Consider the following 43954-nt stretch of genomic DNA (forward strand, 5'->3'; position numbering starts at 1 on the left):
GGGTGGGTCAGTGGAGGGAGGCCTACTGTGCTTCGCCAGGTGATGTGTCGGGTGTGGAGGGATGTGGCGATTTCGGGGTGGGTGGTGAGGTGGTTGTGTTGTTCGGACGGGTCGTTCGTGAGGTTGGACAGGAACCAGCCGGCGCCCATGGGGGCATGTTCGTAGTCGCGGAGGTGCACGACCTGTGGAGTGTCGCCGACCCACGAGAGCTTCCAGTCGCCTGACCTGACGGCCCACTGGAACTCGCAGTCCCAGTGCAGCGCCTCGTGGCCGGTCTCGTCCTCGCCGGACAGCACCGGTAGGAGATCGATCCCGTCCACTCCGTCGACCGCCCCGCCCGCCGCCCGGACCAGGGTCGGAACGAGGTCGAGTGAGCTGACCAACGCGGCGGTACGGCGCCCGGCCGGCAACCGGCCCGGCCAGCGCCAGATCATCGGCACGCGGATGCCACCGTCCCACAGCGTGTACTTCGTCCCCCGCAGCGGCGTGTTGTCGCCGAAGTTGCAGGTGGAACCGCCGTTGTCGGTGAGGTAGACGACGATCGTGTTGTCGCCGACGAGTCGCAGCAACCGGCCGATCTCGGCGTCCATCAGCTCGAGCTGTGCGAGGTAGTACTCCCGGCCGTGCGGCAGGTTCGGCACGATCACGTCGTCGTACCACTCGGTGAAGGAGCCGTTGACGGCCGGCGTCCAGTCGCGGAAGGCCGGCAGGTCGCGGGCGGCCAACTCGGATGCGGGCAGCTGCCAGCAGAAGTTGTGCACCGCGTTGAACGCCAGCATGCAGAAGTACGGGCGTTCGTCCTCCGACGTGATGAACTCCCCCGCCCGGCGACCCAGCTCGGCGGTGAGGAAGCCTTCGTGCTCGACCGGCTCGTCCCCGCTCAGCAGCGGCTGGACTGCCATCCGCTGCGCCGGCTCCGGACCGTACGACGAGACCGCGGCCTGGGAGTGGTGCAGATAGTTGAGCCGTCCGTAGGACTGACCGGCCAGCCCGTACAGCGTCTCCTCGAACCCATGATGCGGCGGGCAGGCCCGGTCGCCGACCGACTCGGCTCCGTAGTGCACCTTCCCGAAGTACCCCGTCCGGTAGCCCTGGTCGCGCAGCTGCTCCGCCAGCGTCGGTACGTCGTCCGGCGGGAAGGCGGCCGTGTCGAACCACTGTCCGCCCCACCGCTGCTGGTACTGGCCGGAGATGATCGCCGCGCGCGACGGACTGCAGATCGGCGCGGTCACGTACGCATCCGTGCAGGTCACGCCCTCGGCCGCGAGCCGGTCGAGGGCTGGAGTCCGCACGTCGGCGTGAATCCCGAGGGCGCTGCGGTCGGCGTAGCCGTGGTCGTCGGACACGATCAGCAGGATGTTCGGCGTGCTCACTGTGGATTCCTCTCGTCAGCGAGCCGCGGTCGAGTGGCGGGTCGCCTGGTCCGACTTGGCCCGTTGGTCGGTCGCGTCCGGGTCGAGGACGGCTCTGAGCGCCGCGTCCAACCGGCCGACCAGCTCAGGGTCGTCCGACAGATCGTGCATCTCGAGCGGATCCGACTCCACGTTGAAGACCTGCGGTCGGTGGGCAGAGCCGTAGTAGCAGTATTTCCACGGCCCGGACTTGAGCATGTACCCGGCATTCGGCATGCCCTGCGCGTGGTACTCCGACAGCACCGGCCTGTCGACGGGATCGAGCAAGGTGTGGCCGGGCAACGCCAAATCCGCAGGCAGCCCGGCGATGTCCCGCAGAGTCGGGAGTACGTCGACCAGACTGACGTGGAACGTGCTCCGTGCCGGTGACAGTGCTGGATGGCGAAGGACGAGTGGGATATGGACGGCCGCTTCGTAGAAACACTGCTTCTGCCAGATGCCGTGGTGGCCGGCCAGTTCGCCGTGGTCGCTGGTGTAGATGACGACCGTGTCGTCCGGGATCGCCGACAGCAGCCGGCCGATCTGGTGGTCGAGGTGACTGATGAGCGCCCAGTAGCAGACCGTTGCCTCCCGCGCCTGCGCCTCGGTGATCGGCTCGTCGTTGCGGAATCCGTGCCGCAGCAGCGAGATCACCGGGTGCTGCGCCGACGTCGGCTCGTTCCAGGTCGGCGGCAGGTCGACGTCCGCCGGATCGTAGAGCGCGCGGAACTCCGGCGGTGCCACGAGCGGGAAGTGCGGATGCATGTACCCGACGTACAGCAGGAACGGCTCCGGCCCCGGATCACGCAGGAAGTCCAGCGCGGCGTCGGTCGCGTGGACGTCGTGCCGGGTGTGCACATGGTCGCCGGCGCCGTGCTCGGTCACATGGGAGTTCGTCGGTCGCTGCCAGTCCGGCGTACGGCGGGGTGGGCGGCCGCTGTAGTCGATCCAGAAGTCCAGATCGTCGGTGAGCCGCCGGTCGAAGCCGAGCAGCCGGTCCGGTCCGTTGAAGTGGGTTCGTCCGGCGATCACCGTCTGGTAGTCGGTCAGGTGATGCCCCCACGACCGGAAGTCCGGGCCGGGGATCACGCCGTTGTCCCAGGCGCCGATCCGGTGGACGTACTGCCCGGTCATCAGCGACAGCCGCGACGGCACGCACATCGGGCTGTTGGTGTACGCGCGGTCGAAGGAGACGCCCTGCGCGGCCAGGCGGTCGAGGTTCGGCGTTCGTACCTGCGGGTGACCGGCCCATCCCGCAGCGGAGCCGGTGTGCTCGTCGGACAGGATGACCAGGATGTTCGGACGGTTCACGGCTCTACCCTAGGCAAGCGATTGCCCGCTCGCGCGGTTGCGAAGTGTCTGCGGGGTGTGACGGCAAAACGTCGCTACCGTGGTGGTGTGTCCAAATTTCTTGGGTTCTTGCTCGGGGTAGCGGTCGCGCTGGCCGGGCCGGCGGTGTTCGGAGTCCTCGCGGCGCCCGGCGGGATCGAGCTGAACACGAAGGGGATGGCGCTTGCCTACGGCATCGGCGCGCTGATCTTCTGGACGGTGGTGTCGTACTTCTCCGGCGCCGGTGCGCTCGGTGCGTTCGCCGCGTTCGGCACGCTGGTGTACTGCTGGCTGTGGATTCCGAACCGGACCACCAACTTTCTGAACGACGTCCCGGGCGTGACCACGGGGATGATCGAAGGGTCGGAGCAGTACACGCTGAACGGCGTCGTACCGATTCTGACGGTGATCTCGCTGGTGTACGCGATCCAGTTGATCGTGCACAGTGTGCAACGCCGGCGGCGCGAGCGTGCGGAGGCGGAGCGGCTGCAGCGCGAGCAGGAGGTCGCGCAGGCGCAGCAGGAGGCGGACGCGGCGGCGGTGTACCCGGTTGCCGGGAGCACCTATCCGGCCGGGGGCGGCGGGTACGGCGGTACGCACGGGAGCAGCACGCGGTACGACGATCTGTTCGACGAGGACCCGGAGCCGGTGCGGCCGCGGAATCAGGCGGAGGACCAGACGGCGCAGTACCCGGTCTCGGCGCCGGAGCACACGGCGCAGTTCCCCAGCTCAGATGCCCGGAGCAACGAGTCGGGTGACGACACGGTGCTGGTGCCGACCGATCGCGACGAGACGACTCAGGTGCCGGTCGAGAACCAGCCCGCGGCGGAGGAGCCGACCGAAGCCCAGCAGCCCGACCGCACGCGGCCGGTCGCCGCAGCACCACAGCAGCCGGTTGCCGCAGCGGACGACCAGCCGACCGTCGCAGCGCCGGCTCCGGCACCGAAGGCGGGTGACGAGCAGACCGCCGTCGCGCCCGTCGCAACGGAGAAGCCGGGAGCGGACGCTCCACAGGAGCAGCCGGGAAGCCCGCAGCCGGAGGCGCAGGCACCGCAGGAGCAGCCGGTGGCCGCCCCCGCCCCGACCCCCAAGGCCGAGCCGAAGGCTGAAGCTGAGGAGCCCAACCAGCCCGGGGCCAAATCTGAGGCGGGGCCGGTGGGTAATGAGCAAATGGGGCAGCAGTACCGGGAGCGGATGGAGGACCCGGAGGACACCGGGGAGCTCTACATCAGCGCGTTCGAGCCCCCGCCGCAGGTGAGCATTCGCCCGGCCGGCGCCTGACGAAGCAGGACAGCCCCGCCGCGGTCAGGCCACGTGCATACGCTGGACCTGGTCGCGGCGGGCGTGTTCGGCGAAGGCTTCGTCGTACGCCGCTGTCGCCATCTTCAGCACGTCCGGCGCCATCTGCGCCCGTGGTGACTCCGTGCTCCACGCCAGCAGCAGCCGGCGGTGGATCGGGTCGCCCACCAGCGTCCGCGTGGTGACGTCGCTGGAGAGCATCCGGTACGACGTCGGGGAGATCAGCGCGACGCCCTGACCGCTGGTCACGAACCCCATCAGCACCGAGGTGTCCACCGAGTGGTGTTCCACCTTCGGCTGGAACCCGGCCTGCTCGCACGCGGCCCGGAACAACACGTGGAACCCGCTGTCGTCCGGCGGCTCCCCGATCCATTCCTCGTCCGACAGCGCGGCCAGGTCGATCTCGCCGCGGTGCCGCGTCGCCACGGCCAGCGGGTGGTCGGCGGCCATCACGACGTACGCCGACTCGGAGTCGACGACCGTACAGGCCTCGACGCCGCTCGGCAGCCGCAGCTCGAACCCGGGGAACTCGCGCAGCAGCGCGAAGTCGAGCCGACCGCTCTCCAGTTGCTGCAGCAGCACGCTGGACGACCACTCGACCTCGATGCTGACCTGCTCGATCTCACCGTGGTCCCGGAGCCGCGAAGCGATCCCGGACATCGGCGCAGTCGGGAACCCGCCGAGCCGTACGGCGCTGGACTCGACCGCCGTCATCGCCGACACGGTCGCGGAGAGGTGGTCGACGTCGACCAGGATCGCCCGGGCACGGTCGACGGCGTACCGGCCCAGTGCGGTTGGCGTGACGCCGGTGCGGGAGCGCTCGAACAGCTCACCGCCGAACGCGGCCTCGATCCGTTTGAGCTGCGCGGTCAGGCTCGGCTGGCTGACCTTGAGCCAGCGGGCGGCCCGTCCGACGGACCCCGCTTCAGCCACCAGGACCACCACCCGCAGGTGGCGCAGCTCGACGTTCATGCGTTGAGACCGTAGTCGAGGTCAGCGCACAGGACACAGTTTCCGAGTGTTGCGGTTTCGTCACAGCCAGGCCGGACTGTGTAACGCCGGGCCTGGCTGTGACGATAGGTCAGGACGGCTTGATCGCCAGTGCCTCTCGGTAGCCGAGGCGGCGACCGGTCTGGAGCAGGGTGCGCTCGTAGAGCCGGGCGCCGAGCCGGACGATCAGCACGGTGGCGATCAGCAGGAGAACGATCGCGACCAGGGGCTGCCAGACCGGCACCCGCTCGGTCAGCATCCGGCCGGGCATCGCCATCGAGGACGCGATCGGCACGAACGAGGCGATCGTCTTGGCCGACGACCCGGCGAACACGGAGAAGAAGAACGGGATCATCAGGATCATCTGCCCCGGCAGCGTGGTCGACCCGAGGTCCTCCTGCCGGGTGGCCAGCGATCCGGCCACCGCCCACAGGCCGGCCAGCGCCACGAACCCGAGCACGAAGAACACCACGAACCAGCCGGCCACCGGCGCGACCACCTTCAGGATGTCGAGCTGGTCGGTGGCGACCAGGCCGACCACCGACGCCCCGGCGATCACCACGATCTGCGACAGCGCGAGCGCGGTGTTGCCGAGCACCTTCCCCCAGAGCAGGGCCCGGATCGGTACGGCGGCGGCCAGGATCTCGACGACCCGGCTCTCCTTCTCCTGGACGACGCTCTGCGCGATCATCATGCCGAAGCCGAGCGCGGTCATGTAGAACACCAGCGCGAGACCGATGTTCACGAACGTCGCCACCACGTCGGGCAGCGGAGCGGGCTTCAGCAGCTCGAGCTCGACCTTCGTGCCGGCCCGCAGTTCGGTCGGCGTGAGACCGGCGGCGCCCGCGTTCCGCTCCATCCCGACGTTCACGACGGCTTCGCGCAGCCGGCTCTCCAGGCCGGACGAGACGCGGTCCTTGCCGAGGACGACGTACCCGTCGGTGCCCGGCAGCAGCGCCCCTTCCACGTCGCCGTCGGTGACCAGCTGCTCGGCGGCCGGCCGGTCCGCCGCGCGGGTGACCTCGTAGCCGTCGCCACCCTCGATGGCGGAGGCCTGCTGGACGACCTTCACGCCGGCGTCGTCGACGACGGCGATCCTGTCGGGCCCGCCGCTGCCGGCCAGCAGCGCCGGCACGATGACCGCCGCCATGACGATCACCAGCATGACCAGGGTCGAGCCGATGAAGGTCTTGTCCCGCAGCTTGGTGACGATCTCGCGCTCGGCGATCAGCATCCACGGGCGGTCGAGGGCACGGTCGTTCATCGGGTCGCCTCCCGGAAGACGTCGCTCAGTGCCACCCGCTCGGGCCCGAACTCGAGCACCGGCCCGCGGGTGACCGCCTGCTGGAGGACCTGCTGTGCCACCCCGTCGTGCTCGACGTCGAACAGCGCGGTGGCGCCGGCGACGTCGCGGACACGGATGCCCCGGACGTCGCGCAGCCAGCCGGCGTCGCCGTCGACGACCAGCTTGTAGGTCAGCGACGGCCCTGCGGCCAGCTCGGCGACCGGGCCGGCGGCAACGACCTTGCCGCGGGCCAGGACGATCAGGTCGTCGCACAGCCGCTCGACCAGGTCGAGCTGGTGGCTGGAGAACAGTACCGGGACCTCCGGTGTCACTTCCTCGCGGAGCAGGTCGACCATCGCGTCGACCGCAAGCGGGTCGAGACCACTGAACGGCTCGTCCAGGACCAGCGCGATCGGCTTGTGCACCAACGCCGCGGCGATCTGCACGCGCTGCTGGTTGCCGAGCGACAGTGTCTCCAGTACGTCGGTCGCCCGCTCGGCGAGCCCGAGCCGCTCCAGCAGCTTGTCGGTGCGCTCGGCAGCCCGGTCCGGGTCCAGTCCGTGCAGCCGGCCGAAGAACACCAGCTGGTCGCGGATCTTCATCTTCGGGTACAGCCCGCGCTCCTCCGGCATGTACCCGAAGTCACGCCGGGTAGTTTGCGTCAGCGGACCGCCGTTCCAGCGCACCTCGCCCGCACTCGCGGCGAGGACGCCGAGAATGATCCGCATCGCGGTCGTCTTCCCGGCACCGTTGGCCCCGACGAATCCCGTCATCCGTCCCGGTACGACGTCGAACGTCACGTCCTCCAGCGCCAGCTGCTCCCCGAACCGCCGGGTCAGCCCAGCCACGCTCAGCATCCGTCACCGTTCCATTCACCTCGGCTCGGCCAGGGCCCCGCCTGACCGCTTCCGCTCGGAAGTGACTCCAAGTTAGTGAACGGGTGCCGCCACGCACGTCGGCCCCCAGGGTGATCACGCAGGTCATCCGTACGGCGGACCTGATGTCACCTTGGGGGCCGGCTGGCTTCGGGGGCGACGGCTCAGCGGTCGGCGTCGTCCTCCAACGCCTCGACGGCGCCGAGAAGGCTGCGCAGGCCGGTCTCCTCCCGCTCGACGTCGGCCGGGTCGACCAGCCACTCGGTGACGGGCAGGACGGCGGTCTCCTCCGGGTGGCTGGCCGCGACCATGCTCAGGTCGGCCTCCACCTCGGTCTCCAGCTCGTGCAGGAAGTCACCGCTCATCCACGTCCTCGCTTCGCTCCGGGCGCGGATGACCGGTCCGCGCGACTGTGCTTGATGGTGAACTCGCTTCGCTCGTTCACGCCTTGACCCACTCGCCGTAGTGAATCCGGCCGAGGGTGGCCGCACCGATCGGGACGAGCGAGTCCTCGACCAGCTCGGAGCCGAAGTACGTCGCCTTCGGGTCGGTGATCACCTCGCGCGGGTCGCCGAGCTCGGCCAGCGCCTTGCGGAAGAACTCGTCCATCCGGTAGCGGTCCGGGCCGGCGATGTCCCTGCGGCCGTTCAGCGGCTCGCCGACCGCGGTCTCGGCGACCTGGTCGGCGACGTCGTCACCGGCCATCGGCTGCCAGGCCACCGGTGCGATGTGCACGCCGTCCACCTGCGCCGAGGAGTCGGCGATCCCCTTGACGAACTCGAAGAACTGGGTCGCGTGCACCAACGAGTACGGGATCCCGGACTCCTTGATCAGCTTCTCCTGGGCCAGCTTGGCGGCGAAGTAGCCGTTGTCCGGCAGCCGCTCGGTGCCGACGATCGACACCGCGACATGGTGGCCGACGCCGGTTTCCTTCTCGGCGGCGAGCAGGTTCGCGGAGGAGGTGGTGAAGAAGTCCATCACCGCCTGCGGCTCGAACGACGGCGAGTTGGACACGTCGACCACCACCGAGGCGCCCGTCATCGCCTCGGTCAGGCCTTCGCCGGTGAGGGAGTTGACCCCCGTGTTCGGGGACGCCGCGACAGCCTCGTGTCCGTGCGCCTCGAACCGCCGTACCAGCTTCGAACCGATCAGCCCCGTGCCGCCGATCACCACGATCTTCACAGCCACACTCCTGTCCCCGGACACCCCGCTGGTGTCCCGTCGACAGCTAAGACAGCGCAGCGCCCGGACTTGTGACCGTCACAAACGGCCGGGCTGCGCTGTCTTGCGTGCAGACGGAGAGGACCCACGAAGTTGCCCACTGCACCCAACCGCTTCCGGATCCGGATGGCGGCCCGGCCGATCGACGAGCCGCACCGGTCCGCCAGCCCGCTGGAACTGCTGTTCGACCTCACGTTCGTGGTCGCGGTCGCGGCGGTCACCGCCGAGTTCGCGCACAGCATCGCCGACGGGCACGCCGCGGTGGTCGATTTCCTGATGGTGTTCTTCTGCATCTGGTGGGCCTGGATGAACTTCACCTGGTTCGCCTCGTCGTACGACACCGACGACGCCCTCTACCGGCTGCTGACGATGCTGCAGATGGCCGGGGTGCTGGTGCTGGCGGCCGGAGTCCCCGCCGCCACCGCCGAGTCGGACTACAGCGCGGTGCCGTTCGGGTACCTGATCATGCGGATCGCTCTGGCCGCTCTGTGGCTGCGGGCCGGCTACGAGGACCCGGAGCGGCGTCGTACGGCGTTCCGCTACGCCGGCGGGATCCTGACGCTCAACCTGGCCTGGATCCTGGCCTTGCTGCTGACCCACATGGCCTTGTGGCTGTTCGTCGTACTGGTCGTGCTGGAGCTTGCGGTACCGATGTGGGCCGAGCGGCCGCGGGCCACCAACTGGCACCCGCACCACATCGCCGAGCGCTACGGACTGTTCGTGATCATCCTGCTCGGCGAGAGCGTGCTCGCCGCCAGCCGGGGTGTGCAGAAGGCGCTCGCCGCCGGTGACATCAGCAGCTCGTTCGTGCTCGTCGCCGGAGCCGGACTGGTTCTGCTGTTCGCGCTGTGGTGGCTGTACTTCCTGCACCCCGCCGGACAAGGGCTGAGCGAGCGACGGGCAGCCTCCTACCGCTGGGGGTACGGGCACTTCTTCGTGTTCGCAGCGCTGGCCGCTGTCGGCGCCGGGCTCGAGGTCGCCGTCGAAGAGGCCGCACACGAATCGTCCTCGACGACGGTCGGGTACGCCGTCGCCATCCCGGTCGCGGTGTACCTGCTCACGCTCTGGCTGGTGCACGCGCCGGTCATCACGCCGCCGGTCGCCACTCCTGCGCTGATCCTGGGCTGTGTGACACTCGTCCTGCTGCTACCGCTGGTGCTCCCGGCCGTGGCCGTGGCGGTCGCCGTCGCGGGTGTCGCCGTACTGCTCGCGGCGCTGGTGACGGTCCGCGCGAATCAGCTGGCCGGGTCGTCGCCCGGGGTCACCAGGCCGCACTCGTAGGCGAAGACGACAGCCTGGACGCGGTCACGCAGACCGAGTTTGAGCAGGATCCGGGAGACGTGAGTCTTGACCGTGGCCTCGCCGACGTACAGCTGACTGGCGATCTCGGTGTTGGTGAGACCGCGGGCGATCAGGCCGAGGACCTCACGCTCGCGATCGGTCAGTTCCTCGAGCAGGTCGGGGCGGTAGACGCGTTCGCCGCCACCGGTGAACCGCTTGATGACCCGGCGGGTCACCTCCGGCGCGAGCAGGGCGTGGCCGGAGTGGACCACCTGGATGGCGTCGACCAGGTCTTCCGGCGCGGTGTTCTTCAGCAGGAACCCGCTGGCCCCGGCCCCGAGCGACTCGAACAGGTAGTCGTCGCGGTCGAACGTGGTCAGGATGACCACCTTGCCGGCGTCCTCGGCGACGATCCGCTGGGTGGCGGTGATCCCGTCCATCCCGGGCATCTGCACGTCCATCAGGACGACGTCCGGCCGGAGCGCGACGGCGAGCTCGATCGCCTTCTCGCCGTCCGACGCCTCACCGACCACCTCGATGTCCGGCTCGACCGACAGGATCATCCGGAACCCGGCCCGGACCAGGTCCTGGTCGTCCACCAGCAGCACGCGCATGGGCGCCGTCTCACTCATCGATACCTCCGGTCAGCGGGCGGTTCTGCGGGTCGAGCGGGATCCGCACCCGGACGCGGAAGCCGCCGACCGGACGCGGGCCGATCTCGGTCTCACCGCCGAGCAGCCCGACCCTCTCACGGATCCCGACGTGGCCGAGCCGGCTGCCGACCGGCGCGTGCTTCGGCCGGCCGTCGTCGATCACCTCCAGTTCGACCGAGTCGCCGAGGTAGCGCAGGGTGATGTGCGCGCTCCGGGCGGTCGAGTGCCGGCGGACGTTGGTCAGCGCCTCCTGGGCGATCCGGTAGACCGAGACCGACACCGTCTCCGGCAGCTGGACCGGCCGGCCGATCTGGTGGAAGCCGATCGACAGGCCCTGGCCGTTCACCTCCGCGACCAGCGCGGGCAGGCGGTCGGCGCCGGCCTGCGGTTCCTTGGCGACCGGGCCGGCGACGTCGAGGTCGGGGTCGGCCGCGCGGAGCATGCCGAGCAGCTGGCGCATCTCGTTGACCGCGGTGCGGCTGGAGTTCTCGATCACGCTGAGCGCGTTCTTGGCCGCGTCCGGGTCCCGCTCCATCACCCGGCGCGCACCACCGGCCTGGACGCCGATGCTGCTGATGTGGTGCGCGACCACGTCGTGCAGCTCGCGGGAGATCCGCAGCCGCTCGTCGATCACCGCACGCCGGGCGTTGGCCTGCTGCTGCGCCGCGAGCTCGGCCGCCTGCTGCTCCAGCTCGTGGCGCTGACGGGCGGTGCCCCACGCCGTACGGCCCCAGAAGTACGCGCCGAAGAAGTACAGGACGTTGAGCGCGAGGGCGAGCACGACACCGGACAGGTACGGCGACAGCAGGCCGTCGTTCACACCTTGGAAATCGTCGTTGCGCAGCGCACGGACGAAGCCGACCACGAGCCAGCCGAACATCCCGATGAACACGACCCCCACGGCGGCCTTCATCAGCCGCCGGTCCCGCGCCCACGCCACGGCCGCGTAGATCGCCATGAACTGCGTCGCCTGGGTGACCAGGTTCTGGGCGAACGCGAACGTCGCCCGCTCGCCGCTGACGACGAACAGCACGGACACGACGAGCAGGACCGGGATCGGCCAGCGGCGACGGAAGCACAGCGGCAGCGCGACGGCCGCGCTCAGCACGTACGGCTCCACTCCCCCGATCCCGAGATCGACCTCGGTCGACGCCACCCCGCGGGCCAGTTCGGTGCCGATCACCCCCGCGGCCGCCATCCCGAGCCCGAGCAGCACGTCGTACCGCTGCTGCGCGGGCGTCGGGCCCGGCCGGACCCAGCCGCGGACCGTCGTCCCGGTCGCGGGCGGCGTCCCCGGCTCGGACACCACCTCTCCCCCGGTACGGCGCTCGGCCGGCGACTCAGCCGTGGTCGACATGGTCCATCAGCATACGGCCTGATCGGTGCTGTCAGCCGGACGCGTACCCTGGAGGGCGTGACGATCGCCCCAGAAGGACGGAAACTGCTCAGGCTCGAGGTGCGCAACGCGGAGACCCCGATCGAGCGCAAACCCGAGTGGATCAAGACCCGGGCGAAGATGGGCCCGGAGTACCAGGCGTTGCAGAAGCTGGTGAAGTCCGAACAGCTGCACACGGTCTGCCAGGAGGCCGGCTGCCCGAACATCTTCGAGTGCTGGGAGGACCGGGAGGCCACCTTCCTCATCGGCGGCGACCAGTGCACCCGGCGCTGCGACTTCTGCCAGATCGACACCGGCAAGCCGGAGGCGCTGGACCGCGACGAGCCGCGCCGCGTGGCCGAGTCGGTCCGGACCATGGGCCTGCGCTACGCCACCGTGACCGGTGTGGCCCGCGACGACCTCGAAGACGGCGGGGCCTGGCTGTACGCCGAGACCATCCGCCAGATCCACGAGCTCAACCCCGGCACCGGCGTCGAGATGCTCGCGCCCGACTTCAACGCGGTCCCCGGGCAGCTGGCCGAGGTGTTCTCGTCCCGGCCGGAGGTGTTCGCGCACAACGTCGAGACGGTGCCGCGGATCTTCCGCCGGATCCGGCCCGGGTTCCGGTACGAGCGGTCCCTGGACGTGATCACCCAGGCCCGCGACTACGGCCTGGTCACCAAGTCGAACCTGATCCTCGGCATGGGCGAGACCCGCGACGAGGTCAGCCAGGCGCTCCACGACCTGCACGGCGCCGGCTGCGAGATCATCACGATCACGCAGTACCTGCGGCCCTCGGTCCGGCACCACCCGGTCGAGCGGTGGGTGCGGCCCGAGGAGTTCGTCGAGCTGCAGAGCGAGGCGGAGGCCGTCGGTTTCGCCGGCGTGATGTCAGGACCGCTCGTGCGTTCGTCGTACCGGGCCGGTCGGCTGTACCGTCAGGCTGTGGAGTCGCGGATGACCGCCGCCGCCCAGCAGACCCCGCAGGCATGAGAGAACACGGACAAAGGTAGAGATGGCCAAGAACGACGCGCCCGCCGAGAAGACCGGCCGGCTCAAGCAGATCCGGTCGGCGTACCGGCTGACCAAGAAGTCCGACCCACGGATCGGGCTGGTGCTCGCCGGGATCTTCCTCGGCGTCGTCGCCGTGTTCGTGGCGCTCGCGCTGCTGGTCGGGCCGCTGCTGGTCTGGCTTCCGCTCGGCGTGGCGCTCGCGTTCCTCGCCACCACCATCATCTTCGGCCGGCGGGTGGAGAAAGCGGCCTACAGCCAGATCGAGGGTCAGGCCGGTGCGGCCGCGTCCGCGCTGCAGACGCTGCGCCGCGGCTGGAACGTGACGCCCGCGGTCGCGGTCACCAAGAACGCCGACATCGTGCACCGGGTGGTCGGCCGGCCGGGCATCGTCCTGGTCGGTGAGGGCCAGCCGAGCCGGGTGAAGAACCTGCTGCAGGCCGAGGGCAAGAAGCACACCCGGGTGGCCGGCGGCGCGCCGGTGATCCAGATCGTCGCCGGCCAGGGCGAGGACGAGGTCGACATCCGCAAGCTGACCAAGCACGTGACGAAGCTGCCGGCCGCGCTGCAGCCGTCCGAGGTCACCGACCTGCTGCAGCGGCTGAAGGCCCTCGACGCGGTCCGCCCGCAGGTGCCGATGCCGAAGGGCCCGGTGCCCACAAGCCTCAAGGGCGCACGCCAGGCGATGAAGGGTCGCTGAGCCGGTCGATCCGGCCAGACCCCGTTCGTCATCCAGGATGGGACCATCCATGGCGAACGAGGAGGCGACGCATGGCCGTCGACGACGTCTTTCCGATCGTGACGAGTGCTGACCTGGGCCGGATGCTGCCCTTCTACCGGGACGTGCTCGGTGGCGAGGTGCACTACCAGTTCCCGCCCGAGGGCCCACCGGCGTACGTCGGGCTGCGGTTCGGTACGGCGTCCTTCGGGCTCGGGCACGATCCGGACCACCAGCGGCCCGCGGGCGGTACGCCGCCGATCGCGCTCTGGCTGTACGTCGACGACTGCGACGCCGGCGTGGAGCGGATCCGCGCGGCCGGCGGCCGGATCGTCGAGGAGCCGGCCGACCAGCCGTGGGGCGAGCGGATCGCCCGGGCCGAGGACCCGGACGGCAACCAGTTGATCCTCGGCCAGCGGGCTGCCCACGGCGGCTGACCGCTCTCTGCGTGAGACGGCGGTAACTCGCCGACCGCTCGGTAGTTGATCTGTCGTGACGTGGCACGAGAGTGCCTTCGTGTCGCGCTGCGGGGTCGGGGTTGGGCCTTAAGGTGCGACCAGGACGATCGAGACACGAGGTAGACACGCATGACGGATCTCATGCCGGCGGTGCATCAGCCGGTGACCGAGACGTGGCCCAGCCTGGCCCGGCCACGGTCGAACCCGGTACGCCGGGCCGGCGCCGCGGCCGCGATCCGCATGATCGCCAAGGACCTCCCGGCGACGATCCACCTGGACAGCAACAGGTCCTACGGGCTCGGCGGGCCGGGCATGCGGGTGCACCGGACGTCCGCCTTCCTGGACCGGCTCGGGCACGACGCCGGCTCGGGGTTCGGTGAGGCCTACCTGGCCGGTGACTGGGATCCCGAGCCGGGCACCGACCTGGCCGACCTGCTGGTCCCGTTCGCCGAGCGGTTCAGCAACGACGAGACCCGGCACCTGCTGCCGAAGTGGGCCCAGTCGCTGCGCTGGCTGGTGACCCGGTCCCAGCCGGGCGACCAGGAGAACGACCGGGCCGGCGCCCGGGAGAACGTCAGCCGGCACTACGACCTGAGCAACGCGATGTTCTCCGAGTTCCTCGACCCGACCCTGACCTACTCGGCGGCGTACTTCGGCCCCGCGGCCGCGGCCGATCTCGCGACCGCGTCGTACGACGAACTGACGCAGGCCCAGCTGAACAAGCTGGACTCGATCCTGGACGCGGCCGGTGTGGTCTCCGGGTCCCGGGTGCTCGACATCGGCTGCGGCTGGGCCAGCCTGGCGATCCACGCGGCCCGGCGGGGCGCCTGGGTGACGGCGATCACGATCGCCTCGCAGCAGGCGCTGCTGGCGCAGCGCAAGACCGCCGAGGCCGGGGTGAGCGACCGGGTCCAGATCGCGCTGCGCGACTACCGCGACCAGATCGGCGAGTTCGACGCCGTCCTCAGCGTGGAGATGATCGAGGCGGTCGGCGAGAGGTACTGGCCGGTCTACTTCGACGCCATCGAACGGCGGCTCGCGCCCGGCGGGGTCGCCGTCGTCCAGGCGATCGTGATGCCGCACGAGCGGATGCTGGCCACCCGGAACACCTTCACCTGGGTGCAGAAGTACATCTTCCCCGGCGGGCTGATCCCGTCGATCGAGGTGATCGAGGACGTCACCGCCCGGCACACCGGCCTGCGCGCCGAGGTCGTCCGGCACCTCGGCGCCGACTACGCCCGCACGCTGCGGATCTGGCGGAAGCGGTTCATCGAGCGGTGGCCGGCGATCGAGGCGCTCGGCTTCGACGGCACATTCCGGCGGATGTGGGAGTTCTACCTCGCGTACTCCGAGGCCGGGTTCCGGACGGGCTACCTGGACGACGTCCAGCTGCGACTGACCCGGCGCTAGTGACTCAGGACACTACCGGCGGACGACGACCGTGCCCGCGGCGCGGTCGTGCAGACCGCGGTAGTCGCGGTCGAAGACGACGGCCGGGATGACCAGGCAGATCAGGAAGGTCCGGATGGCTCCGGCCAGCAGGCCCGGCTGGGTCGTGTACCCGACGCCGCCACGCACCGGGATGACGCGCAGGCCGCAGACCCGGTGGCCGATCGTCGAGCCGGCCAGACCGGCGAGGATCGCGCTCATCGCGAAGAACGTGACCAGTTGCGCGGTGTTGTAGTCGTTGCCGCCCGCCCACATCGGCTTCGACGTGATCGCGGACGCGACCAGTCCGGCGACCAGCCAGTCGACGAACAGCGCGAGCACCCGGCGGACCCAGCCCGCGACCGACCCCGGCCCCTCCTCGGGCAGGCCGAGCCGGTTGCCCGGAAACCGGAATTCTTCGATGGGTCCTGTGCCCGGCCGCGGGGATGATGCCATGATGGCTAGCCTACGGACACGCCCCGGACCCGGTCACAGTGGACCGGGAGATCTCAGGGCGTCACCGCCGTACACCAGTGGGTCAGCGCGGACACGCTGGGCGTAACATCCGCGAAACATCGGGGTCACGACGGAGTAATCGTCTGGCCCTACGTTCAGACGTAATCTCTGAGCCACCCCGAGGAGTACGAATGTTTTCCAGCGCTGAGGAGCTGCTCGCCTACGTCAAGGACGAGGGCATCGAGATCATCGATGTCCGGTTCTGCGACCTGCCGGGCATCATGCAGCACTTCACCGTCCCGGTGTCGTCGTTCGGACCGGAGGTCTTCGAAGAGGGCCTCGCGTTCGACGGGTCGTCGGTCCGCGGTTTCCAGCAGATCCACGAGTCCGACATGATGCTGCTGCCCGACCCGACCAGCGCCTTCATCGACGAGTTCCGCGGCACCAAGACGCTGGCGATCAACTTCTTCGTGCACGACCCGCTGACCGGCGAGGCGTACTCGCGTGACCCGCGCAACATCGCCCGGAAGGCGCAGGAGTACCTGAAGTCGACCGGGATCGCGGACACGGCGTTCTTCGCCCCGGAGGCCGAGTTCTACGTCTTCGACGACGTCCGGTTCGAGACCAAGGCCAACACCGGCTACTACTCGATCGACTCCGTCGCCGGCGCCTGGAACACCGGCCGGGTCGAGGACGGCGGCAACCGCGGTTACAAGGTCCGCTACAAGGGTGGCTACTTCCCGGTCGCGCCGACCGACCACTTCGGCGACCTGCGCGACAACATCACGCTGGCGCTGGAGCGCTCCGGGCTGGTCGTCGAGCGGGCCCACCACGAGGTCGGCACCGCCGGTCAGGCGGAGATCAACTTCCGCTTCGACGAGCTGCTGAAGTCGGCCGACAACGTGATGAAATTCAAGTACATCGTCAAGAACACCGCCTGGGCGGCCGGCAAGACCGCGACGTTCATGCCGAAGCCGATCTTCGGTGACAACGGCTCGGGTATGCACTGCCACCAGTCGCTGTGGACCGGCGGCGCCCCGCTCTTCTACGACGAGTCCGGGTACGGCGGCCTGTCCGACGTGGCCCGCTGGTACATCGGCGGTCTGCTCAAGCACGCCCCGTCGCTGCTGGCCTTCACCAACCCGACGGTGAACTCGTACCACCGGCTCGTGCCGGGCTTCGAGGCGCCGGTCAACCTGGTGTACTCGCAGCGCAACCGGTCCGCCTGCATCCGGATCCCGATCACCGGTTCGAACCCGAAGGCGAAGCGGATCGAGTTCCGCTGCCCCGACCCGTCCGCCAACCCGTACCTGGCCTTCGCGGCCCAGCTGCTGGCCGGCCTGGACGGCATCCGCAACAAGATCGAGCCGGTCGACCCGGTCGACAAGGACCTGTACGAGCTGCCGCCGGAGGAGCACGCCGGCATCCCGCAGGTCCCGACCTCGCTGCCGGCCGTGATCAACTCCCTCGAGGCCGACCACGACTTCCTCCTCGAGGGCGACGTGTTCACCTCCGACCTGATCGAGACCTGGATCGACCTCAAGCGCGAAACCGAGATCGCCCCGATCCAGCTCCGCCCCCACCCCCACGAGTTCGAGCTCTACTACGACGTGTAGTCAGCAGTAGGCCGCTGACCTGCGGAAACGTCGTCATGACCCCTCCGCGTTCCGTGGCTGTTCCGTGAGACTCCCGACCCGTGCCGCCAGCACAGCACCAACGGCGGCGCGGGTCGACTCGTCTGCATCCGGCCACAGGTGCCCGTACGTGTCCAGCGTCGTCTTAGCGCTCGCGTGCCGTACCCGCGCCTGCACGACCTTCACGTCAGCGCCGCTGGCAATCAGCAGCGAGGCGAGGTAGTGCCGCAGGTCGTGGAACCGGAAGCCCTCCGGCAGCCCCGGCACCAGGCAGCCCCGGCAGTCCTTCGCGTGGTCCCGAGGAAGCGGCTTGACGTGCCTCTTGCGTACCGATCGCATCGCCCGATCGATCGACCAGGGCGACGCCTGCCCACCAGCGCCGTCCGTCACCAGCCACGGACTCCCCCACCTGGCGACTGCGGCCGATAGCTCGAGCGTCAGTTCGGATGGGATCGGAATCGGCGTCTTGGATGCCTCGGTCTTCAGGGGTTGCGCCGGCCACTGCACGGCGGGCGTGAACACGCCACGCATGAAATCCGTGTCCTCGACGCGCGCGCCGCATGCCTCAGCGGTCCGCAGACCGACGAACGCACCCAGCAGCACCGCGGGCTTCAGGTGCTCGTCGAACGCGTCGTAGATGGCCCATACCTGTTCCGTCGTCGCGCAGTAGGGGCGCTGCTTGCCTGCGCCCGGTGATGTGCGGCGGCTACAGGGGTTCTTCGCGAGGATCCCGTCGTGCACTGCGTCACTCATGATCTGCGAGAGCCTGCCGTGCAGCGCGTAGACGTACGACGCCTCGTAACCATCAGCCTTCAACTGGGCACACCAGCTACGCACCGCGGAGGGCCGAACCCCACTCAGCGGCAGCGGACCGAAGGTCTTCCGGATCAACTGAACGTGCGTCTTCGCCTGCCGCACCGTCGAGTCGCGGCGCGTGGCGTACCCGGCGAGCCAGGTGTCGCACCACTGGTCGACCGTGATCTTCGCGTCCATCGGGCTGACGTACGTCCCGCGGCTGACATCGGTCTCCTGCGTCGGCCAGTACCTGTCGGCGTCCGCCTTCTTGGCGAAGGCCTTCGTCCGCTCCCGCCCGCCGACCTCATGCCAGACAGCGAGCCAACGCTTGCCCTTGCCGTACCGCGCGGTTGGGATCTTGACCTTCTCGCCTTCGGCGTCGGTCGTCGTGGTGTGCCACAGATCCTTCGTGAACCCCATGACTAACCCGTCTCGCCGGGACGCGTCGGCGCCAGATGGCCGGCCTTCCGTGCCAGGTACACCCACCGCTGCACGGTGCGCGGTGCAAACCCGGTCTGTTCCGCCAGGGCCACGTTGGGCCGTTCGCCGCGCGCCACGGCGGAGGTGTACGCCGCGGCGACGTCTTGCAGGAACTGCGGTGTCAGCCCATCCGATGGCGGCTTGAGTTTCACAGCCTTGTCCCGGAACCACTTTGCCGTGTCGGCGCCAACGCCGTACGCCCGGTCGACCTCACCGGCCACGTCCAGGTCCGGATGCTTGGCGGTTTCGGCCGCCATGACGGCCTGGATCTCGGGCCGCACCATGGTGGCCGACCGCATGCGCAGCAGGGGGAGTTCCCGCAGTTGCTTCGGCGTGATCTCGTGTCCGCGGCCATTGAGGTAGATCTCGACCAACTTGCCGTCGACAACTCTCACGTTGACCTCACCGGGGAACTCCGCGGTGTCGAAGCGGACCCATCCGTGAGTCCCGATCATCGATCTCATGAGAGTAGGTTTACACCGCAGTTGACGTAGGTGTCAACACCTACACCGTTGGTTCGCGGTGCTAACGTCAGAGCAGGTTGAGCAAACCTACTCTGACAGGAAGGTGAAACCCCCATGGACGACCGATACGTCACCACAGCCGAGGTCGCGGAACTGTGCCGCACCTCGCCGGAGACCGTCCGCTACTGGCGGCACATCGGAAAGGGGCCGCACAGCTTCAAACTCGGTCGGAAGGTGCTGTACCTCGAGGCCGACGTGAAAGCGTGGCTCGCGGACGCTCGCGCGGCGCAGGCCGGCGGTTCGGCGGCATGAACAAGGGCCGCCTCAGCGAGGCGACCCCTGCGAGCAGCGGCGAAGAAGCTCGACACCAACGTACACAACCGCGCCGACAGTCCGCGTACGTCGTAGATGCTGAGAACTTCCGGCGCCGTGTCTTACAAGATGCCCTCGCCGAAGGACTCGCGGCGACGTTCGACCGCCGCGCGGCGCTGTTCGAGTGGGCACGCCCTCGGCCGACCGACTTCCGCGGCAGCGCTACACCAGCCGAGGTCGCGGAGCGTGACGCGCGCCTGCGTGCGGATGCCGATCGTTGCCGCCGGCACGCGGACCTGTTGCTGCAGACCCACGCGGATGCGTACGCCGACGAGGTCCGCCAGGTGCTCCGGGAGGTGGCGTGATGACCAACCACCGTCCCGGCTGCGAACTGGCCGGCTTGACGTACTTCGAGACCGCGGGGATGACCTGCAGGTGCGAGCGTTCCCATGTTCCCGAGGTGTTCCCAGGGAACGGGGAACAGATAACACTTCGCCGCGCTCGGATCACGTGGGCCGTCGACATCGAACCGCGGCGCGTCGTGTGGGCATGGAAGGACGGCGACCACGGACGGATCCCCGCAGGATCGCTTTCCATCGCCGCCGGCAGGGAAGGAACGGGCAAGAGTTCGTTCGGGCTCTGGGAGGCCGCTCACGTCACCCGCGGCACTCTGCCTGGCTCGCTGTATGGGCAGCCCGCGCGCGTCTTGTACGTGGCCGTGGAGGACTCCTGGCAGTACACGGTCGTACCGCGCCTGGTGGCGGCCGGCGCAGATCTGGAGATGGTCGGCCGGTTCGACGTGGTGAACCACGAGGACGACGAGATCAGCTTGTCATTGCCACACGACAACGACCTGCTCGAGCAGACGATCACGGACTACGGCGTGAAGCTGGTGCTGATCGACCCGATCATGTCGGTGCTCGGCGACTCGATCAACGCGTCCCGCTCCCGTGAGGTACGCCGCGCACTCGACCCCTTAGCGAAGATCGCCGACCGCACCGGCTGTCTGATCCAGGGGATCGCACACTTCAACAAAGCGAGCGGGGGCGATCCCTCCTCGCGGATCCAGGAGTCGTCCGCGTTCAAGGACGTGCCGAGGTCGGTGTTCGTGTTCGCCAAGGATGACGACGGCCGGGTGATGACGCAATCCAAGAACAGCCTCGGGCGTGATGACCTGCCTTCCCTGGCGTACACGATCGAGGAGACCTTGATCTCGACCAAGGAAGGCACGACGACCACCGGCCGGTTCGTCTTCACCGGAGAGTCCGACAGGTCTGTGTCCGATCTGCTGCGTGATGCGGGGGGCGACGACCAGACCGAGCGGGACGAGGCGGTCGAGTGGCTCGTCGACTACATCTCCAGCAATGGGGGGACAGCCAACGCAGGCGAGGCGATCAAGGCGGCTGCAGGTGTCGGGATCGCCAAGACCACCCTGACGCGGGCACGAGCCAAAGCCAAGGTCCGCAGCGAGAAGAGCGGGATGCACGGCGGATGGGTATGGATATTAGCCGAATCCATGTCACACGGAGTTACCGAACCTCCCCGAAGAATCCACGAAGAACCCGAAGAATCCATCTTCCCGAACGTGGATTCTTCGGTCCCTTCGGTGGATTCTTCGGCACCGGACTGTACGGAGTGTGACCATCTGCGAGAGCGGTACGGCGACCACATGCGCTGTTGGCAACACCAGGAAGCGTCATGACCGGGGGCCGGGTATCAGGACGCAAGCCTTCAAACGGGGGCACGCCACCGTCTCTCCGAACTTCTGCGCGTGGTACCACCGCGCGCCCATTTCATCCCTGCCCGTTTTTTGGAGGCACCGAATGCCCAAGCGTCCCTGTCTGATCTGCGGCGTACTGAGCAACGACAGTCGCTGTCCCGCACACCAGCGCCGGCGTTCCACGATGGAGCGCTCGCGCCGTGCCCAGGCTGTGGCTGCACACCGAGCACAGCACGGCAACTGGTGTCCTGGCTGGCAGCGTGACGCTCACGCTGCCGACGACCTGACCGCTGATCACGTCACACCGGTCGCCGCAGGTGGCTCGGAGTCCGGTCCGCTGCAGTGTCTCTGCAGAAGTTGCAATTCCCGCAAGCGCGACTCGATCGAGCGGGGATAGGGGCGGGGACTATGCGTTACGTCCGATCACAGAACGTTAGCTGCCACCGTCACCCCCAAATCGCGATCTGCAACTGCGGATGGACCCAAATGAGAGGAACTGCTGATGCCTGGGCCTAGACCGAACCCGAACAAGCCGGGCAGCCGCTACAGAACGGCTCGTGGACCGATCGTGTTGCCGGCGGAGGGTTGCGACCTGCCGGCGCCGAAGCTCCCGCCGGGTCGTCGCTGGGCGCAGGCCGAGCGGAGGCTGTGGAAGGAGCTGTGGGCGTCGCCGCAGGCCGTCCAGTGGGATGACTCGGCGGCTTCGGTCGTGGCGTCGTACATCGTGCTCACGCTGGCTGTGCTGGGCGGTACAGCGGCTGCGTGGCAGGCGGCGGAGGCACGTCACCTGGCGGACCGGCTCGGGCTGACGCCGACAGGTATGGCGTCGCTGGGGTGGCGGATCGCCGAACGGGGAGAGGTCGCGGACGTTGTGCCGCTGAGGGTGTCGTGAGCGAGCGGCGCAGGCTACGTGCCGGTCAGTCCCCGGTGGATGAGTCGGGCATGGTGCCGATCCGGCTGCGGCGGTTCGTTGAGCGGGAGTGGATCGAGGACGGCCCGGGCGACTGGGTCTCCCGCTCGGTCGCGGCGATTCGCCTGTGGGACACCGAGCGGCAGCGGTGGGCCGAGGCGAACGGGTACGACCCGAGGGCGCCGTACGGTACGGCGGCCGGCCGTGACTGGTGGGCGTTCCTGAAGCGCTGCGCTGACGAGGAACGGGATGCGCGGTGATGTTCCTGCAGCTGGACGACCGGACGCGGAGTCATCTGGCGCTCGCGCTGGCGGAACACCTGAAGTGGTGCCGTAGGCAAGCAATCGCCGCACCGCCGGAGTTGGCGGCACTGCTCGACACGCTCACCGACTCGGACCGACAGCAGCCGCCAAAAGTGCCGGCCGAGCCGGTGATCGGTGACGGTTGGCTCATCAGTTACGAGACGGCGGCACGGCTGCTGTCGGTGTCCCGCAGGACGGTGGAGCGCATGGTTTCCGATGGCAAGCTGCAGCCGGTACCGGTCGGCCGGCGTCGCCTGATCCTCGTCGATGAGTTGAGGAGGCTTGCCGATGCTGCAGCGTAAGAACATCGCCGCGGAACTGCTGCTGAAAGACGCCTCGCAGGGCCTGGCCTCCGCGGTGTTCGCGACCACGGATCAGGTCGACCATGACGGCGACATCTACGGTCCGGCTGCGCTGCGGCCGGGTGTGGCGGTTGTGTCGGCGTGGAACCACGACGCAAGCCTGACCGGTGGCGCGCTTCCGGTCGGCAAGGCGACCGTGCGGACAGCGGGCACCGAGTTCATCGCGGACGTCGAATACTTCATGGACCTGCCACGGGGCCGAGAGGCGTTCGAGGTGATCCGCAAGCTGGGTCAGGTCGAGTGGTCGTGGCTCCTGGACATCCACTCCGCCGAGCCGGCAACCGTGGACGGTCGACCGGTCCGCAAGATCCTCGACGTGACGGCGCGCGAGGTGTCGCCGGTCGTTCAGGCCGCCGGTGTCGGCACCCGCACGCTCGAGCTGCGGTCCGCGTCGGACGACGCCGCCAGGGAGTTCCTTCGATTCCAGCAGCACCGCTACCTGCGCGGCGTGCGATCCGGGGAGTGGTCCTGATGGCGTCTGACGAGTCGATGGTCGCGGTGCAGGTTGAGCGGCTGCTGGACCGCACGGAGGAGGAGTGGCTGACCGAGCAGCTTCTCACCGCCAAGGCGGCATGGCTACAGGCGCGGGAGCTGCTCCTGCAGCCCGCGGCCACCCCCGCCGAGCAGGAACAACTCAATGAGCAACTGGCCGAACTGGCCGACAGGGTGACCCGCCTACGCGAGATGGGACAGCGATGAAGACCGAAGCACAGAACAAGATGCACGCCGCCGAGGGATGCGACTGCAGCCGCTGCCGGGCCAACCGCGCCGGCTTCCCGCCAGGGCACATCTTCACCAACGAGGAGTACGCGGCGATCTCCCCGCCGCCGGTGTCGTCGGCCTCGCCGGACCCTGCAGCCGACGATCCGGCCGTGAAGCGCGCCACGCAGGCCGCAGCGGCGGCTCAGCGCGAGTATGAGCGTCTCCACGACCAGTGGATCGCCAAGGTCGCCGAGGCGCGTACGGCGACGCTCGTCGCGATGTCGCAGCCGGTGCACATCACCCACGACGGCCAGCCGCTGTACCCCAGCGACACGTCCAAGATCGGGCGCGGACGTGAGCTCGAGGAGGCCGCCAACGACCTACGCGGGCAACGCGACCAGGCGCACCGGGCCTGGCGGCAGGCCGAGGTCGCGTTGGACGACGCCGCGCGCCGAGCTCGTTACCGCGCCGAGCGGGGGTAGTCGATGGCCACGCAGAAGGTCGACTTCGACGTTTTGGCCCACGACAAAGCCTCGGACAAACTCGATCGGATCTCGCGCGCGTTCCGGAAGCTCAAGAACGACTCGGACAACGTCGACGGTGACGGTCTGACCGATCTGTCGAAGAAGCTGCGGAAGGTCGCGGACGACTTCGAGAAGGAAGGCGACCGGTCCGGGAAGGGCTTCGGTCGTGGCCTGAAGAAGTGGGTCACGGGCGGCGGCAAGGGGCTTGGGGGGGACTTCGGGACGGTCTTCGGGTCAGGCTTCCTGGGCGCGGTCAAGACACCGATCCTCGGTCCTGCTTTGGTGGCCACGATCGGCGGAGCGGTCGCCGTCGCGGCGCCGGCCGTGGGTGCCATCGCAGGCGCTGGAGTCGTCGCCGGGTTCGGTGCCGGTATCGCCGGTCTCGGGCTTGTGTTCGCTGCGAAGTCCAAGGCCGTGCAGGACAAGTGGGCGGCGACGATGGCCCAACTCGGTGCGGACATGCGGCTTCTCGCCAAGCCGTTCGAGGGCACCCTGATCAAGATGGCGGGGACGTTCGAGCGCACGGTTGACCGGTTCAACCCCGCGCTCGCGAAGGCGTTCCAGAAGTCTGCGGGGCCGATCGAGAAGTTCGCCGATGACGCGGGCCGCGCGCTGGAGAAGCTGATCCCCGCAATCGGTCCCGTGACGGACGCGCTCAACGGCGTACTCGACGCGACCGGACCGGCGCTGCAGGATGCTGTCGGCGACCTGGCCGAGGGACTGACCGATTTGGCGCGGTCCGTCGAGCGGAATCCGGACGCCCTGGCCGACATGGTGAGCGGGGCCGGTGAACTCAGTCAGCAGCTGCTGGATCTCATCACCACTTTGAACGATGCGAACACCGCGATCGAGGACCTGACCGGCGGAACGTCCGGAGTCGAGATCGCGTTCGAGGGCCTGCAGCTGATCGTGGGCACCCTCACTGGGCCGCTGGCTCTGGTGGCGGAGGGGATCTCCAAGGTCAGCGGCCTGGTGAACGCGCTCAGGCACCCCACCGACGCCTCCGGCCAGAGCATGGCCGAGGCCGCGAACCATACAGTGAAGCTGGCGCAGAGCCTGAAGGCGACCGAGACCGCGGCCAAGGGGATCGTGAGCCCGCTGCAGGGTGTCGCCGACGCCGCTTCCCGGCAGCGAAGCCAGTTCTCCGCTGCCATCGATGCGATGGGCCAGTGGACGAGCAAGGCGATCGCCGGCAGCGGTGCGGCGATCTCCTACCAAGAGGCGCTCGACAACGCGACCGCCTCCATCAAGGCGAACGGCCGGAACACCGACATCGGCACCGAGAAGGGCCGGGCCAATCAGCGCGCCCTGCTCCAGGTCGCCGAAGCCGCCAACCGGCAGACGGCAGCGATGGATGCGGCCGGCGCGAGCAACGTCGCCACCGCGAGGACGGCCGAGGGGTCGCGGTCGAACTTCATCCGACTCGCTCGGCAGATGGGGTTCAGCGCGACCGAGGCCAAGCGCATGGCCGACAAGATGATCCAGATCCCGAACGTGTCGCGTACGGCGAAGCTGAATGCGAACAAGAAGGATCTCGAGACCAAGCTCGCGCAGGCCCAGAGGGAGTTGAAGAACCCGAACTTGACGAAGGAGCGACGGGCCGAACTCACCGCCAACATCAGGAAACTGCAGTCCGGTGTCGCCGCGGCGAAGCGGGCGCTCAACAGCGTGCCGCGTTCCAGGACCGTGACCCTCATCACCGAACGGGTCGCCCGGAACGTGTCCGGTGCATCCGGTGGCCGAGTCCCTGACGAGCCTCGCGCACTCGGCGGCCCGGTGAAGCGGAACTCCGTCTACCTCGTCGGCGAGGAGGGGCCAGAGACCTTCGTCCCCAACACTGACGGCTTCATCGTCCCCAACAGCCGCACCACGGGCGCCGCCACACCGCTCGGCGGTGGGGGAACGCAGAAGGTCCAAGTTGAGCTTACGATCCGCGGTGACGGATCCCGGCTCGGCGATGCACTCGCGGAGACGCTCCGCAAGTATGTCCGCATCAACGGCGGCAACGTCCAGGCGGTGCTGGGGCGATGACGAACGAACTCGACCTACGCCGCGCCTGGGTCGGTATGCAGGCCGCGATCCTCGATGCCGACGAGGCGCGCGCGGCGTTGATCCTCCACCGCGACGACGATCCCGATTTCCCCGCCAAGGTCGCGCTGTACAGCGTGCGGATGCTCGTTGAGTTGGCGACGAGGGGGGACGTCCGGGATGAGTTCCGCGAAGTCACGACCGAGGAGATGCTCCGGCTCGCGCAGGCGGATCGCCTGATCTGACAGCACGAACCCTTCCGTGGCTGCCGTGATCAACGTCAGTCAGCCGACCGCGCATCGGCTCAAGGAGCAGCTTATTCAGGAGAATAAGCTGGAGCTTCCGGAGCGGACTCGCGGCCGTGCAGCGCATCATCGACAAGGCGGCAGCCTTCACAGATGTGAAGCCTCCCGGTGGGGCTGCTTCAACTTACCGACGTCGGTAAGTTCACGGCGTTCCTTGCGCCCAGAAGACCTGGCTCGGATTGGAAACCACCTTCCAATCCTCTAGCGCCGGGACAGCACGAACCCCGCAGACCTTCCATCTGCGGGGTTCGTGCTTGTTGCTCAGTTGTCGGGTAGCTCGGTGATGTGCCACTCGCCGTCGCGGTAGTCGACCGTGCAAGCATCCTCGGTCGGGCAGTGCGGCGACGCGTCGTTCGCAACCCAGCCGGCCACGAAGCCCGCACCGGCCACGACCAGCAACACGACCGCGCGCCCGATCATGGCTGTCCCTCGCGGATGATCCGGCTGATCGCCTCGACACATACCTCGAGCGCGTGCTTGACGTCCTCGAGATCCATGTCCTGCGGGTTCAGTGCGTCATCACGACCCTGGTCGTACGCCCAGCGTTCCGCCTCGCTGGCGGTCTCGTAGTTGTACTCCGGCAGCCCGCGGTCGTTGCTCATCGCGCACCGCCCGACAGGCGCTCAGTGGCGCAGTCGTCGATGAACTCCGCCATCGTGGCCAACTGCGCCGGGGTCAGCTGCTGATGGCGTACGGCCTCAACGAGAGGCCGGTAGATGTCGCCACTGAGGACCCGCCCGAGGTGCTCTCCGTACGCCCGACCCGAGTCATAGGCGTCGATCACCACCTCAGCGTGGGACGGCCGGCGGAACTTCGCCAGCAGGCGGTCGATCCAGGACTCTCGCACCTCGAGCGAGGGTACGGCTGGGTTGGTGCATAGCATTGTGGTCACGGTTGAACTCCAGTCAGTTCGATCGAGGCCCTGGCCGGCGCTTCTATCGCCGTGCTGGGGCCGCTCAGTTTCAGGGGCTGAGGTAGACCGATCTGGAGGAGGTCCGCGGCTCCGCTGTTCCGTCAGTGTTCCGTCAGACAGCCGTCCGGGACCAACGTCAGCCAACGTCGACCAGCGGTCAGTGCCCAGGTCAGGGGCACATTGCCGTTGACACCCAACGTCGACCAACGCCACGGTGAGAGTTCGAGCTCTACTACGACGTCTGAGCCCGCACCTCAGCTCGGGAACGGCCGGCCCGGAGGTTTCCGGGCCGGCCGTTCGGGTGTGTTGCCGGGCTCAGCTGTTGTAAGTGGCCGTGGCGTGGTACAGGCGGCCGCCCCAGCCCTCTTCGGGGTGGGAGTCGGAGATGCGGACGTAGGCGGTTCTGGTTGGGGTGAGGTGAGGGGTCAGGTCGAAGGTCAGGGTGGCCTTGTTCTCGCCGCCGTGGACGTGTTCGGTCTCCCGGGCCACGGTGGTCCACTGCTCGCCGTCGCCGCTCACCTGGACGACGTACTCGTTGTCGATCGTCAGTGCGACCGACGCCGTGGCGGTGTCGGACGGGAAGGGGAAGCGGTAGACGAAGTACGCGTTGCCGTCGGCGAAGCGGTTCTGGACGCCGTTGCTCTGTGAGCCGCCCACGTCCCACAGCCACGGGTTCTCGGCCGCCGTACCGGTGTCGAAGTCGGCGGTGTGGGCGACCAGGATCTCGGCCTGCGTGGTGAACGACAGCTGCGGACCGGACGTCGCCGTCACGGTCACCGGGTAGCGGCCGTCCGGCGTACCCGCGGGAATCGCCACGTCGAGCTCGATGCTCCCCCGAGCGGGTACGGCGCTCCCGTTCGGGCGAAGCGTCACGGTCGACTGGGTCGGGGTCACGGTCCAGCCCGCCGGACCGGACGCCCGCACGTCCGCCTCGATCGTCTGACCAGCGGGGGCGGTGGCCTGGAGTCCGGCGACCAACTCGACGTGGGTCGCGCTACCGCTCGCCGGCATCACCACCGGCTGGGCCGGAGTCATCGTCGCCGACAACGACCGCACCGGCGGCAGCGCTGGTACGGCGGCGATCAGGGCGCTGAGCGCACTCGCCTGCGTGCGCCAGTCGAAGACGTTCGGATGGTCCGCGCTGGTGGCGCCGGACCACCGCAGACCGAGTCGTCCGGCCGCGTCCCGGTCGTTGTCCCAGATGGTGGCGGCCTGCTGGTCCTGGAAGGCGGCGTACCGGCGGTCGTGGGTGGTGTCGGTGAGATCCATCCAGTAGCGCAGGAAGATTCCCTTGAACTGCTTCTGGTTGTCGTCGCAGACCTTGCCCGGGACGTCACACGACTCGGTCAGTACGCCGTCGGAGACCAGGCCACCGGTCGCGATCGCCGAGTCCGCCAGCCGCCGTACGGTGGTCAGCAGGCGCGGGTCCCGGGTCGCCCGCCACAGCTCGAGGCCGGCCCCGATCGCCAGCCCCTGGTTGTAGGTCCAGACCGTCTGGTTGTTGCTCTCGCAGGTGCTGGTGTTCAGGCCGTCGTTCACCAGGCCGCCGGCGTTGATCATCCCGCTCCCGGTGAACCAGTTCCAACCCTGCTGCGCCCGGCCGAGCCAGTGCCGGTCACCGGGGATCCGGTTGTGCAGCTCGGCGGTCAGGCGGATCCACAGGCCGTTGGTGACCGCGTTCTTGTAGGTCCGCTCGGCGTCCCACCAGACACCACCGCCACAGGTGTCGTCCCGGTAGTCCTCGACGTACTCCGCAATCGTGACCGCCATGTCGAGGTACTTGCGCTTCTTGGTCAGGTCGTACGCCTGGATCCAGGTCAGGGCCCACCACTCGGAGTCGTCGATGGCGCGGCTGGTGAAGTTGCCGAGCAGCGGGTCGCCGGACAGGTAGCCGGCGGGGAACACGCCCTTGTTCTGCTCGAACGTCAGGTCCAGCTGCTGCAGGTACCGGCGATCGCCGGTACGTTCCATGTAGTCGCCGATCGTCTGCAGCGCGACCGCGGAGTTCCACCAGCTGGAGGGGAACCACGCCTTCACCGGATCGTACGAACTCATCAGGACGTCGGCGGCGACCCGGGCGCGGGCGGTCGCGGTCGGGCCGTCGAAACCTCCGCCCGGATCGGCCTGGGCGGACGGTGGCGACACCGGCCCGACGGCCAGCGCGACCGCGCCGGCAAGTAGCGCGCACAGGGCGCGCGGACGACTCAGGATCATGACGGATCTCCTCGCGGGGCTTCAAGGCGGCTCGGCTGACCGAGGTTGGAAACGTTTCACTGATCGTGCGGCAGTATCGTCGCCGGACCAGACAACGATGTCAATGGTCCAGCCGGATGCTCGAGCGGCGGTGGCGCCGGTACGACGTGGCTCGTCGGATCGGCCGAGGACATGGCGCAGTCGCTCCGCTGTACCAGGACCACCTTGCTTGCCCCAGTGAGCTTCGTTCACTTGACGGCCGCATGCAGATCGTGATCAGTTGATTACGGAGTGCCAACGCCACGACACGTGGTACTCGTGAGGCCTGTGAGGAGCGAGTGAATGGTCAGATATCTGCCGCGGTCGGCCTGGAGGGCGCGACCGCCGAACGGCGGGCCGGGCACGCTGACCCCGTCCAGGGTGCAGGGCGCGGTGATCCACTGGCCCGGGACCGGGACGACGACCGGCATCCACAGCCAGGCCGCGGTCGCGTCGGCGCTGCGCGGCTGGCAGAAGTTCCACATGGACGACCGCGGCTGGTCGGATATCGCGTACCAGGTCGCCGTCGACCAGGCCGGCCGGGCCTGGGCGCTGCGCGGTCTCCGGGTGCAGTCCGGCGCCAACGGCAACGCCGACCTCAACGAGCGGTACGGCGCGATCCTGCTGGTGCTCGTCACCGGCGAGCAGCCGACCGCCGCGATGAAGGCGACCACCCGCGGGGTGATCGCCGACTTCCGCAGAATCTTCCCCCGGGGTACGGCGATCCGGCCGCACTCCGCGGTCCGCCCGGACGGCACCGACTGTCCCGGCCCCGCCGCCCGGGCCGCGATCGCTCGCGGCGACTTCACCCCCACTTCGGAGGACGTCATGACTCCCGCCCAGATGCAGGAACTGAAGAACTTCATCGAGGCCCGCAGCCAGGCCTACGCGCTCTGGGTGCACAAGGCGCTGCGCCGGGACCTGTCCGCCGTGGTGCAGGCGTACGCGCTCGACATCAAGAAGTACGAGGCGCAGACGGACGCCGCCGACGCCCAGCGAGCCGCGGTCGCGGTCTGGGCGATGGCGCCCGACGACTTCGATCCGAAGCCCACTCCGGAGCCCGGCTCGGAGCCCGACCCGGAAACCGAGCCCTACCTCCTCCTCCCGGACCCGGACCCGATGCCGACCGTCGCCACCACTGCTGAAGCCGCGCCGGACACCGCTCCCGAGGAGTCCGCACCGGACGCCGAGCCCGACGCGGACGGGAGCGCGCCGGCCGACACCGCCCCGGTCGCTGCCGGTCAGCCGGAATCAGGCGCCGATCCGGAGCCCAACCCCGCTCCGCAGCAGTAGAACGCCCGTCAGCGCCCTGCGGCCTTGAGCACCCGCAGGGCGTTGAGGGTGATCATCTCGTTGGGTCCGTTCCGACCCCAGTCGACGGCCTCCGGCATCCGGTCGCTGCCCGGCGGGTTCCACCACTGCTGTCCCGCATGCCATCGGCCGTCCGGCCGGCGCCGCCGCTCCAACTCGTCGAGCGCGTCCCCGGCTCGCTCGTCCTGCACCAGACCGAGCCGTGACAGCACGAGCAGCGCCTGCAGGATGTCGTAGTGCCAGTACGGCGGGTAGCTCGGCCGCAACCATCTCTTGTTGATCGGCTCGCCCGTCGACAGACTCCGGAACACCCGGTGCTCCAGGAACAACTCCCCGGCCCGTACGGCGGCGTCTCGAGCAGCGGTGTCACCGATCGCTTCGTGGTACTCGTGCAGGCCCCACGCAGCCGCATGTGTTTCGTGAAACGACGAACGCCGGCCGGACGCAGTGCGGTCGCAGTTCCAACCGCCATCCGGCCACTGCCACTCCAGCAGCCCCTCCGCCAACTGCCGCACCCGTGAATCACCGGCCATCCCCAGCCGGCTGCACGCCGCGAGCGTGTTCCCCTCGATCGACCCACACCGGCGTACCAGGCCGTCGACGACGCTCACGCCGTACTTGAGGGACCGCATGACCTCCTCCAGGTCGTACTCCGCAGCCCCGACCGCCCGTGGCTCTCCCGCCGGCGCCTCCAACTCGGCCAGCGCGACGATCCGCCAGTGCGCGCCGGTCCACTTCCGGTAAGCCCGCTTGTCCGCACAGGCGTCGGTCAGCAGCGCCTGCACGATCGCTCCGGCCAACACGTCCTCGCCGTGCGGCTCACCGAGCAGATCCCGCCGAGCCATCCCCCGCACCGCCGGCTCGTCGGACTCCAGCAACCACGCCACCGCATCCACCCACTGATTCTGTGTCGGCGGAGGCTGGTTGGGTAGGCGGATGGAGATCGCGGAACTGTCCGAGCGGCTGGAGAAGTTGTCGGTGCGGTACGGGGAGGCGCTGGGGTTCGAGCGGATCCGGACTGGTTCCTGCTCAAGTTGCAGGAGGAAATGGGCGAGTTGACCCAGGCCTGCCTGCAGCACACCGGCCGCGCCCGCGCCAAGGGCCAGTCCCCCGACCAGATCCGCGACACCTTCCACCAGGAGTTCGCCGACGTCTTCTGCCAACTCCTCCTGCTCGCCCGCCGGTACGACGTCGACCTGCCCCGCGAGATCGAGCGCAAATGGCTCGCGCACGAGCGCTAGCGCATCAGGCCATGATGCGGTCAACGGTGGGCTCTATTGCCGTCCCAGCCCTCGCCGAACCCTGAACTCCACTGCCTCGTTCAACTTCGTCGGGATGATCGCAGTGCCCGGGTGGAGTTGCGGCCAGACCCGTAACATCTCGTCGACGAATGCCTGGCCGACACTGTCGATCCCCGTGAAGTCGACCTCGACCTCGCTGAAAACGTCCATCCCGGCTAGCAGGCGCTTCGCCTCGCTGCGGCTCACGAACGAGACGCCGTAAGGTTGCTGCGGAATTCCCTCACCGTCATGTAGGGATCTACACCAGTCTATAGATTTTCTTCCCTATCTCCGGACAAAATCTGTACTCAGCTGATCATTTCTGGCGGTTGCCATTCCATCCTGGGGCCATCCCATGGTCAGTCCTGCTTCGGGCGGACGGCGAACATCACCGCGAGGACGACGGACGGGATCACCAGGACCCAGAGGGCGTCGAGGCCGAGGAGGACCGGGAGGAGGCACAGCAGGAGCAGGTCGAAGCCGCGGATGGGCTGGGAGAACAGGCCGGGTGGGATCGCGCCCATCGGTGAGGCGACCAGCGGGCCCGCGTACGACGGTGGCCGGGCGGACGCCTGCCGGACGGTGCCGGTGATGATGCCGGCGGCAACGGCAAAAGTGCTCGCGCCGTCGGCCAGCGACGGCAGAGCGAGGGCACACCAGAGCGCGGTGAATCCGGCGGGCACGACCGCCATGACGACCCGGAGCTCCCGCAGATCCATGCCGAGGGCGCGTACCAGGCCGGTTGACCGGCAGACTGACCGGAGCCCGTCCATCAACGGCCGTACGGCGATGAACCCGGCGATCCCGGCCGCGACCGGCACGAGCACCTGGAAGCCGGCGCCGGCGATGGCGTACGGGACGACCAGCAGCGCGAACCCGAGGATCAACCGCCGCGGCCACCGCAGGATCCGCAGGAACTCCCGGTGCACCAGCGCGGCGCCCCGCGAGCCCCGACCCCGCCGGGACCGGGCACGCCCCTTCAACCGCCAGTGCCGGCCCGCGACCACGTCGGCGAGCAGGCTGATGTCCAAACTGCTCGCGGCCCCGGCCAGGCCGGCCAGCAAGTCTCCCCCGGCGATCACGGTCGTCCGGCTCAGCTTGGGCAGCGTGCGCGCCGTGACCAGCACGATCGCCGAGACGGCGGCCAGGCACGCCGGCCCGATGAGCAGCAGGCGCGTCCGCTCCGGAATGAGCAGGGTGTCCGGCTCGACCGCGGTCCATTCGGCGATCACGACGTTCGCGAGGTGCGCCTCGGATTCAGGCTCGGAGCGGGTGGCCAGCCACACCGCCGGGATCGCGGCGACGATCAGCAGGACGTCGGCGACTCGCAGTGTCCATCGGGTGCGCACCGCGGACTGCTGGGCCCACACTGTCACACACGCGACACAGACCAGCAGGGAGGCCGTGACCAGCGACGCCTCTCCGATCCCGAGCATCGGCCACCCGAGCAGCGTCCAGGCGATCACCGAGACCAGCAGGCTGGTCGCGGCCACAATGGCGATCATCGTCCGGTACGCCGGTCGGAGCAGCGACCGCCGGTCGACCGGAGTGGCCAGCAACCAGAACCCGGCCGCCCGGGACGCGGACACCGGCCCGACGCTCAGCAGCATCCGCAACGTCGTTGCCACCAGCAACGGAACGAGGATGAAGGGCAGGTGGGACGACAGCTGCATGCACGACCACGACGTGCACCGGGCGGCGTTCTCGTTCAGTTGGCGGAGCACGTTGCCGCCGGAGGCACCGGCCATCGCGAGCGTGAAGAGAACCAGGTAGACGTCCTCGAAGACCTGCCAGAACGACCGGTCCGCGTGCCGACGGCGGGTGGTGCGCATCCATCGGCGCAGCGACCGCGACGACGGGATCACACCGAAGTCAACCGGATCGAAGACAACCGGGCCGTCGGTCGACGTCATGGCAGCGGGGTGAGGGTTACGACGGTGTCGGCGACGGCTTCTACCAGGGTGGGGTCGTGGCTGGCGAAGAGGATCGACGTACCGGACTTCTTCTCCGCGATCAGGCGGTCGGACAGCCACTGCACGCCGTCGGTGTCCAGGCGGGCTTCCGGCTCGTCGAGGACCATCAGCGTGCGCGGGCGGACCAGCGCCGTCGCCAGCGCGAGGCGACGGCGCTGACCCGAGGACAGCGATCCCGGCAACTGGTCGGCGGCCGGCAGCAGCCCGATGTCGTCGAGAGTGGTGTCGACGAGGTCCTCGGGCGAGGCGTTGCCGTGGGCCCGCGCGAGCAGGTCGAGGTGTTCGGCCGCGGTCAGGTCGGGGAAGAAGTCCAGGTCGTCGAGCAGCGTGGCGACGTCGCGGCGGACGGCGTCCGCGCGCTCGTCGATCGCCTGGCCGTCGAGCAGGATCGTGCCGGCCGCCGGTTCGGCCGAGCCGACGATGCATTTGAGCACGGTCGTCTTGCCTGCGCCGTTCGGGCCGACCAGCGCGATCGCCTCACCGGCGGCCAGGGTGAACGTCAACCCCTCGATCACCGGCCGGTCGCCGTACTTGTGCTGCAGCTCCTTCACCGCGAGCCGCGGCGCGCTCACTTCCTGCGGACCAGGGTGAGCCCGTCGCCGATCCCGAGGATCACGACGTCGACCCGGTCGTCCTTGGCGATGTGCGCGTTGAACTCCTTGCGGTCGACCGGGTCGTCGGAGTGCTCACCGACCACGCGGCCGCCGGCCAGGGTGTTGTCGAACAGCATCAGCCCGTTCGGCCGGATCACCTGCACCAGCCGCTCGAAGTAGTCGATGTAGCCCGGCTTGTCGGCGTCGACGAACGCCAGGTCGAACGAGCCGTCGAGCGCGGCCGCGAGCTCGTGCCCGTCGCCGATCCGCAGCTCGATCTTCGACGAGACCCCGGCGCGCTCCCAGTACCGCTGCCCGATCGAGGTCCACTCCTGGCTCGCGTCGAGGCAGATCAGCTGCCCGTCGTCCGGCAGTCCGCGGGCGATCGCCAGCGCGGAGAACCCGGTGAAGGTGCCGATCTCGACCGCGCGGCGCGCGGAGATCAGCCGCGTGAGCGTGGTCAGCAGCGCCGCCTGGTCGGCCGTGGTCAGCATCCGGGAAATGTCGCCGAGCTGCCGGGTCTCGGCCACCAGCTCGGCGGCGATCTCGTCCAGCGGCATGCCGTGCCCGACCATGTAGTCGTGCAGCTCGTCGGTGACGAGTACCTGATTCCCCATCGAAATTCCCGCCTTCTGTGTATTAGATCGGTCGCCTGTAGTCTCTATGGGTTGCCCGAAGGCCACGCACCCACCCCACCGAGGAGCACCCCGCATGCGCATCGCCGTCGCCGGTTCGATCGCGACCGACATCCTGATGACGTTCCCGGGCCGGTTCAAGGACCAGTTCCTCGAGGAGCAGATGCACAAGGTCTCCCTGTCGTTCCTGGTGGACGAGCTGGTCGTCCACCGCGGCGGCGTCGGCGCGAACATCTGTTACGGCATGGCCCAGCTCGGCCAGCCGTCGCTGCTGGTCGGCTCGGTCGGTGCCGACTTCGCCGAGTACGGCGCCGCGCTCACCGAGGCCGGCGTGGACGTGTCCCACGTCCGCGTCTGCGAGAACGTCCACACGGCCCGGTTCACCTGTACGACGGACCTGGACGCGAACCAGATCGCCTCGTTCTACACCGGCGCGATGGCCGAGGCCCGGGAGCTCGATCTCGGGGCGATCCACGCCGCGACCGGCGGGATCGACCTGGTGCTGATCGGCGCGGACGACCCTGACGGCATGCTCAAGCACACCGAGCTGGCGAAGGCGAACGGGATCGCGGTGGCCGCGGACCCGTCGCAGCAGCTGGCCCGGATGGAGGGTGCGGACATCAAGCGGCTCGTGGACGGGGCGGAGTACCTGTTCAGCAACGAGTACGAGGCCGGCCTGATGGTGCAGAAGACCGGCTGGAGCCACGACGAGATCCTCGAGCGGGTCGGTGTCCGGGTGACCACGCACGGCGGTGACGGGGTGGTGATCGAGAACACCGGCGGCATCCTGGCCAAGGTCCCCGCCGTTCCGGCCCCGAACCTGGTCGATCCGACCGGTGGCGGTGACGCGTTCCGGGCCGGCTATCTCACCGGCCGCGCCGCCGGCCTCGACCACGAGGCCGCCGCACAGGTCGGGTGCACGCTGGCCACGACCGTCCTCGAGACCGTCGGCACCCAGGAGTACACCCTCGACCGTCCCTCGTTCCTGAAGCGGCTCGCCACCGCGTACGGCACCCCGGCCGCCGCCGCGGCGGCGACCGCTCTCAATCTGGGCTGAGTTCTCACAGGACGTCGACGGCGAAGGTCGCCTGCTTGCTGTTGGCGAGGCCGACCCTGATCCGGTAGCCGCCGAGCTTCGCCGACTCGCGGGCGCCGAGCGTCACGCTCTTCGCGCCGTGGCGAAAGCGCACCGCGGACCTCAGCCGCTCGTAGGCGATCGTCTGCCCACCGGAGCAGCTGAAGGCCTGGCCGGTGATGAAGATGCTGCGACCGGACAGCGTGAAGCGACCGTCCTTGAACGACCCCGTGCAGTCCGCCGCCGGCACCGGTGGCTTCGTCGGCGACCGAGTCGGTGTCGGTGTCGGAGTCGGTGTCAGTGTCAGTGTCGGTGTCGGAGTCGAAGTCGGCGTCGGGGTTGGCGACGGCGTGGGCGTGGACGACGCTACCGGTCCGGCCTGTGAGGGCTCCTGACCGCCGCACCCCGCCAGGAGCCACACCGCGAGGACACCTGCCGACCACCGAGCGTGTCTCATACCCAGCAGCCTCCCGCGTCGAGCGGTGGCTGAGCGTTGACTGGCCGCAACCTGCCAGTGGTCAGCGGGCGGGTACGCCGCCGCCGACCGAGCGGACCAGTTCGGTCAGGCGGTCGAAGACCCGCTCCGCGGAGAGGCCGTCGTGCTCGTACTCGTTCGTCACCCAGGCCTGCAGGTTGCCGACGCGGGCGGCGGTGTCGAGTTGCAGCGCGGAGTCGACGTACATGTCGTCGTAGTAGACCGCCGCGGCGACCGGTACGTCGTTCGCCGCCAGCCGGTCCAGGTCGTACAACGGCGACCACGCCGGCCGGGACGCGAGCTCCTCGACCGCCGCCTGGAACGGGCGCAGGATCCGGATCTCCGCGAACATCCAGGGGTACATCATCTCGCCGGTGAACAGCAGCGGCCGGGCGTCCTCCGCGAACTCCGGGTGCAGAGCCCGTTCGGCCTCGGCGGCCCAGCCGCCACCGGAGCCGTAGATGCATTCCTGCAACGCCGCGAACAACGGCCCGCCGGCGTACGACGACCGGTCCAGCACCTGCGCAAGGAACGTGTCCGACAACTCGTCCCCGTCGAACGCCTCGTCCACCAGCCAGTGCATCCGCTCGTACCCGGGCTTCATCCCGAAGTCGATCCCGAGTGACTGGAACCGCCGTACGGTCAGCCGATCACCGTCCGGCAGCCGGACGTCGCCGGCCGCGAGCCGGTCCGCGATCGCGCCCACTCGCTCGACGTGGTGCGGGTACCGCCGGTAGAACTCGCGATTCTTCGCGGCCACCCGCGGATACGTACGGCGGTACACCTCGGCCGCCGACGGGTCGATCGAGGCCAGCCCGCCGGTCACGTAGCACGCGGTCAGTCCCTCCGGCGCCTGCGAGAGATACGACAAGGTGAGGAACCCGCCGTAGCTCTGGCCCAGCGTCGACCACCTGACGCCGCCGAAGACCGTCGTGCGCAGGTGCTCGGCGTCGCGGACGATCGAGTCCGCCCGGAAACAGGCCAGGTAGTCGGCGCCGGCCTCGGCGGTCGCGAACGACGCCATCCGCCGGCCGGAGATCGGCGTACTGCGCCCGGTGCCCCGCTGGTCGAGCAGGATCAACCGATAGGTCTTCAGCGCCTGCTTGATCCACCCCGACACGTCGGTCGGCCGGGGGCCCTTGCCGCCCGGACCACCCTGCAGGAACAGCAACAGCGGCAGGTCCTCGTCGCGCCGGACCGGGTCGACGAGCTCCCGCGCGAAGACGGTGATCGTCTCGCCGGGAGCCGACCAGTCCAGCGGTACGTCGACCTCGTGCTCCCGGACGTGCATCCCCGGAATGGTGTAGCTGATCATCGTCGCGTCTCCTTCGCGGTCCACTGCACTGCCTCATCCTGCCAACCGCACCGGACGCCGTGTCCCGTCGATCCTTACCTTCCCGGGACCGACCTACAGCCGGGGGTCGACCGGTTCGGACTCGAGGGCGAGGACGGCGAAGACGCACTCGTGGATGCGCCAGAGGGGTTCGCCGCGGGCGGCGCGGTCGAGGGCTTCGAGGCCGAGGGCGTACTCGCGCAGGGCCAGCGAGCGTTTGTGACCGAGGTTGCGGTCGCGCAGGCGCGCGAAGTTGGCCGGCTCGGTGTAGTCCGGACCATAGATGAGCCGCAGGTACTCCTGTCCGCGCACCTTCAGCCCCGGCTGCGCCAGTCCCTTCGCGGTCCGCGTCAGGTTGGCGGCCGGCTTGACCACCATCCCCTCGCCGCCGGCGCCCGTGACCTCCTGCCACCAGCCGACCCCGGCCTCCCAGTTGTCCGCATCGACGAAGAGCCGCCGCGTCGGCGTGACCAACGACGGATCCGCAGCGACCAGCCGGTCCGCGATCCCGAGGTGCCAGACGTGCGGCCGGTCCTGGTACGTCGTCCCTTCGGACGCCAGCACCTGGAACGGCGCCAGCCGGACGCCGTCCAGCCCGGCCGTCGGCCAGCAGTAGCGCCGGTACGCCTCGGTGAACCGATCGGCGTTCGTCGTCCGGCGCCGGAGCCGGGCCAGGTGATCGCCGACGTCCAGCCCGGACGCGAGTGCGGACTCCAGAGCTGCGGTTGCCGCTGGCAACGACGTACGGGCGGCGGCGGCGACCGCGGCGTACTGGTTCCGGAGCAGGTCCTCGGCCTTGGCGCTCCACGGCAGCAGCTCGGCGTCGAGCAGGAGCCACGCGGTGTCGAGCTCGTCGAAGATCCCCGCCTCGGCGACGACCGTCCGCAGCCGGAGCAGGAGCTCGTCCGTGAGCGATCCCTCGAAGAACGACCGTCCGGTCCGGGTGTGGATCGCGCCGCGCCCGGCCAGGCCGAAACGTTTCTCTGCGACGTCGTCGTCGAGCGTCAGCAGGATGACAGCGCGCGAGCCCATGTGCTTCTCCTCGCACACGAGCTCGGTGACGCCTTGCGCGCGGTAGGCCTCGAACGCTTGCAGCGGGTGCTCCAGCAGCCCCGGCTCCGGCGAGGTGGCGACCGGGCTCATCGTCGGCGGCAGGTACAGCAGGAACCGTGGGTCGATCGCGAACCGGCTCATCACCTCCAGCGCCGCACCCGCCTGCTCCGCCCGGATGCTGAGCCGGCCGTGCGTCGCGGTCTCGATCACTCGGCGGCCGGTGACGTCGGTCAGCTCGAGAACGTCGGGTTCGCGCGCCGGGGCGCTGGCCATGTGCAACGGCTTGGCCGGTGCGTAGTACTCCTCGGCCGCCGGCACCGAGACCAGCTCGCGCTCCGGATAGCGCAGAGCGGTCAGCGCTCCGCCGAACACGCAGCCGGTGTCGAGGCAGATCGTGTTGTTGATCCACTCCGGCTCGGGCGTCGGCGTGTGACCGTAGACGACCATCGCCCGGCCGCGATACTCGTTCGCCCACGGGTAGCGGACCGGCAGGCCGAACTCGTCGGTCTCACCGGTCGTCTCGCCGTACAGGCAGAAGGAGCGGACCCGGCCGGACGTACGGCCGTGCATCCGCTCGACCAGGCCGGCGTGCGACACCACCAGCCGGCCGCGGTCGAACACGTAGTGCGAGATCAGGCCGTCGATGAACGTCGCCACCGCCTCGCGGAACTCCGCCGGCTCGTCCGCGAGCTGCTCGAAGGTGGTCTCCAGGCCGTGGCTGATCGTGACGGTGCGGCCTCTCAGTGCCCTGAGCAACTTGTCCTCGTGGTTGCCGGGGACGCAGTAAGCGTGGCCGTTGGCAACCATTCCCATGACGAGCCGCAGTACGCCGGGAGTGTCCGGGCCGCGGTCGACAAGGTCACCGACGAACACCGCCTGCCGGTCCGGGTGTACGGCGTCGATCGCGCGGCCGGCGTCGTCGCGAGTAATCGCGTAGCCGAGTCGCGTGAGCAGCTCCTCCAGCTCGGCCCGGCAACCGTGGATGTCACCGACGATGTCGAACGGCCCGGTCCGGTCGGTCAGATCGTTGAACAGCCTGGTGCGTTCGATGCTGACGGCATCGATCTCCTCGACGGTGTCGAGCACGTGCACGGTGCGGAAACCCTCGCGCTTGAGGCTGCGCAGTCCGCGCTTGAGCTGTGACCGTTGCCGGGCGATCACCTTCGACCCGAACTGCCGGTCCGGTCGCTGCTCGTTGCGCTCGACGTACACCCGCTCGGGCGGGTCCAGGACGATCGCCACCGGCAGTACGTCGTGCTCGCGGGCGAGCGCGACCAGTTCCTTGCGCGCCTCCGGTTGCACGTTGGTCGCGTCGATCACCGTCAGCCGCCCGGCCGCGAGCCGCTTCCCAGCGATGAAGTGCAACACCTCGAACGCGTCCTTCGACGCCGCCTGGTCGTTCTCTTCGTCCGAGACCAGACCCCGACAGAAGTCACTCGACATCACTTCCGTCGGCCGGAAGTGCTTCCGCCCGAACGTCGACTTCCCCGACCCGCTCGCACCCACGAGCACGACGAGGCACAGGGCCGGGATCCGCAGCGTCGCCATCAGTTCTCCCGGACCGTGAAGACAGCGAGCTGGGTCGGCGCGCCGACCTCCGGATCGACCGGGCCGACCGGACGGAACTCCACCGAATAGCCGAAAGCGTCAGCCACTCCCGTCGCCCAGGACGTGAATTCGTCGCGGGTCCACTCGAAGCGGTGGTCCGGGTGGCGGAAGGTGCCCGCCGGGAGCGTGTCGAAGCGCACGTTGTACTCGCTGTTCGGGGTGGTGACGACGACGGCGGCAGGGTGGGCGGCCTGGAAGACCGCCTTCGCCAGGGCGGGCAGGCGAGGTGGGTCGACGTGCTCGATCACCTCCATCAAGACGGCGGCGTCCAGGCCGGCCAGGCGGTGGTCGGCGTACGTCACCGACGACTGCAGGAACCGCAGCCGCTCGCGCTGCCGGTCGGGCAGGTCGTCGTAGTGCAGCCGCCGCTTCGCACTGATCAGCGCCCGCGCCGACACGTCCGTGGCGAACAGTTCCGCGACCATCGGATCCTTCAGCAGCTCCCCGACGAGCGCGCCCTCACCACACCCGAGATCCGCGATCCGCCGGGCTCCGAGCTCCTTCAGTACGGCGGCGACCGTCGTACGACGCTCGACCGCCAGCGAGACCGGTCCCTCCGCGTCGTCCGGCACCGCCTCCGGCTCCGTCAGCCCGTCGGCCTCGGCGAGGCGCTCGAGGGCGGTGTCGGCGAGGTAGCGCCGATGCGCCAGGTACCGCCGGGAGATCAGGTCCTTCTCCGGATGCGCACCCAGCCAGCCCGATCCGGCGCGCACCAACTTGTCGACCTCGTCGGGACCGACCCAGTAGTGCTTGGCGTCGTCCAGCACCGGCAGCATCACGTACAGGTGGTTGAGCGCATCGGCCAGCCGGAGTACGCCGGTCAGCCGCAGGTCGACGTACCGCGAGTCACCCCAGGCCGGGAGCTGCGGGTCGAGCGGCACCGGCCGGGCGTCGACGGTCCAGCCGAGCGGACCGAACATCCGCGCGGCCAGCTCGGCGCCGCCGGGGCACGGCAGCGCCGGGACGTGGATCTCGAGCGGGATCGGGCGCGCGGCCAGCTCGGGACGCGCGTCGCAGCGCCCATTCATCGCGGTCCGGAACAGCTTCCCGAGGGCGACCGCGAGCAGGCTCGAGGCGGCGTATGGACGGTCGTTCACGTACTGCCCGAGAGTGAATCCTTCCGGCGCCTTCCCACGACCGGACCGGACCAGCGCGATCGGGTCGATCTCCAGCAGCACCGCCGCCGTGCAGCGTTCGCCGGTCGCCTCCGGGTAGAAGACGTGCGCCGTGCCACCGGTGACCTCGATGCCCTGCGGTCGCGCCGGGTTCTTGTGCAGCAGGAAACCGAGATCGCTGGCAGGTGCCTCGACTCCGGCAAGGTCGGTGGCAAGCGTGAGGAACACTTCCGTATTCGATCACGGCCGGCGGCCACCGGACAGGTAGTGAACCCCCGCCATGTCAGGAGTTGCCGCGACCGGGATTTCCGAAGGCCGAGACACGCTGACAGAGGTCTGGCGTGTTGCCGGGATTGGTTCTAGCTTGTTTTGCAGAAGATGAGTCGCTACAGACCGTCCTTCCCCGCTGACAGTCCGTATTGTCCCCGGTTTGTGGCGAGCGCCCACCCACGCCGACCACGGGGAAAGGACCATGGCAGCACCCTCAGGCCAACCCAGTTCCACCTGTCCCTGCACCACCGAAGGCCATCCCGGCGAGGTCCGCCGGTGAAACCCCAGACCTTCGAGCTCGTGCGCTACACCGACATCAGCGGAGTCTCCGGAACCGGCATCGTCGCGGAAGGGTGCGTCTTCACCGACGGCTCGGTCGCGCTGCGCTGGCACGGACCGAACCCGTCGACGGCCGTCTGGCCGGATCTCGACTCCATCCTCGCCGTCCACGGCCACTGCGGCGCCACCGTCGTCCGCTGGCTCGACGTCAGTGAGATGGAGCCGGTCCCCGGCACCGACCTGCTGCCCGGCGAGGTCGCGCACATCCTCGCCACCGGACGCCACACCCACCACCACCCGCCGGCGGTGGCGACCGCCTGACCTACGGGGTCAGGCCGGTCAGGGCGAAGAACTCCTGCCGGGAGCTGAGGTTCTCCCGGAGAATGCCGTGCAGCGACGACGTCACCGTGCGGGAACCGGTGGCCCGGACGCCGCGCAGCGACATGCACTGGTGCTCGGCCTCGATCACCACACCGACGCCCTTCGGCGCGAGGTGGTCCTGCAGCCAGTCGGCGACCTGTTTGGTCAGCCGCTCCTGCACCTGGAGGTCGCGGGCGAACAGTTCGACCACGCGGGCGAGTTTCGACAGCCCGAGGATCCGCTCACCCGGCAGGTAGCCGACGTGCGCGACGCCGGTGAACGGCAGCAGGTGGTGCTCGCACAACGACTGCACCGGGATGTCCTTGGCCAGCACGAGCTCGTCGTACCCCTCGTCGTTCGGGAACGTCGTCAGCTCGAACTCGCGCGGCGTCAGCATCTCGGCGTAGGCGTTCGCCACCCGTCGGGGAGTGTCGGCCAGGTGGGGACTGTGCGGGTCCCGCCCGAGCGCCTCGAGCAGATCGGCGACCGCGCGCTGGGCCGCGGGCAGGTCGATCTCCGCCCGGCCGGCGACGATGCGGAGGGGGACGGACTCGAGATCAGCCGAAATCGCCATCTACTCTCCCTGATTGCTCAACGAGGTGCCATCATAACTGTTTCATCAACCGATGTTGGCGATAGAATCAGTCCGTGGACACGTCCTGGGACGCTCAGGTTCAGGCGGTCGCCGTACTGGAGGAACCGACCCGGCGCCGCCTCTATGAGTACGTCGTCACTCAGCCGGCTCCCGTGGGCCGCGACGAGGCAGCGGCTGCCGTCGGCATCCCGCGCAACACTGCCGCGTTCCACCTGGAGAAGCTGACCGAGGAAGGCCTGCTGGCGACCTGCTACGAACGCCGGACCGGGCGCACGGGACCCGGCGCCGGGCGACCGGCCAAGCTTTACCACCGGTCGGAGCGCGAGATCGACCTCACCCTGCCCGAGCGTCAGTACGCCGTCGCCGGCCGCCTGCTGGCCGCGGCGGTCGCGGACGCCGAGGCGAGTGGCGGCTCGCCGCGGGAGGCGGTGAACCGCCGGGCCCGGGAGTACGGCGAGTCGCTGGGCCGGACGGCGAGCGGGAGCTCGCTGACCCAGATCCTGGCCGCCCACGGTTTCGAGCCGCGTCCCGGCAAGGACGGCATCG

Annotated in this window: 50 protein-coding genes; 24 read left to right on the plus strand and 26 right to left on the minus strand. The window is 69.2% G+C overall.

Annotated features, from left to right (window positions below; genetic code table 11):
* Both E1218_RS12950 and E1218_RS12955 read right to left on the minus strand, forming a co-directional pair.
* Positions 1 to 1373 (minus strand): sulfatase family protein (locus E1218_RS12950; RefSeq protein ID WP_132319681.1); only part of this gene is annotated, 1373 nt, incomplete at its 3' end.
* Between the two features lie 15 nt (positions 1374 to 1388).
* Positions 1389 to 2702 (minus strand): sulfatase-like hydrolase/transferase, encoded by a 1314-nt coding sequence (locus E1218_RS12955; protein ID WP_132319683.1) that lies wholly within the window; start codon positions 2700 to 2702, stop codon positions 1389 to 1391.
* Between the two features lie 87 nt (positions 2703 to 2789).
* On the opposite strand from E1218_RS12955, the gene E1218_RS12960 reads away from it, so the two are divergent.
* Complete coding sequence (locus E1218_RS12960) at positions 2790 to 4001, plus strand: prolipoprotein diacylglyceryl transferase (protein WP_132319685.1); 1212 nt, start codon at positions 2790 to 2792, stop codon at positions 3999 to 4001.
* Between the two features lie 24 nt (positions 4002 to 4025).
* Here E1218_RS12960 and E1218_RS12965 read toward each other — a convergent pair whose 3' ends face one another.
* From E1218_RS12965 to E1218_RS12985, 5 genes are all read right to left on the minus strand, one after another.
* Entirely contained in the window at positions 4026 to 4991 is a 966-nt protein-coding gene (locus E1218_RS12965) for a LysR family transcriptional regulator (protein ID WP_132319687.1), read from the minus strand.
* 109 nt (positions 4992 to 5100) lie between these two features.
* Positions 5101 to 6273, minus strand: a complete 1173-nt coding sequence (locus E1218_RS12970; RefSeq protein WP_132319689.1) for an ABC transporter permease — start codon at positions 6271 to 6273, stop codon at positions 5101 to 5103.
* Positions 6270 to 7151, minus strand: coding sequence for an ABC transporter ATP-binding protein (locus tag E1218_RS12975; protein WP_132319691.1), 882 nt, complete (start codon positions 7149 to 7151; stop codon positions 6270 to 6272). The genes E1218_RS12970 and E1218_RS12975 overlap by 4 nt, the downstream gene beginning before the upstream one ends.
* 182 nt (positions 7152 to 7333) lie before the next feature.
* Entirely contained in the window at positions 7334 to 7534 is a 201-nt protein-coding gene (locus tag E1218_RS12980) for a hypothetical protein (protein WP_132319693.1), read from the minus strand.
* Positions 7535 to 7610: 76 nt separating this feature from the next.
* A complete protein-coding gene (locus E1218_RS12985) occupies positions 7611 to 8351 on the minus strand; it encodes an SDR family oxidoreductase (protein WP_132319695.1) in 741 nt (246 codons plus the stop codon).
* A gap of 132 nt (positions 8352 to 8483) precedes the next feature.
* Between E1218_RS12985 and E1218_RS12990 the strand changes: the two genes are divergently transcribed.
* Positions 8484 to 9671, plus strand: a complete 1188-nt coding sequence (locus E1218_RS12990) for a low temperature requirement protein A (protein WP_233712200.1) — start codon at positions 8484 to 8486, stop codon at positions 9669 to 9671.
* Here E1218_RS12990 and E1218_RS12995 read toward each other — a convergent pair.
* Entirely contained in the window at positions 9626 to 10303 is a 678-nt protein-coding gene (locus E1218_RS12995) for a response regulator (protein ID WP_132319697.1), read from the minus strand. The two genes, E1218_RS12990 and E1218_RS12995, sit on opposite strands and share 46 nt — an antisense overlap.
* A complete protein-coding gene (locus E1218_RS13000; protein ID WP_132319699.1) occupies positions 10296 to 11681 on the minus strand; it encodes a sensor histidine kinase in 1386 nt (461 codons plus the stop codon). The genes E1218_RS12995 and E1218_RS13000 overlap by 8 nt, the downstream gene beginning before the upstream one ends.
* A gap of 57 nt (positions 11682 to 11738) precedes the next feature.
* On the opposite strand from E1218_RS13000, the gene lipA reads away from it, so the two are divergent.
* The 4 genes from lipA to E1218_RS13020 all read left to right on the plus strand — a co-directional run bounded on the left by lipA (position 11739) and on the right by E1218_RS13020 (position 15296).
* Positions 11739 to 12692: a lipoyl synthase gene (lipA, locus tag E1218_RS13005; protein ID WP_132319701.1), complete on the plus strand. Its 954-nt coding sequence runs from the start codon at positions 11739 to 11741 to the stop codon at positions 12690 to 12692.
* 22 nt (positions 12693 to 12714) lie between these two features.
* Positions 12715 to 13410, plus strand: a complete 696-nt coding sequence (locus tag E1218_RS13010; protein WP_132319703.1) for a DUF4191 domain-containing protein — start codon at positions 12715 to 12717, stop codon at positions 13408 to 13410.
* 71 nt (positions 13411 to 13481) lie between these two features.
* Positions 13482 to 13865, plus strand: coding sequence for a VOC family protein (locus tag E1218_RS13015; protein WP_132319705.1), 384 nt, complete (start codon positions 13482 to 13484; stop codon positions 13863 to 13865).
* Positions 13866 to 14015: 150 nt separating this feature from the next.
* Positions 14016 to 15296: an SAM-dependent methyltransferase gene (locus E1218_RS13020; RefSeq protein ID WP_132319707.1), complete on the plus strand. Its 1281-nt coding sequence runs from the start codon at positions 14016 to 14018 to the stop codon at positions 15294 to 15296.
* A gap of 12 nt (positions 15297 to 15308) precedes the next feature.
* Here E1218_RS13020 and E1218_RS13025 read toward each other — a convergent pair whose 3' ends face one another.
* Complete coding sequence (locus E1218_RS13025) at positions 15309 to 15770, minus strand: RDD family protein (protein ID WP_132319709.1); 462 nt, start codon at positions 15768 to 15770, stop codon at positions 15309 to 15311.
* Between the two features lie 191 nt (positions 15771 to 15961).
* Here E1218_RS13025 and glnA point away from each other — a divergent pair, with 191 nt between their 5' ends.
* Complete coding sequence (glnA, locus tag E1218_RS13030) at positions 15962 to 17386, plus strand: type I glutamate--ammonia ligase (RefSeq protein ID WP_132319711.1); 1425 nt, start codon at positions 15962 to 15964, stop codon at positions 17384 to 17386.
* 33 nt (positions 17387 to 17419) lie between these two features.
* On the opposite strand, the gene E1218_RS13035 is transcribed toward glnA, so the two are convergent.
* Together E1218_RS13035 and E1218_RS13040 are read right to left on the minus strand one after the other, a co-directional pair.
* Positions 17420 to 18619 carry a site-specific integrase gene (locus E1218_RS13035; protein WP_132319713.1) on the minus strand — a complete coding sequence of 400 codons (1200 nt, stop codon included), beginning with the start codon at positions 18617 to 18619 and terminating at the stop codon, positions 17420 to 17422.
* A 2-nt stretch (positions 18620 to 18621) separates the two neighbouring features.
* On the minus strand, positions 18622 to 19074 hold the full coding sequence (locus tag E1218_RS13040) for a hypothetical protein (protein ID WP_132319715.1): 453 nt from the start codon (positions 19072 to 19074) through the stop codon (positions 18622 to 18624).
* A gap of 183 nt (positions 19075 to 19257) precedes the next feature.
* On the opposite strand from E1218_RS13040, the gene E1218_RS13045 reads away from it, so the two are divergent.
* The 12 genes from E1218_RS13045 (at position 19258) to E1218_RS13100 (ending at position 26248) form a co-directional block, all read left to right on the plus strand.
* Complete coding sequence (locus E1218_RS13045; RefSeq protein WP_132319717.1) at positions 19258 to 19455, plus strand: helix-turn-helix transcriptional regulator; 198 nt, start codon at positions 19258 to 19260, stop codon at positions 19453 to 19455.
* On the plus strand, positions 19452 to 19820 hold the full coding sequence (locus tag E1218_RS13050; protein WP_132319719.1) for a hypothetical protein: 369 nt from the start codon (positions 19452 to 19454) through the stop codon (positions 19818 to 19820). The genes E1218_RS13045 and E1218_RS13050 overlap by 4 nt, the downstream gene beginning before the upstream one ends.
* 35 nt (positions 19821 to 19855) lie before the next feature.
* Positions 19856 to 21157, plus strand: coding sequence for an AAA family ATPase (locus E1218_RS13055; RefSeq protein WP_165949248.1), 1302 nt, complete (start codon positions 19856 to 19858; stop codon positions 21155 to 21157).
* Positions 21158 to 21359: 202 nt separating this feature from the next.
* A complete protein-coding gene (locus tag E1218_RS38190; RefSeq protein ID WP_407657607.1) occupies positions 21360 to 21572 on the plus strand; it encodes an HNH endonuclease in 213 nt (70 codons plus the stop codon).
* A gap of 105 nt (positions 21573 to 21677) precedes the next feature.
* Positions 21678 to 22067: a phage terminase small subunit gene (locus tag E1218_RS13065; RefSeq protein WP_456073598.1), complete on the plus strand. Its 390-nt coding sequence runs from the start codon at positions 21678 to 21680 to the stop codon at positions 22065 to 22067.
* 50 nt (positions 22068 to 22117) lie between these two features.
* Entirely contained in the window at positions 22118 to 22345 is a 228-nt protein-coding gene (locus tag E1218_RS13070) for a hypothetical protein (protein WP_132319725.1), read from the plus strand.
* The gene (locus E1218_RS13075) at positions 22345 to 22689 is read left to right on the plus strand and encodes a helix-turn-helix domain-containing protein (protein ID WP_132319727.1); all 345 of its coding nucleotides are present in this window, start codon (positions 22345 to 22347) and stop codon (positions 22687 to 22689) included. The genes E1218_RS13070 and E1218_RS13075 overlap by 1 nt, the downstream gene beginning before the upstream one ends.
* The gene (locus E1218_RS13080; protein ID WP_132319729.1) at positions 22676 to 23221 is read left to right on the plus strand and encodes a hypothetical protein; all 546 of its coding nucleotides are present in this window, start codon (positions 22676 to 22678) and stop codon (positions 23219 to 23221) included. The genes E1218_RS13075 and E1218_RS13080 overlap by 14 nt, the downstream gene beginning before the upstream one ends.
* Positions 23221 to 23448 (plus strand): hypothetical protein, encoded by a 228-nt coding sequence (locus E1218_RS13085; protein ID WP_132319731.1) that lies wholly within the window; start codon positions 23221 to 23223, stop codon positions 23446 to 23448. Before E1218_RS13080 ends, E1218_RS13085 begins: the two co-directional genes overlap by 1 nt.
* On the plus strand, positions 23445 to 23933 hold the full coding sequence (locus E1218_RS13090; RefSeq protein WP_132319733.1) for a hypothetical protein: 489 nt from the start codon (positions 23445 to 23447) through the stop codon (positions 23931 to 23933). The genes E1218_RS13085 and E1218_RS13090 overlap by 4 nt, the downstream gene beginning before the upstream one ends.
* Positions 23934 to 23936: 3 nt before the next feature.
* The gene (locus tag E1218_RS13095) at positions 23937 to 26006 is read left to right on the plus strand and encodes a hypothetical protein (RefSeq protein ID WP_132319735.1); all 2070 of its coding nucleotides are present in this window, start codon (positions 23937 to 23939) and stop codon (positions 26004 to 26006) included.
* Positions 26003 to 26248: a hypothetical protein gene (locus E1218_RS13100; protein WP_132319737.1), complete on the plus strand. Its 246-nt coding sequence runs from the start codon at positions 26003 to 26005 to the stop codon at positions 26246 to 26248. Before E1218_RS13095 ends, E1218_RS13100 begins: the two co-directional genes overlap by 4 nt.
* A 321-nt stretch (positions 26249 to 26569) precedes the next feature.
* Here the strand turns inward: E1218_RS13100 and E1218_RS36025 are convergent, their stop codons facing one another.
* From E1218_RS36025 to E1218_RS13115, 4 genes are all read right to left on the minus strand, one after another.
* The gene (locus E1218_RS36025; protein ID WP_165949249.1) at positions 26570 to 26728 is read right to left on the minus strand and encodes a hypothetical protein; all 159 of its coding nucleotides are present in this window, start codon (positions 26726 to 26728) and stop codon (positions 26570 to 26572) included.
* Positions 26725 to 26910 carry a hypothetical protein gene (locus E1218_RS13105; protein WP_132319739.1) on the minus strand — a complete coding sequence of 62 codons (186 nt, stop codon included), beginning with the start codon at positions 26908 to 26910 and terminating at the stop codon, positions 26725 to 26727. The genes E1218_RS36025 and E1218_RS13105 overlap by 4 nt, the downstream gene beginning before the upstream one ends.
* Entirely contained in the window at positions 26907 to 27200 is a 294-nt protein-coding gene (locus E1218_RS13110) for a hypothetical protein (protein WP_132319741.1), read from the minus strand. Before E1218_RS13110 ends, E1218_RS13105 begins: the two co-directional genes overlap by 4 nt.
* Before the next feature lie 336 nt (positions 27201 to 27536).
* The gene (locus E1218_RS13115) at positions 27537 to 29435 is read right to left on the minus strand and encodes a glycoside hydrolase family 76 protein (RefSeq protein WP_132319743.1); all 1899 of its coding nucleotides are present in this window, start codon (positions 29433 to 29435) and stop codon (positions 27537 to 27539) included.
* Between the two features lie 321 nt (positions 29436 to 29756).
* Between E1218_RS13115 and E1218_RS13120 the strand changes: the two genes are divergently transcribed.
* Entirely contained in the window at positions 29757 to 30746 is a 990-nt protein-coding gene (locus tag E1218_RS13120) for a peptidoglycan recognition protein family protein (RefSeq protein WP_132319745.1), read from the plus strand.
* An 8-nt stretch (positions 30747 to 30754) separates the two neighbouring features.
* On the opposite strand, the gene E1218_RS13125 is transcribed toward E1218_RS13120, so the two are convergent.
* On the minus strand, positions 30755 to 31660 hold the full coding sequence (locus E1218_RS13125) for a prenyltransferase/squalene oxidase repeat-containing protein (protein WP_132319747.1): 906 nt from the start codon (positions 31658 to 31660) through the stop codon (positions 30755 to 30757).
* Between the two features lie 150 nt (positions 31661 to 31810).
* Here E1218_RS13125 and E1218_RS37220 point away from each other — a divergent pair, with 150 nt between their 5' ends.
* On the plus strand, positions 31811 to 32005 hold the full coding sequence (locus E1218_RS37220) for a nucleoside triphosphate pyrophosphohydrolase family protein (protein WP_233712201.1): 195 nt from the start codon (positions 31811 to 31813) through the stop codon (positions 32003 to 32005).
* A gap of 33 nt (positions 32006 to 32038) precedes the next feature.
* Here the strand turns inward: E1218_RS37220 and E1218_RS13135 are convergent, their stop codons facing one another.
* The 4 genes from E1218_RS13135 to E1218_RS13150 form a co-directional block, all read right to left on the minus strand.
* Positions 32039 to 32251 carry an STAS-like domain-containing protein gene (locus tag E1218_RS13135; protein WP_132319749.1) on the minus strand — a complete coding sequence of 71 codons (213 nt, stop codon included), beginning with the start codon at positions 32249 to 32251 and terminating at the stop codon, positions 32039 to 32041.
* 152 nt (positions 32252 to 32403) lie between these two features.
* Positions 32404 to 33957 carry a DUF6297 family protein gene (locus E1218_RS13140; RefSeq protein ID WP_132319751.1) on the minus strand — a complete coding sequence of 518 codons (1554 nt, stop codon included), beginning with the start codon at positions 33955 to 33957 and terminating at the stop codon, positions 32404 to 32406.
* Complete coding sequence (gene ccmA, locus E1218_RS13145) at positions 33954 to 34589, minus strand: heme ABC exporter ATP-binding protein CcmA (RefSeq protein ID WP_132319753.1); 636 nt, start codon at positions 34587 to 34589, stop codon at positions 33954 to 33956. The genes E1218_RS13140 and ccmA overlap by 4 nt, the downstream gene beginning before the upstream one ends.
* Positions 34586 to 35227, minus strand: a complete 642-nt coding sequence (locus E1218_RS13150; protein WP_132319755.1) for an O-methyltransferase — start codon at positions 35225 to 35227, stop codon at positions 34586 to 34588. The genes ccmA and E1218_RS13150 overlap by 4 nt, the downstream gene beginning before the upstream one ends.
* Before the next feature lie 94 nt (positions 35228 to 35321).
* Here E1218_RS13150 and E1218_RS13155 point away from each other — a divergent pair, with 94 nt between their 5' ends.
* Positions 35322 to 36302 (plus strand): carbohydrate kinase family protein, encoded by a 981-nt coding sequence (locus E1218_RS13155; RefSeq protein ID WP_132319757.1) that lies wholly within the window; start codon positions 35322 to 35324, stop codon positions 36300 to 36302.
* A 4-nt stretch (positions 36303 to 36306) separates the two neighbouring features.
* Here E1218_RS13155 and E1218_RS36030 read toward each other — a convergent pair whose 3' ends face one another.
* The 4 genes from E1218_RS36030 to E1218_RS13175 all read right to left on the minus strand — a co-directional run bounded on the left by E1218_RS36030 (position 36307) and on the right by E1218_RS13175 (position 42132).
* Positions 36307 to 36570: a hypothetical protein gene (locus E1218_RS36030; RefSeq protein WP_165949250.1), complete on the minus strand. Its 264-nt coding sequence runs from the start codon at positions 36568 to 36570 to the stop codon at positions 36307 to 36309.
* Between the two features lie 268 nt (positions 36571 to 36838).
* Positions 36839 to 38110 (minus strand): alpha/beta fold hydrolase, encoded by a 1272-nt coding sequence (locus E1218_RS13165; RefSeq protein WP_132319761.1) that lies wholly within the window; start codon positions 38108 to 38110, stop codon positions 36839 to 36841.
* 93 nt (positions 38111 to 38203) lie between these two features.
* Positions 38204 to 40729 (minus strand): polynucleotide kinase-phosphatase, encoded by a 2526-nt coding sequence (locus tag E1218_RS13170; protein ID WP_132319763.1) that lies wholly within the window; start codon positions 40727 to 40729, stop codon positions 38204 to 38206.
* A complete protein-coding gene (locus E1218_RS13175) occupies positions 40729 to 42132 on the minus strand; it encodes a 3' terminal RNA ribose 2'-O-methyltransferase Hen1 (RefSeq protein WP_132319765.1) in 1404 nt (467 codons plus the stop codon). Before E1218_RS13175 ends, E1218_RS13170 begins: the two co-directional genes overlap by 1 nt.
* A 318-nt stretch (positions 42133 to 42450) precedes the next feature.
* On the opposite strand from E1218_RS13175, the gene E1218_RS13180 reads away from it, so the two are divergent.
* On the plus strand, positions 42451 to 42774 hold the full coding sequence (locus E1218_RS13180; RefSeq protein ID WP_132319767.1) for a hypothetical protein: 324 nt from the start codon (positions 42451 to 42453) through the stop codon (positions 42772 to 42774).
* Between the two features lies 1 nt (position 42775).
* On the opposite strand, the gene folE is transcribed toward E1218_RS13180, so the two are convergent.
* On the minus strand, positions 42776 to 43387 hold the full coding sequence (folE, locus tag E1218_RS13185) for a GTP cyclohydrolase I FolE (protein ID WP_132319769.1): 612 nt from the start codon (positions 43385 to 43387) through the stop codon (positions 42776 to 42778).
* Between the two features lie 74 nt (positions 43388 to 43461).
* On the opposite strand from folE, the gene E1218_RS13190 reads away from it, so the two are divergent.
* A partial coding sequence (locus E1218_RS13190) for a helix-turn-helix transcriptional regulator (protein ID WP_132319771.1) occupies positions 43462 to 43954 on the plus strand: 493 nt, incomplete at its 3' end.

Origin of the sequence: Kribbella turkmenica, assembly GCF_004348725.1 — a bacterium.
Taxonomy (GTDB): Bacteria; Actinomycetota; Actinomycetes; order Propionibacteriales; family Kribbellaceae; genus Kribbella; species Kribbella turkmenica.

Excerpts from the sequence above, each read along its gene's own strand:
- E1218_RS13150 (WP_132319755.1), bottom strand. The coding sequence starts at position 35,227 with ATGGGGAATCAGGTACTCGTCACCGACGAGCTGCACGACTACATGGTC.
- E1218_RS13105 (WP_132319739.1), bottom strand. The coding sequence starts at position 26,910 with ATGAGCAACGACCGCGGGCTGCCGGAGTACAACTACGAGACCGCCAGC.
- E1218_RS13170 (WP_132319763.1), bottom strand. The coding sequence starts at position 40,729 with ATGGCGACGCTGCGGATCCCGGCCCTGTGCCTCGTCGTGCTCGTGGGT.
- E1218_RS13000 (WP_132319699.1), bottom strand. The coding sequence starts at position 11,681 with ATGTCGACCACGGCTGAGTCGCCGGCCGAGCGCCGTACCGGGGGAGAG.
- E1218_RS12965 (WP_132319687.1), bottom strand. The coding sequence starts at position 4,991 with ATGAACGTCGAGCTGCGCCACCTGCGGGTGGTGGTCCTGGTGGCTGAA.
- E1218_RS13015 (WP_132319705.1), top strand. The coding sequence starts at position 13,482 with ATGGCCGTCGACGACGTCTTTCCGATCGTGACGAGTGCTGACCTGGGC.
- E1218_RS38190 (WP_407657607.1), top strand. The coding sequence starts at position 21,360 with ATGGAGCGCTCGCGCCGTGCCCAGGCTGTGGCTGCACACCGAGCACAG.
- E1218_RS13165 (WP_132319761.1), bottom strand. The coding sequence starts at position 38,110 with ATGATCAGCTACACCATTCCGGGGATGCACGTCCGGGAGCACGAGGTC.
- E1218_RS13085 (WP_132319731.1), top strand. The coding sequence starts at position 23,221 with ATGGCGTCTGACGAGTCGATGGTCGCGGTGCAGGTTGAGCGGCTGCTG.
- E1218_RS13100 (WP_132319737.1), top strand. The coding sequence starts at position 26,003 with ATGACGAACGAACTCGACCTACGCCGCGCCTGGGTCGGTATGCAGGCC.
- E1218_RS36025 (WP_165949249.1), bottom strand. The coding sequence starts at position 26,728 with ATGATCGGGCGCGCGGTCGTGTTGCTGGTCGTGGCCGGTGCGGGCTTC.
- folE (WP_132319769.1), bottom strand. The coding sequence starts at position 43,387 with ATGGCGATTTCGGCTGATCTCGAGTCCGTCCCCCTCCGCATCGTCGCC.
- E1218_RS13025 (WP_132319709.1), bottom strand. The coding sequence starts at position 15,770 with ATGGCATCATCCCCGCGGCCGGGCACAGGACCCATCGAAGAATTCCGG.
- E1218_RS13045 (WP_132319717.1), top strand. The coding sequence starts at position 19,258 with ATGGACGACCGATACGTCACCACAGCCGAGGTCGCGGAACTGTGCCGC.
- E1218_RS13020 (WP_132319707.1), top strand. The coding sequence starts at position 14,016 with ATGACGGATCTCATGCCGGCGGTGCATCAGCCGGTGACCGAGACGTGG.
- E1218_RS13050 (WP_132319719.1), top strand. The coding sequence starts at position 19,452 with ATGAACAAGGGCCGCCTCAGCGAGGCGACCCCTGCGAGCAGCGGCGAA.
- E1218_RS12995 (WP_132319697.1), bottom strand. The coding sequence starts at position 10,303 with ATGAGTGAGACGGCGCCCATGCGCGTGCTGCTGGTGGACGACCAGGAC.
- E1218_RS13140 (WP_132319751.1), bottom strand. The coding sequence starts at position 33,957 with ATGACGTCGACCGACGGCCCGGTTGTCTTCGATCCGGTTGACTTCGGT.
- E1218_RS13010 (WP_132319703.1), top strand. The coding sequence starts at position 12,715 with ATGGCCAAGAACGACGCGCCCGCCGAGAAGACCGGCCGGCTCAAGCAG.
- E1218_RS12980 (WP_132319693.1), bottom strand. The coding sequence starts at position 7,534 with ATGAGCGGTGACTTCCTGCACGAGCTGGAGACCGAGGTGGAGGCCGAC.
- E1218_RS13095 (WP_132319735.1), top strand. The coding sequence starts at position 23,937 with ATGGCCACGCAGAAGGTCGACTTCGACGTTTTGGCCCACGACAAAGCC.
- E1218_RS13065 (WP_456073598.1), top strand. The coding sequence starts at position 21,678 with ATGCCTGGGCCTAGACCGAACCCGAACAAGCCGGGCAGCCGCTACAGA.
- E1218_RS37220 (WP_233712201.1), top strand. The coding sequence starts at position 31,811 with ATGGGCGAGTTGACCCAGGCCTGCCTGCAGCACACCGGCCGCGCCCGC.
- E1218_RS12970 (WP_132319689.1), bottom strand. The coding sequence starts at position 6,273 with ATGAACGACCGTGCCCTCGACCGCCCGTGGATGCTGATCGCCGAGCGC.
- E1218_RS13075 (WP_132319727.1), top strand. The coding sequence starts at position 22,345 with ATGTTCCTGCAGCTGGACGACCGGACGCGGAGTCATCTGGCGCTCGCG.
- E1218_RS13080 (WP_132319729.1), top strand. The coding sequence starts at position 22,676 with ATGCTGCAGCGTAAGAACATCGCCGCGGAACTGCTGCTGAAAGACGCC.
- E1218_RS13120 (WP_132319745.1), top strand. The coding sequence starts at position 29,757 with ATGGTCAGATATCTGCCGCGGTCGGCCTGGAGGGCGCGACCGCCGAAC.
- E1218_RS13035 (WP_132319713.1), bottom strand. The coding sequence starts at position 18,619 with ATGGGGTTCACGAAGGATCTGTGGCACACCACGACGACCGACGCCGAA.
- E1218_RS13070 (WP_132319725.1), top strand. The coding sequence starts at position 22,118 with ATGGTGCCGATCCGGCTGCGGCGGTTCGTTGAGCGGGAGTGGATCGAG.
- glnA (WP_132319711.1), top strand. The coding sequence starts at position 15,962 with ATGTTTTCCAGCGCTGAGGAGCTGCTCGCCTACGTCAAGGACGAGGGC.
- E1218_RS13115 (WP_132319743.1), bottom strand. The coding sequence starts at position 29,435 with ATGATCCTGAGTCGTCCGCGCGCCCTGTGCGCGCTACTTGCCGGCGCG.
- E1218_RS13155 (WP_132319757.1), top strand. The coding sequence starts at position 35,322 with ATGCGCATCGCCGTCGCCGGTTCGATCGCGACCGACATCCTGATGACG.
- E1218_RS12975 (WP_132319691.1), bottom strand. The coding sequence starts at position 7,151 with ATGCTGAGCGTGGCTGGGCTGACCCGGCGGTTCGGGGAGCAGCTGGCG.
- E1218_RS13090 (WP_132319733.1), top strand. The coding sequence starts at position 23,445 with ATGAAGACCGAAGCACAGAACAAGATGCACGCCGCCGAGGGATGCGAC.